This is a genomic window from Nostoc sp. JL23 (assembly GCF_017115065.1).
GTDB classification, from domain to species: Bacteria; Cyanobacteriota; Cyanobacteriia; order Cyanobacteriales; family Nostocaceae; genus Nostoc; species Nostoc punctiforme_A.
The window spans coordinates 1-57671 of sequence record NZ_JABXKN010000061.1 but is presented as its reverse complement, the minus strand read 5'-3'; the positions used below and the strand labels follow the sequence as shown (position 1 = coordinate 57671).

Sequence of the window (57671 nt, the reverse complement as noted above, 5' to 3'; positions counted from 1 at the left end):
CTTCGCTGGCACGCCGCTTCGGTTTTAGGAGATTTGGGTGCAGAAGCAGCACCAGCAGTTTCTGCCTTAAGTGCCGCATTGCAGGATGAAGATGGACAAGTCCGCTTGTACGCCACCTTAGCTTTAGGAAATATTGGTACAGCAGCCAAAGCAGCAGTTCCATCGTTGATGGCGGCATTACAAGACAAGGAGCAATTCGTTCGCATTTATGTTCCTTCTGCGCTCAGAAAAATTGGTGTAGAAGCGAAAGTAGCTGTCCCAGTATTAACTGCTGCCTTAAAAGATAAGAACCCCACTGTACGTTACAATTCTGCCTACGCTCTGGGTGCAATGGGTACAGAAGCAGTATCTTCTGTCCCGAATTTAATTGCCCTGTTGAATGATAGCCAGTTTTACGTGCGTTTAGGTGCTATCAAAGGTTTAGGAGGAATAGCGGCAGGCTTTCAGGACAAGGCAAATGCTTTACCTACCTCCAAGTTGCAGAAAGTCATCTCAGACTTTGAAGAGGTATTGGCAACTATACAAAAATACAAAGATAAATTCACAGAGACGGACATTAAGCTAATACGTCGCCCTCTCAATGCCCTGAAAGCAGAAAAAGAAACTCGACTCTTTGATAGAGTTTTGGAATCGGTATTTAAGCATAAATTACTCTTGGGAATTGCCGCTTACGTTATCTTATTGCCTTCCATTTGGTTAATTCTCTTGCGGGTAGCCCCTTTATGGTTATTAAAAATTAACAACGCCCTCAAACCCTACACAGATTTTTCTCTCCCATTTATCAGCGTTAATGTACCTCTGCGATATGTGCTATTTGTTGGCTGGTTTCATTACCATCCCAGAGTATTAGATGCGTGGGTAGCTAAATATATCAAAGCAGCCCGCGAACAATTTCCCAAAAAGGATACAGTTAGCAGTCGCGCTTGTTACATTCCCATTCCCGTTGTTCTGGATGGTACAACAGTTCCCCAACTGATGAATGAGAATTTGCGCTCAACTTTTGAGAAACAACGTAGCTGCCTAGTAATTGGCGGGGAAGGGGGTGTAGGTAAAACCAGTTTAGCGTGTCGAATCGCTGGGTGGGCAATGGCTGAGTCTGAAGACCAACAACTCTGCAAACATTTGATGTTACCTGTGCTTTTAGAAGAAGAATTTCGGGTAACTGAAGGTAAATCGCCACTTTTAGAAGCCATCAGAGGACAGTTGCAAGCTTTAATTGATGAACCAGAGCCGATTTGCCAAGAATTACTGTTACGTTTGTTAAGAAAGAAACGCATTCTAGTAATTGTAGACCGTTTCTCAGAAATGAATGCCACTACACGAGAAGCAATTGAGCCGGAGTCGCCAGAGTTTCCGGTGAATGCGTTGGTGATTACTTCCCGAATTGAGGAAAAGCTGGGGCGGGTTAATAAGACGATAATTAAACCTCTGCGGATTGAGGCGAATAAACTATCGTCCTTTATGGAAGCTTATCTCATGCAGCGAGGTAAACGCGATCGCTTTACTGACCAGGAATTTTTTGACGCTTGTAACCGTCTTTCTTTGATGGTTGGTCAAAATAATATTACTGTCTTGCTGGCTAAACTTTATGCTGAACAGTTAATCGCCAGTAAAGACGTTACATCTAATATTTCTGCGTTGCCAGAGAATATTCCTAATTTGATGCTGGGTTATATCAATGAACTCAATCGTGATGTTACAGACAATCAATTTGATGACCGCACTGTGCATCAAATTGCCAAAACCATCGCCTGGGAATGCTTGCAGCAAAGTTATCAACCAGGAACCGCCAAGCGTGCAGATGCACTTGCTGCATTAGCAGCTTTGGGTATTGATGACCCGGAAGCACACCTCAATTATCTGGAAAAGCGCCTACACCTAATTCAAACTATCGGTTCTGCCAAAGACAGAATCCGTTTCTGTCTTGACCCTTTAGCTGAGTATCTTGCAGGTTGGTATTTAATAGAATTGTATGGCAATAACGATGGCAAATGGCGATCGCATTTTTTCAAAAAGGCAGACGATTTAGTTAAAACAGGCGCACCAGATGCCATCAAAGGCTTGTTGTTGGCAGTGCGAGATTGCTACTTATCTGAGGTTCAAGGTAGCAAAGAAACGGATTTTGTACCCCAGAAATCGGGTAAACTGGCTGGATTTACACCTTCAGTCAATACACCAGCTACTACTGTGCAAACACCAATACCATAAACGACATTTTTCAATTTATTAAAATTTCTCCGCATTCCCTTCTATTGCAGACTTTCGATGATTATAATCACTCAATCGGCACTCACTGCTGTTTGCTAAGAGCGCCGATGAGCGTGCTATTTGATAGACTTATAACTCAATCAAAATTATTGATTATTCTGATTTTGAGAATGAAAAGGACAACCACCTGCCGTTAATTTCTCAAGAAAGACATTATTATCAAAATAATGCTCTAAAGACTCAATCTTCAAATCATCAGTCACACGAGCAATACTAACTCCGACGATTTCGATTGTTTCACCTGTGGGTGCATAGTCCTTATAGGAACCATTAAATGTTCCCCAATGTCGCCACTTAAAGGTAACATTAGGCGGACCCGAAAGGACTTCTGTTAATTCCCAAAGAAAGCCATTAGGAAAGGCTGTATGAAAAACTTGAAATGAAGATTCAAAGGTTTCTGTTTCAGAGTCATATTGCTCAGTTTTACCCAAAAACAGGTTATAAGTACCTTCGGTTGCAACATCCTGAGCAGTGAATTGTTGTCCGCCATTGGTACTCATCTTAAACTTATCGCTAACAATCGAAAGCCACTGTTGAGGATTAGATTTATTAGAAGCTTCCATCTCAAAATTTCGGACTAAATTTTGAGCGATCGCTTCTAAAGAACCTTCTGGATGCTGAAATTTACTCTCTTGATGAAGAAATTCATTGGTATATGAATAATCTGGACGTTTTCCTTCTCGCCACTGTACTTCTTCATCATGAGCAATGACTATATCTCTATCTTGTACCCAGAGTGGCAATTCTGTTGTTTTCTCGCTACTCATACAAGCTAACTGGTTATAAACATCGTTTTTCAGAATAAAGTTTTATGCTTATCAAGTAAATCGAAAAATCCAAAAAATTAAACAATATTCATAATTAAATCAATATTGCACAAATGCGAACACAAGCAACCACAGAACCTTCTTCAGCTAGAAACTTAACTACAAGGCAAAAAATTGCTGTACTTAAATCAAATCTAATTGCATTACATTCCCTTCAGAAAAACCGAGGCTGGAGTAAACTGGTTTACCTGATGGCGAGGCATTAAGAACTACTCGCGTGCAACCGATCGCTTTTAAATATTCAATTGCTCTATTAGTTAAGGATTTGGCAATGCCTTGTCTGCGGTAAGACTCTTCAACATAAACGCCCCAAATATATCCAAATTTGCGGTATTCATCTTTGAAAATATTCGGGTATAAACCTGCGAACAGTTGACAACTTACAGAACCCACAACTGTATTATCAATCTCTGCAATAAAAGCCTTATAAAATAAATCTCGACGCGCTTCTTCTATAAATTGGAGGGTAATATTCTGCGACTCCAGAATAATATTACTCTCATCAACACCAATATCTAGCCACATTTGGTAAAAGTGTTTTGCAATCAGTGAGTCTTCTTTGATTGTGCCTTCTCTAATAATGATATGTTTTTCTGTCAGCATAATTTCTAACAAATTTTTAGAACTCACAAATAACTCCTCCCCAAAGTTGGAGAGGAGTTTGTTAGCATCAGCTAAAAACTAGCAGTTTCACAGATTCCGATCTCAGACTTTCTGTACAGTGACTTCCTCTGGCTTTTCTTGAGTTTGCAAAGATGCATACAACCTATTCAACGCATTTACATAAGCTTGTGCGGATGCCACGATGATATCTGTGTTCGCTGCATGACCAGAAAACACTTTAGATTCATAACGTAAACGAATCGTCACTTCGCCAAGGGCATCAATACCGCCTGTTACTGACTGCACAGAAAACTCAATCAATTGGTTGGGCACATTCACCACACGGTTGATGGCTTTGTAAACTGCATCCACGGGCCCAGTACCGATCGCAGCATCAGTTAATTCTTCACCTTCTGGGGTACGCAGGGTAACTGTAGCAGTAGGACGGGCGTTGCTACCACAGGAAACTTGCACCAACTCTACCCGGAACAAATCGGGTGCTTGTTGGATTTCATCGTTAACGATCGCTTCCAAATCCCAATCAGAAATATCTTTCTTTTTATCTGCTACTTCTTTGAATCTAACGAAGGCTTTATTTAACTCAGTATCTGACAGTTCAAAGCCCAATTCTTTTAATCGGGTGCGGAAAGCATTTCTACCTGAATGTTTGCCCAAAACTATTTGATTGTCTGTTAAGCCAATCAATTGGGCATCCATAATTTCGTAAGTGAGCTTGTTCTTTAAAACACCATCTTGGTGAATTCCAGATTCATGAGCAAAAGCATTCGCTCCCACGATCGCTTTATTTGGTTGTACCAACATTCCCGTCAAATTAGAAACTAAGCGTGAGGTTTTATAAATTTGTCGGGTGTCGATATTTGTCAGGGATTCTTGAGAATTTTCTGGTCTGCCGAGATAAGGGTTAAAATATTGCCGCCGCACGTGCAACGCCATTACCAATTCTTCTAGTGAGGCATTTCCGGCGCGTTCGCCAATGCCATTGATTGTACATTCTAGTTGCCGTGCGCCATTTTTCACAGCTTCTAAAAAGTTAGCAACTGCCAAGCCTAAATCATTATGACCGTGAACGGAAATAATCGCTTGGTCAATGTTGGGGACATTTTCGATAATGCCCTTAATCATTGCTCCAAATTCGCTAGGGGTTGTGTAACCTACAGTATCGGGAATGTTAACTGTTGTTGCACCAGCTGCGATCGTTCGCTCTAATACTTGGTACAAAAATTCTGGATCGGAACGAGCCGCATCCATCGGCGAAAATTCGACATCTGTCATGAAGGACTTGGCATAAGCTACCATTTCTTCGGCGATCGCTAGCACTTCTGCCCGTGACTTTCGCAATTGATACTCTAAATGAATATCAGAAGTCGAAATAAATGTGTGAATTCTGGCATTAACTGCTGGTTTTAATGCTTCAGCAGCCGCTTCAATATCTGCTTTAATGGCTCTTGCTAAACTACAAACTACCGGGCCATTTTCTGTCCCGACAATTTGAGCAATTTTCTTGACTGCTTCAAAATCTCCAGGACTGGCAAAGGCAAAGCCTGCTTCAATTACATCTACACCTAGACGCGCTAATTGCTTGGCAATAACTAGCTTTTCGTCTATATTCAAAGTCGCTCCCGGACACTGCTCTCCATCTCGCAATGTTGTATCAAAAATAATGATTCGATCTGTTTTGTTTGTCATTTGCCGTTTGGTGTTTAGTGTTTACTTGTGGCTTAATATATCTTCAACCCTAGTTTTTCTTTTACTCTTATTTTTGTAAATAATTGTTAAAGCTACTAACCTTCAGTTTTCTCTATTTGATCTCTGATATCATTTAAATCTATATATCTATCAGTAGCATTGCGTAGTTCTCTAGCAATCATTCCTTCTGTCGAGACTACCGTAATATGTGTATTTTTTGAGCGTAATAGTTCGATTGCTCTTTCAAAATCTCCATCGCCACTGAATAATACTACTCGGTCGTACTGATCTACTGTATTAAACATATCTACAACAATTTCAATATCTAAATTCGCTTTTTGCGAGTAACGACCTGACGTATCATCATAATATTCTTTCAGAATTTTAGTTCGTACTGTATATCCTAGACTAATTAGAGCATCTCTAAAACCTCGCTGATCTTGTGGATCTTTTAAGCCAGTGTACCAGAAGGCATTAATTAATGTTGTTTCTGATTGCTCATGTTTGAAGTATTCTAAGACTCGCCGCGGGTCAAAAAACCAGCCATTTTTTTGTTGAGCATAGAACATATTGTTTCCATCTACAAAAATAGACAGACGATTCATTGGAGAACCCATACAAATTTACACCTAATAATATATATGAATTTAGATGGAACAATAGATTATAGCAATTTTCAAATGCCTTGTTTGCTAATATCTATAAAGTAGTTCTTTATCTATAGCTTTTATCCTACCTCTTTCAAGACATAAAAACGCCTGCAATATTGAAGTTGAGATCCTGGGTGTTAACCTGATTCACCTCCAGCACTACAAGAGCCACTCGACGATCAAAATCTACCCATAAAATTGACCCAGTAACAGCATTCATCGCTGCATAACACTAAAGTTTACTCCTAAAGAGGTATAACATAGGCTTAAGGTAAGATATAAATTAATGCCTATCTTTCGGTAAAGCTGTCAGTATCAGAACACGTTTTCTGGAGATTACCAACATTGCATCAGGGACAGAAGACAGCCTTGGGACTGCTTCTGGTACAGCACCCAGTTAGTAACGTAGTTGTTGGTTAGGTGAGGGTAAAATCTTGCCACAACCAAATTCACAGGGAGAGTATATCCGGCTCCGATCTATGAGACAATCACTACTTGTAACTCATTCAACAGAAAAAGCATAAATTAAGTAGTGCTTGAGTAAGAATTTATTGGGGGCTGGCTCTGCCAATAAAAGTTTGTTGATGAATAGAAGATACTTTACAAATGTATAAGATTATCATTTAAGTCTTATTTCAATGTGCTTACACTAAAACGCGGTCTGAATAAATAAAAGTCTTGGACTAAAATCAATCAGTAACACGATATGGCAGAAGAACCTACATCTACCTTAACTAAAAACTATGTCTCTACTGCCAATAGACTGTCAAGTAAACCAACAAAAGTGACTTCAACAGCATCTGCTCGCCACTCCCGATGGATGGTTCGCTTAGGTCATCTACTGGCAGGTACTTGGGCAATTGGGGGCGCACTATTGAGCGCTTCTGGTGGGGAATTGGTTCAATTGATGGAAAATCAGGTGCTTTCTGGCTTTTTTCAACTGCGTGGGCCGATTGTGCCTCCAGAAGACATTGTGATTTTAGCAATAGACGATCAATCAATATCAGTTCCCGAACAGTACTATAAAACAGATCCGAAACAGTATGCCTACTTAGAAACGCTGAAATCTTATCCTTTTAAACGGGCTGCATACTCTCAGGTAATCACAAAATTAATCGAAGCAGGTGCCCGCGCTGTAGCACTAGATGTAGTTTTTGATACAGTGAGCAGCTATGGAGTTACAGACGATCGCCAATTTCAGGCAGTATTGCAAAAATATGGTAATAAAGTTGCCTTAGCAGCCGTCTACGAAAATTCCCAGACGCACCAAGGGTCTTTTACGCAACTGACAGACCCACAACAAATGTTTCGTACAGGGTCAGTATCCATTGGCTCAGTTAATTTTCCTTTAGAAGTAGATGGAAAAGTTCATCGATTAGCGAGTGAGTTTCCCAAGTTATTAGGTGAAGATAATTTATTTACCAAAAAGCGACTCTCTTTTGATGAAGCAGCCCTGAAGGCAGCACAAGTAAATTATCCTCGACCAAAGGGCGATCGCATTTATTTTTGGGGGTCTGCGGGTACATTTGAGCAAAAACCTTTTTGGCACGTACTCGACCCGGAAAACTGGAACACCTATTTGCAGCAGGGAAAGGTGTTCAAAAACAAGATCGTGCTGATTGGTGCAACAGATAAGTTACATAATGATTATTATCCAGTAGCTGGTAGTAATAGCACTGAACCGATGTCGGGGGTGGAAATTCACGCCAATGCGATCGCAACTTTGATGTCAGGGAAAGCGATCGCCCCAGGAATTAAGAGTCCACCATTGCAGGGTTTGTTTGTGTTAATGCTAGTGGGCAGTTCAGCCTTGATGATTAGCAGACGCAAGCGTAGCATCCATAGATTTTTCTATAGCCTCGGCCTTTCTGGCGCTTGGGGAGTAATTAGCTATGGGTTATTTATCTATGGTCAGTTAATTTTTCCCACTAGTGTACCAACGATCGCGATCGCCATGACCGGAATTTGCTATTTGGCAACCTCAGTCATCAGAGAAAGCATCAGAAAACGCCAATTAGTAGACATTTTTCAGAAGTATAAAACTTCACCCGTTGTCCAAGAGATTATCAGCCAACAAGATGACTTCCAACACCTAATCCAGCAACGAGATTTAGCCTTATCAGGAAAAGTTTTGGCTAGACGCTACAAAATTGTCAAAGTTCTCGGTTCCGGTGGATTTAGTGAAACCTACATTGCCGAAGATACTCAACGTCCTGGTAATCCGCGATGTGTTGTCAAACAATTAAAACCAGCCAACACCAAACCGGAAGGATTGCAACTTGCCAGACGTTTATTTAACTCAGAAGCACAAACACTAGAAAAATTGGGAAGGCACGCTCAAATTCCTCAACTTTTGGCCTATTTTGAAGAAGATGAAGAATTTTATTTAGTGCAAGAACAGATAATTGGTCATCCTTTAAATCAAGAACTTTTAGCAGGTAGAGCAATTGAAGAAATTGCAGCGCTCAAAATTATCAGGGACTTATTGCAAACATTAACATTTGTCCATGACAACCACGTGATTCATCGGGATATTAAACCCAGTAATATCATCCGACGACACTCAGACGGAAAACTAGTGTTAATTGACTTTGGAGCCGTCAAGGAAGTTGGCATCAAACAGCTTGATAGTCAAGAGTCAACCCCTTTCACCATTGGTATTGGTACTCAGGGTTACGCACCAAGCGAACAATGTTTTGGGCGTCCACAGTACAGTAGTGATATCTATGCAGTTGGCATGGTTGGGATTAAAGCCTTGACTGGTGTAGCACCCCGTGAGCTAGATAGAGATGCTGATGGAGAAATCAAATGGAGCGCTCGCACTCAGGTGAGCCAATCCCTAGCTAATATTCTCAGTAAAATGGTGCTGGATGACTTCAAAGAGCGATATCAGTCTGCATCAGAAGCTCTTAAGGATCTTGAAGCTCTTAAAGCTATTAAAGCTCTTGACGATTTGGTAAATTCCCAACACAGAGACTATATCCCAGAAGATGACTTATTAATGAATACTTTAGATGAATTAGGCGGTCCCACAAAATCTTACTCAGAATCATCCTCAGAAAATCCTTGAAAAGGAATGTAGAGACAATATTTAGATATAAAAGGAATAGCGATCGCGCAATTATTACTAAGCTATATTACATTGTGTTGACAAACAACGTATATTGTAAGTTTAGTTTTGTAAGATTTGGAAATGCGATCGCTGGCGGTAAAATGTAGCCCATTGTAGAGACGGCGATTTATCGCGTCTCTCTAACCGGAAATGCGTTGTTTGCAGATAATTATGGGCAATCAAGTAAAGTTTGCATCTCCTGTGCATCCCTTGTCATTCCCAAACGCTCAAAACTATTAATAGCCTGAGTTGATAATTGGCAGGCTTTCTGGACACTTCCCCACCTTCTCTCCCAGCGTGCTAGAGAACGTTGATAACGAGCCAGACGCCGTTTATTATTGCTACTTTCGGCGACAGTTAAGCCTTGAATTAATAGCTTTTGAGCTTCATCGCGATCGCCTTGTTCAATGGCAATATCAGCAAGCCAATTTTGAGCAGAATTGATCACTCGATGCCAATTAATTTTTTCTGCACTTTTCATCACATCTTGAAATAGCTTCTTTGTTGAAAAATATTCACCTTCTGAATAAAAGATTTCAGCCCGATGATAAAGCACGGGAATAAAATAGCGGATGTGCTGTCGCTCGTCTAGATTCGCATCAATCACCAATTTTTCTTCTACTATTAGCCAGTGGTGTGCATCTGTATAATTATTCTGCCTGATTCGCAGTCTAGCCATACTTTCGGCTAAGTCAGCTTGAACGCATGAATCTGCACGGTCGCGTAAAACCCATGCTCGCTGCAATATTTCGTCTGCTTGTGTGAGACTTTGGGGCGAACACTCCCGAATTAGCAGCCAGGTTTTGCGGATCATGAATTTTACTAAAGATGACCATTCACCACGTCGTTCTGATTGTTCTATCAGCCATTGCAACCAATCGAGGCGATCGTCCCAATAAGCATAGAGATTGGCGTAGTGGTTCAAGAGCAGCCACAAATCCCTAACTTCTGCATAATGGTCTTGGTTTTTACACCAATAAAGTACTGCCCGTAGATTTCCTTCCTCTTCCTTTAACCTGTTGTAATGTATCCATTTTTCCCAATCTTCTCCGCCGTAACTGTAAGCAAAATCTAGATACCATCTCACCCAACGCATCCGTGCTTCTCTCTCAAAATCTGGGTAAGCGGCTAATTGTGCTAAGGCATACTCACGAGTCAGAGAGAGCATTTCGTATCGTTTAGTCTCTGAGTTCAGATTCACTAATGAGAATCGCTGCAAACGTACCAGGCCATTAGTGACAGAATCAGGAGCAGATGTCAGTCCAGCAACTTCAGTCACAGCAGCTTCGATAGGAGAGTCAGGAAAAATCGCCAATGACATGAGTAACTTGTGGGGTGGCTGTCCTTTGATATCTTGCACTGATTTCTCAAAGCAAAAACGAGCCACATCGCCTGTAGCGGAGGCTAACTGCTCCAATACGAAGTTCAAAGAGTAGCCACTGGAGACTTGACCGAGTGCATAGACAATAGCGAGGGGGATTCCTCCAGTGCGATCGTAGAGCAAGCTAGAGTCCTCATCTTGGATAGTTATACCTTTCTCTTCAGCTTGTTGCTGAATTAACTGCAAACCATCATTCAGGGGCAAGTTTCGCAGACTGATTGGCAGCAGGGCAATTCGTTCGCGGGTAGTAATTACTACTTTGACGCAAATGGGCAAATTGTATAGGAATTCTATAACCTCATCCCTATCCCTGTTCTCTATAGTCTCCATATTGTCCACAATCAGAAGCGTGCGCTGTTTAGAAAGACATTGGCGTACACGGTCAAATTGGTCATTGGGAGGAGATTGAATAATAGTAGAGTCGTTTAAGGCATTGGCAATCACTCGAAAAATCTCGCGCAGGTTATGCTGTCCTTGCTGCCGTTGCAAAATCATATCGGGAATCAGTTCTTGTTGTTTAGCTGAAGTGAAAATAATTGCATCAAATTTAGGTGCATCAGAACTGTTTTTGTTACTAGCTTCTAAGCACAGGTAAGCAGCTGCTAATACCAGCGCCGTTTTCCCTACGCCACCAATGCCATGAACTGTAATCATGTGAGCGCCATGCTCTGGCGAAAGGCGTTCCAGTAGCTTTTTCATATCTGCCTCGCGCCCAATAAATTCTGTGTAGGTTGGTGATGGCAGATTGTGGGGGACAGCAACACCTTTGCGATATCCATGTCTTTCTAGAATACAAATAAGGTTGCTTGACCTCACGCTGTTGTCTGATTCTCCTGTCAAAGTTTCAATATCTCGATAGATATTGCTCAATACCACTCTCACACCAGCATGATCTCTGTACAAGTCCTGACTTATCTTTGTCAAGCTATACCCACACAGCAACCCAAGTAACAGGTCTTTCTTAGCATTTTGTCTGTATCGCTTTTGAATTTTAGACTCCAAGTCAGTCAGTAAACGATCTATATCCCAGTCGTGTGAAACCTTTTGATACCAGTTTTTCGGCAGATTCCCACCATCTGACTGATGTGACATAAATATCACCTATTTGTCTTTAATTAAATGTTTTATAAGGAACATTTTAACGGCAAAATTTTGACATATTCTATCAACAACTATTAAATCCACAAGTATTAACATTTTAGTAACTTTTGAGTTGCTGTTAATAGTGAATGTTAGTAGATATCTAAATCGATTTTAGTCTTTAATAGCTAGGAGTTGCTCCAGATAAATCGACTTCTAAAAAATTATGACAAATAAAGCGTTTAGCTTTTTAACCTTCTTGTTTCGGCTAAAACAATCCCGGCGTTATTTCCCAGAAGAAAGACAAGTCTGTGTATTCAATAAGCGTCCCATATTATACCGAGACTTTTCGCCAAACTCTGCACAAGAATCAATTAATGAACTGCAAGAACGACTGCAAACTCAGGGTTTTCTCTCAACTATTAGTGGTAAATTTGACTTAGAAACAGAAGAGGCTGTAATAAAATTTCAGAAAGCCAATAATCTTCAGGTGGATGGAGTAGTCGGGCCACTAAGTTGGGCTTGCCTTTTCTACCCAAGGCTTTACCGCAATCAGAAAAGTATGTCGCCAAAATTACAGGATGCTATTAAGGAACTGCAAACTATCCTTAATGAAGAAGGATTTTTCAAAAAAGAACCTGATGGATATTTTAGTAGGGAAACTGAAAGAGGTGTTAAACGTTTTCAAAGAACTTATGGACTGAAAGATGATGGCGTAGTTGGGGCTGCGACTTGGGCTGTATTAATGGGAATGCGACAAAAAATAGATAACAAAAGCTTTCTCCAGTTAGTTTATTTTCTATCGCCCCAATCCTGGTTTTTTTGTGAGCAGCTTTTAATGATCTCTTTCATTCTACTGGGTATTTATTGTAGCCCCATACCAGTAGCAGATGAACTGAAATGGAATATAGCCTTAGCAACTGCCTATGGACTCACCTGTATAGTGCCTTTTCTCCTGGAGTGTTTACCGCTGAAGCCCTCAAAGCACTCAAGTTTACCGCTTTTAGAATATGCTCCTTATGTGTTAACTGGTATCTTTTGGAAACCAATTATCGGTTTTTTGGGGACATTGTTTAATTAACATTGAGTGGGTGAATAGATGATGAGCGATCAAATTTTTGTGTTGTGCTTTTAAAAAATTGCGATGTCTACGACGGGCTACGCCTACGCACATCGAAGACACCCTACTCTTACCCATCGCTGAAATAGAAAAACGACCACTCAAAATTAAATCGCCTTCTTCTTTGCGCCCCTGCGTAAGGAGAAAATCAAACAAAGGCGGGTGCGGGGGTTGAACCCGCTAATCCCCACAATGGTGGAGACGTAACCGATAACCCTAAATTCTTCGGCCCCAAAAGGCAAGTTGTGAACAAGGATAACCCGCCATGAAGTATGAAGGATAAAGTGTTTGATCCTTTACCCTTCAGCAATATCTACAATTCACCCGTAGCTAGCATCTGGATGATCCGAGGCGTACCTGGGTCGAACCCTGCCAAATCCCAAGACAGCGAATCTTCAGGATCTACCAAAGTAATTTGGTAAGGTGTCAAGGTGACATACACCGCCTTGACATTAGGATTTACCTTTTTGCGGTACTCCTTCAGCGCTTGACTTGGATGCTTATACCCAGCCCAGCTTTCCGAGTCAGTCCAAAAGCAGACTACATCTGCTTTAAACTTATTTTTAATCATCCAGTCATAAGCTACAGATGCATCCGTTCCACCGAAGTTTTGATTGCTAGCTTTGCGAACCGCAGAACTAAAACTATCTTTGGCAGTGATACTTAATTCCCGGAATTCCGTAGCAAAACCACGAATCATGTAGTTTTTCTCTGCTTTTGCTGTCACCAGTGCCATTGTGGTGGCAATTTCACAACAAGTTAGTCCCATATCTGCAACCATGCTACCCATAGAACCAGAAACGTCCACGGCGTGCATGAATACTTTACCTGTGGGTTGCACAACATCAAAAGACAGTTCAACCGCCTTTTCTAAAATGTCCACAATCCGAGGAACTGGATTCCAAGTTTTCTTACTGCGTCCTAATGTCCCACCAGATTGATATGTTTTGAGTGCTTTCAAAACATCAATCGGATGGATGCGACCTTTACGCAGATGTTCTTTGTTGTTGAGAACTGCTTCCACTCGCAGCAAGTTGGCACTTTCATCGGCTCGCAACACACCCAGTTCAGTTAAAGAACCGAGGTTACGCAACATTGCACCTATTGGCATTTCCTGAAATAGCAACTGCCAAGCAAACTTATCCATTTTGCCCACAGGTGCAGCCATTTCGTGGGTTAAGCGTCCTTGAGAAATAGCTTCATGGGTTTGGGTAGGATTCCGCTTCAGCCACTCATACCACCAAATCTGCGCCAATGCTTCTGAGGGGATATCTGCTGGCAATTCTTCCCAGCCTCTAACTACCCACTCAAATAGTTGACGGTGATTTTCTGTAGGCGGTTTGACATGGAACAACCGCAACGCATCTCGATTCGAGAAACCTTGACGCTGTTGATATTTCAACAGTTGATAAGCTAAACCCTTGACATCTTCCCTTGAGAGCCAAGTTTTACCAGCTTCCCGCACTACTTTGCCAAATCCCCGCAGAGATTTAGTGTAGTTTAGCCATTCGTAGAAGTGGCTACCAGTGCGGACAATTTGCGGGAAGATTTCACCAAATGTCTGTTTTGCTTCTGGTGTTTCACCCATTGATAGCAGCACCAAAGCTAAGATAGGCGCACTGTTATTGATGGCGCGTCCATCGCTAGCATACAAAATTTCTTCCGCTACACGACCGGGATTTTCGGCAACAGCTTGTCTGACAACTGTCACAAAATCCTCAGTTAATTCCTGTTTACCAGCGTAGTAAGTGCTTTTTGCTGTGCCAACCAATAAACAACGGCGCAGCATTTTCCAAATACCAGCATCAAACATCCAACCGCCGGAGCGTCCCTGAACCATTTCTGCTTCTCGCCCGGGGATAGGTTGATTTTGGGGTGTAGTTGTTTTCTTTTTAGTGAAAAAATTGTAATTCATCGCTTCATCTCCCGGCCCTTGCGGACAAAAATGAAAGGTGGCAGAGGGGGATTTGAACCCGCGACATCCGGCTTAAGAGGCGATAACCCTAATTCGTCGGCCTTTTCAGGCAAGGTGTGAACAAGGATGTTTTTCGGCGCTCTACCAACTGAGCTATCTGCCACATGAAAATTTAAAACGCAAAATTTACTCTGGTGGAACAGGATTTGTAGCTTGCTTCCCGTAGGGTACCTGCAACCTATGAATTCACGATAACCCTCGATTCGTCAGCCTTTGCAGGCAAGTTTGTGAACTAAGGACTATGGGAATTAACCCGTTCATTGCTCTACCAGATTGAGCTACCCACCAGATGACAATTCAAAATTAAGTTTTGGGTGGCGGAGCGGGATTTGAACCCGCGACCTCTCGAACCCTAATCGATAACCCTAATTCGTCGGCCTTTGCAGGCAAGGGGTGAACAAGGATGTTTAGCGCTCTACCAAACTGAGCTACCCGCCACATGAAAATTCAAAATTTAAAATTCAAAATTCAGTACTACATTTGGTGTAGTGGAGCGGGAATTGAACCCGCGACCTCCCGCTTGGCAGGCGATAACCCTCAATTCGTCGGCCTTTTCAGGCAAGGTGTGAATAAGGATATTTAGGCGCTCTATCCACTGAGCTACCCACCACATATAAATTCAAAACTCAGCACTACATTTGCTGTAGCGAAGTAGGATTTTTACCTACACCTCCAGAAGTTTGATCAAGGGTGTTTTAGTTATATGTGATAACCCTCGATACGTCAGCCCTTCCGGGCAAGGTGGGCGCTCTGCCATTTGAGCTATTCGCTACTGGTGAAAGCTAACTCCCTCATGAAAGTTGACTTGTATTATTAATGTAGTATATGTATTATCTATTGTCAAGGGTCTGGTAAGCCAATTTAGAATTATTGCTTTGTAAAGAAAAGTCTGAGAAGTATAAGTAAGCCATTGCTCAGAATTTTGGGAGCAGATTATCTAAGATGTATTGCGATCGCCATACATCACAACCCTCTTATTTTCTCTGTTAAAAACTTTTGCGCGTAGTTTACCGCCGTAGGCATCGCAAACCAATGTTAGATGAGCAAAAAGGTAATAAGTCTATAACACTTGCTGAATAAAGCTTTTGCCGAAACTTTTGCCGCAACTTTGCCAAACGATACAAAAAAGTGTCTCAATTTTTGCCAATATAATATTATTTCCCAAAATTCACTTGGCAAAAATCGGCATGAGTGAGAAACCCATAGAAGGTAACGGTAAGGCTTTTCTCGTTCTACTTTTGCCCATCTCGTTTTTGATTATTTTCCTAGTTGCCACTTGGAGAATTTTACTGGCGGTAATTGTGCTGGTAATTGGCTTCAAGGTTTGGCAGGAATATCAATGGCAACAGTGGACTGTACGAGTTAACCCAATTTTTCATCAGTTAGTTCGCGAAAATCAGGGCAGACTTACGCCAATGGACTTGGCAATCAGGGGCAATTTTCCTGGAATAACGGCAAAACGCTACTTGGATAGTAAAGCCTCGGAATTTGGTGCGAGTATAGTCAACTCTGAAGAGGCAGGGCAGTCTTATTACTTTATAACTGCCAGCATTCTTGGCAATATTCTTGACAGTAGTGAGCCTGTCAAAGAACTTCCGGCTCAACCAGTTACTAAAACTGCGCGATCGCTCTTAGCACCGCCACCAACCCCACAGGAGGAAGAACTAGAAACCGAATCACTCCCACAGCAAACACATGAAGAAGCTAAACGATCGCTGGAAAAACAGTTAATTTTTGGCTCTCTGATTCAATCTGAACTTGCCAAAAGGCTAAATGTCTATTCCAGCACGGTTTATAAACGGCGAAACGATCCAGAATTTCCTGAGTGGAGCCGCAGCAAAGACCCTGATGGTATTGCCTGGTCATACTCGGAAAAAACTAAAGAGTTTTTCCCGGTGGAGGAAGAAGGATGACAATATTAACAAGAAAGAATTCAGAAGTCAGGAGCCAGAATGGGTTAAATCTTAGCTATCCGCTAACAGAATTGAATTATGTTTGACTGGCGGATAGCAAGCCCGCGAACGTCTGAATAAATGCCTTTAAGTCCCCACCAAAATGATAATGTAATGGTCTACTACAATTAGTGGCAAGTCTGAATCTTCCACTAATTGATTCTGAATTCTGAATTCTGAATTCTGTATTCTTCTTCAATTACTTTTGATTTTTGAAATCTAAACCCACAGCTTCGTTGATGGAATTTAATCCGTTTTGTTCTAGCTTGGAAAGTAAACCAGCTAGAATGCGGCGTACCATCAGCGGCCCTTCGTAAATCCAGCCTGTATAAACTTGGATCAAGCTAGCACCAGCAGCAATTTTTTCCCAAGCATCTTTAGCAGAAAAGATGCCACCAACGCCAATAATCGGCATTTGTCCTTGGGTTTGCTGCCAAATAAAACGAATTACCTCAGTGGAACGATCGCGTAATGGTTCACCACTAATTCCGCCGGCTTCTTCCTGGGGTGATTTGCCTGTTTGGTCAATTACCTGGGTTTTGAGTCCATCCCGGCTGATGGTGGTGTTAGTAGCGATAATTCCCGCCAGTTGGTAGGTTTTAGCTAAAGAAATGATGTCAGCGATCGCTTCCCATGATAAATCTGGCGCTATCTTGACAAAAATTGGTTTTTGTGTAGTATTTTCTTGTTGTAATAAATTCAAGATAGCACTAAGCATAGAAGCATCTTGGAGCGATCGCAACCCTGGTGTATTGGGAGAAGAGACATTAACAACAAAATAGTCTCCCAAATCCTTGAGTAAACGAAAACTATCGAGATAATCCTGTGCGGCTGCTTCTAGGGGAGTTATCTTAGATTTACCCAAATTTATCCCTATGGGTATTGCTTGGTTTAACTCATACTTTCCTTGTTCCAAACGTGCCGCCATTACTGCTGCACCACTGTTATTAAAACCCATCCGATTGAGAGCAGCTTTATCCAACGGTAGGCGAAACAAACGAGGACGGGGATTTCCGGGTTGTGCGTGAAAAGTTACAGTTCCTAGTTCTGCAAAGCCAAAACCCAGGTTAGACCAAATGCCAGCAGCAACTCCATCCTTGTCGAACCCAGCCGCTAACCCTACGGGATTTGGAAAGTTTAGCCCAAACAAATTTTGTTCTAGGTGTGAATCATACAGACATAAAGACTGCTTTAAGCGTTGGTTTGCCCAACTTGAAGGGGTTTGCGATAGCCAATTAAAACTGCGAATCGTCTGCTGGTGTAACCACTCTGAATCGGTTTTTACCACATTGAACAAAAGTGGACGAATCGCAAGTTGATAAATATCCATTTCAATCCTTAACACTACGGAATTCGGTAGACTGCCGCGTTTCCTCTTGAGCTTGCCGGAGTTCGTCTTTAGCTTGTCGGAGTTCCTCTTTAGTTTGCCGTGCTTCCTCTTTAGCTTGTCGGAGTTCTTCTTTAGATAGCCGCACTTGTTCAGCAATCTGCCGCATTTCTTCAGCAGAATTTCTCATTTCTTCAGCAATCTGCCGCATTTCTTCGGCAGAATTTCTTATTTCTTCAGCAATCTGCCGCTGCTCCTCTTGTGAAAGCCGGAAATCTTCACCAGACTCTCGCTGCTTCTCTTCTGAGAGCCTGGTATCTTCGGCAGATTCTCGTTTTTCCTCTGAGACTTGTCTTTGCTCCTCTTGGGCATCAGACGAAGTTTCGACCATTTCTCTAGCACTCCATAAATCTAATTTCAAGAACCCCTTCCCTAGAACTTTCAGCAAACACTCGTGACAATATTACTTAGGGTGCTTTTCTGGGCATCTTATATATTACAAGTTATGTTAGCCAATAAATCAGATGGGGCAGCCACAAAAATCTATAGCCGCCGAACAGCAGATCCTCTCTTTGGGGCGCGTCCTCCAAAGTCTCAGAGAAGAAGATGATGTTGACGTTCTGATTGAAACTACTATTTCTTATCTCAAAGAAGAGTTTGACTACAAACTGATTTGGATTGCTCTTTACGATCGCCTGAATCACATATTATTTGGCAAAGGAGGCATCACACCCGATCGTGACACGAGCTTTTTACGCCAAAGGGTTGTTCTCAGCCCTGGGGATTTATTAGAGCAAGTAGTGATTGAACAGCATCCTTTGGGTATAGCTGATTTGCAAACTGAAATCCGTGCCACCGAATGGCGAAAAATGGCCGAAAAATTTCACATCCAAGGAACGATTATTTTACCAATTCGCTATAAAGACCGTTGCTTGGGCTTGCTGTTATTGGGTTCAGAACGCTGGGGCTATCTACTGACAGGAGAAACAAAAGCACGTTTGATGATGGTTTTAGGTGAACTGGGGGCAGTGCTTTATCAAAATGAGATGCATAAGCAGCAGAAGCAAACCAGGCGAACCGAAGAGCCATTATTAGAATTGCTAGAAAATTTACGCACCCTCAGTAACCTGAATCAAAGACTGGAAGCAGCGGTGCAAGCAACTCATAAATTTGTCTCCCCCAACCGGACAAATGTTTACTGGTTTGAGCGGGAAGGGCGCTACTTTTGGTGTCGGATGAGCAATCAACTGGTGAAAATGGATCGCAATTCTAGTAGTCAGCAAGCAGCGGGAATGACTGTACAGGAGTTGAGCGATTTTTATTATGCTTTGGCAGTTAACCAAATAGTCTCGATTGGTGATGCACGCAGTTCTTTAAATAGTCATTTTACGGCAAAATTACTGCAACGGTTGAAGGTGCGATCGCTCTTGGCAGCACCGATTATTTGGCAAAAGAACTTAGTCGGTTTTCTGGCGGTAGAAAGCAATGAACCTCGCATTTGGACAGACACAGACAAAAATTTCGTTCAGGGTGTTGCTGGTTTAATTTCCCTAGTTGCATCTACCGAAAGCATGGAAAGCACTATTAAACAGATTCAAGAGGATGCCCAACTGACTAGCCAAGTTGCCCAAGGTATCTATAGCGAACATGACTTTCAGACAACTTTACATAGTTGTGCTAAAAGAGTTTTAACTCGATTAGGTGCCACCCGCTTTTTGCTGTTGCAGTATGACCCTGAGCAGAAGAATTATCAATTTACTTACCAAAGTCAGCCCCAAAATCGCCGACCGTTGACATTTACCCTTCATGCTCTCAAAGAATTAGATGGGCAGCTTTTGCAAAGTTCAACTCAAGCGGTGGAAATTGAGAACTTAGATGAAGATTTACGCTTTTTTAACTGGCGTCCCTCGTTGTTAGAGAATAATGTGCGATCGCTACTTGTTTGTAAATGTACTCACGAACATATACCAGCAGCACTTTTAGTTATTACTCATGAAAGTCATCGTTCTTGGACAACCCTAGAAAAAGAATTGCTGTGGGCCGTTAGTCAACAGATTGGTGTAATTGTTCGTCAGTGGCAATTACATAACCGCACCACCCAGCAGCAAAAAACTTCCCAGGCATTTGAGCAATGCTTACGCATCCTGACACAATCTCAGAACAGTATTGAAGTCGAAAACAAGCATTTAGAACGTACAGCACTAGAACAAATAACATCAATTTTGGCCTGTCCCCTAGCACTAATGCTATCCTGGGCACCTGGTGACAGTTGGGCAGAAATTATCCCTGGAGTGATTGACAATAGCCAATTTGGGATTTTTTCTGATGTATCTATTTCTATCCAGGCTGAAGCCTTAATTCAATGGGCACTCGCTACAGAAAATTATCTGACTTTGAAGGTAGATAATTTACCTCCAGAAACTCGGAAATGGTTGAATATTCCAGACAAAAGTCAAATTTTGGTAATGGCATTACGTACAACTGCTGATTATGAAACCACTGGTGTAGTGTTGCTTGTAGACTATCAAGAGCGTCGCTGGTCAGAACAAAACCTCAGTGCAACAGCAACTCTAATTTCTCAATTAGCCTGGTGGCGTCGTGAAAAGCAAATTACCCGACTTCTAGAATCCACAACCGAAGAATTACGACAACTTAATTGGTACAAACATCGTCGTCTAGAGGAAATTCAAAGAATAACGGCGCACTCCCTTAAACAAATACATGATTTGGGCATTCCTGCGAATGAACTAACTCAGATGCGCTACCAGCTATTGCTGCGGCAGTTAGACCATACAGCCACCTCCATGAGTGGAATGCTAAAACTTGAGAACTGGCAACTACATATCAGTTGGGAAACGATGCCCATAGCGAGTTTACTGAAGCGATCGCTCGAACGGATCGAAAATTTACTCAAACAACAAAAGCTGTGGATTGGGGTACATGGTTTGGGACAACCGATTGACGAGCAAGAATCGCCCAAAAATTCTTCATTAGTCAGAGGCGTTCCTAGCTCTAGCGCTCAATCTGCAATGGCGATCGCTGGTGATATTGTCAAAATTGAATTAGTTATCCATGAATTATTGGTTACTGCCTGTAACCGTTCTCAAACTGGTAGCAGAATTGATATTTGGTGTCGCCGTTTAGATGCGTCAAAACCCTCAGATATAAAATATTCTTCTACAAGTACAGGGGCTGAACATCAGACATCGCTAGAATTATCGATCACATATAACGGTGCGATCGAACCACAGCTACTTACGGAACTACATGATAAGACACCTAAAGATGTGCTTGCTCCTTCCAAGCTCGACCAACCACCAGCTTTACATCTAGTGATCTGCCAAAACCTCATGCAAGAACTAGGAGGAGAATTGAATTTCTATCAGTTACCAGATAATCGGGTAGTCAGTCGCTTGTTGCTGCCGTTAGCTATTCATGATTCTTAGTGCAGCTTTGCCTGAAATCACGGCAAATTAAGGGCTGAAATTTAAACGCGGATGCGCTTCTCTACGAGACGCTACGCGAACGCATTCCCACAGGGAAGGTTAGCACAACTGTGGCTAATTATTTTTTGGTAGCTTACTTATACGGCAATAAGCTTGAGCTAAGGGTAATTGGTGTAGATGCGTGTACACCGTAGCTTTTTAAGGGGGACTAAGGGCGATCTTTAGACTATGCACCTTAAGCAAACCGCATTGATATCAATCCTGACTTCGACAATTGGTATAGGCGATCGCTGCTTGATTTTACAGTGAGTTGCTTGCTCATCAAAGCATTCTCTGGCACCAACATCACTTATGTGAACTCCTCCCTACTTAATTTGTGAACTTCTCCCTACGGAATCCTTACGTAAATTCCAATTAAAAAACGCTCTTTTTTACTCAAGCTTTACAAGAAACTAGTGGATGCACGACTAGTATGAGTATGTAACCAATTAACTGCACCCCAGATTTAATAACTAAATTACTTATACGGTTATTACTTATGTAAAGTTGTAAAACTGGTAAATAAAAATTAGTCCTTAAATAGAAGATTTCTTCTACATAAGACAAACATGGCTTGAAAAGTTCCCAAGCTGACCATCCTGCTTGCCTATGATTTGTTCTTACTCATTAGTAAGGCAGTAGACAAGCATGACAAATTTGCAATCTTAACATCGTAAAATAAAAACAGAAAATTGTATGAAAAAGTACACTAAAGTTGTAAAGCGTTTTTTGGCATTGGCTACTCCAGCGATCGCTACTTCGATATTGGCAACCTTACCGAGCCAAGCTGCTACCATTGCATATTCTGAGTCAAAATTTAACATCAACAACTTTAGTAGCAGCCCTTTAGATGTTAGGACTTTGACTGATAATGTAGCCACAGCAATTAGCACAGGTGGTCAAGTAACTGCTGATGCTAACGCTGAAGCTAAGTTTAATATCGATGCAAACAACTCTGCCTCTAATTTGTCCTTCAGCCAAGCTCAAGGTCAGGGTGATGGCTATACAGGGTCGGCGGAAAGCTTTGCTGCGATTATCGGTTACGATTTTATAGTAGACAAAGAGTTTTCTTTTGATTTCAGTGGCTTATTTAACCTTAAAACATCCATTGATGATGCATTGACTGAACGTGCAAATGCTAGTGGAGAGTTCTTATATGAGTTATACGACAGCGATACTGGTAATCTTTTGGACTCTTTCAAGATTTCTGGAAATTTATCAACTATAGGTAACAATGATGCTTTTGTATTTGAACCGAGTAGTAACATAACTCTTGATTCAAGTCAGACTTCTATTGATAAATCTTTTGGCGGAACACAGGAATATGCTTTGACTAGCTTTAAGGGTAAATATTCCCGTACTTTCGATAAGTCAACTCGTTTAACCTTAATAGAATCTAAAAGTAATCAAGTGAGCGTCTATACTATCCCAGAACCCTCAACAATTCTAGGTTCGCTGTTTAGTTGCGCTATGTTTGGTGCTGTCTCGATACGCAAACGTAAAAGAGCTTCTTCGGTTGCGTTATTGGTTAATAAGGATTTAAAGTCTGTTTAGTATGTTTGCACTAAGAGAAGTTCCGGTCTGGGAAATGCCATTTATAGAAACCCCAAGTCATTAGGTATGCAGATAATTTTGTGATTTTGCACCCTGACAGACAAGCATTAAAAAATGCAAATAAATAACGATAAAAATGAAGTTGTCATCTCGAAGGGATTAAAATGCGAACTCAATCCGCATGGATTACCCTGTAGAGGCCAGTAATCCCCCGATTATTTGGTTTCGACTGAATGAATCGCACTTTATTGGTGGGTTTTCGTCCCTAACCATTACACGGCCACACTTACAAACGTGTGTTCTAGTGGATAGTGTAGGTCATTGATGCTTTCTTAATTTAATGGCCCAATGTTTTTTTGTTGTTAAAAGTTATAGATTTTCGATCTTCCACAAGTTTCTGCCCTGATTTTTTGTAATCAACAGGGCGACAATCTTTTTGGAAATGTGGATATCGTTTTAAACCCGAAGTACCCTTTTCACAATTGTCATAAAACCAAGAGATAGAAGACCATGCTTGTTCTCAACTGGTAAGTCTTTCCATTGAGTTAAGTTCATTAGCAAAAGGAAAGTTAGCTGCAAATACAGCACAATTAATTTCATAATTTATGCAAATCTTTTTTAGCTGTATTTTTAAAATTCATCCATAGCCAAATACAGCCTATTTTGAATGAATTTTTACAGTCAGAATTGCATTATCTACTGCTGTTATCTGGGCTAACTTTTTATAAGCTTTGAACTCAAAAACAAGCATGGCCAGTGAGCGACGCTCAAGTGTCGCTTTTACCTACTGCCTTATACTACTATATGTGGTATAAGATAGAGGTATTAAAAACATTCCTAACAAGCTTTTATAGGCTATGTTCATAAAAGCTTCCTACAATTTGGTTATGCCAGCTTTAGGAAACTTTTGCCGATGTAACGACAGATGCAATAGCCTTATTACCATCAGTAATAGCGCCAGCAATACCGCCAGCAATAGCACCTGAAATCTCAGCTGAAATACCGGATTTGTCTATTTTATAACTGCTCTTGATAGCATAAGAATAATTAGCTACGTAAGCAGATGCAAATCCCCCTAGTACTTGACTAAGATCGGAAACTTCATCTTCACAAAAACTGAGATCGGAAATTCTTAATCGTTCCATAAAAAAGCTCTCTTTGAAAAACGAATGTATTGCTGAAAGTTTTTGAGAACTTTCAGCAATTTTTCTATCTAAAATGCACAGTAGTACACTGTAGTACTAAGGCATATTTAGCCGGCCTGAGCACTAACTGCACCGTAACTAACAGATTTGCTGTATTTCTTGGTGACAGCAACGGCGCTAAGGACAACATCGGTGGCAGTGATGGTTGGACCAAAAGCGTATGCTTTTCCCGCAGCACTTGCAAAAGCTAATCCACCTTGAACATTCTCATTTTCAAGAACGGTTTCTACATGAGAAAGATCGTTGATAATCATGATTTTCTTTCCTAAGAGTTAGTAAGGTAAACTTGTTTGTTGTCGTGCCACTACAACTTGTTTTTTAGCAGCATACAAAGAATAGCACTATTAGAATTCCATGAATAGTAGTTTTACGTAAATTTTCTTTCAACAAAGAAAAAGCATTCTATTATCAAGTTAATGACACTTTCTAATATTTAGAGATTGCTTGAAAAGCATCTTGCTGTCTATTATCAAGTTAGTACCATTTTCTAATATTTAGAGATTGCTTGAAAAGTGTTTCATTATGGCTTTAGGCACTTTTACATTCCCTAACTTTCAGGGCTATTTAATTCGATCTATTAGGAATATTACCAACAGCATAGGCAATAAATAAATTTGGTGAAGTTAGTAATCGAAAAACTACTATCTTAAAGAGTCAATTTCAGTGCGTTAGCGTTGGCGTAGCCTCTCGTAGAGAAGCCTTGCCGCAGGCATCACCATTTTCTTGTGCAATCAGATTTTTTATTCATCTGATTTTTTTTGATTGAAACGCTTGTAAATCAGCACCTTTTAGGAAATGAAACACCCCTAACCCGTCAGGGGTGTTTCATAGCCTTCATTGGTATCAGTGAACTTAAGCTAAAACTCCTTTGAAATCTCGTTTCCAGCCTCTGTCTGGAAATGCTGTCTCCCATTACGCATTCCCAGCCTCCGACAGAGAGCTAGATAATCTCCTAAAAGCTTTTTCTAGACTGGCTTTAACTTTAATTTGAAACCAATGCAAGTCCTTGCGCCCCTATAAATCTAGAAATAATTTGGGATAATTTATTTTTTGCAAGTCCCTAAAAGAGAAGGATAGTAAGATTCAAAGCCTCTCTCTTCTTAGAAAAAATATTGCAAGTAAGTCTAAGGATAGATTGACAATATATTTATTCGTCGAATTTATCCTGCCTTCTTAGCAAACTGGTTATAATTATCTTCCATCTCCCTCAGAAATAAAATTCTCATATACACAGTATTTATATGGGACGTGTTCGTTCTAAATCTGACCTACCTACAAAAATCTGTCCGGTATGTCAACGTCCTTTCACATGGCGTAAAAAGTGGCAAGATTGTTGGGACGATGTGAAATATTGCTCAGAACGTTGTCGTCGTCGCCGTTCTGAAGCTCCAAATGAAACCAACCGCAATACAGACGCAAATAGCGCAAGAGATTAATGGAGTTACAGGTGCAACCTAAATTAATTATTCATGGAGGGGCTGGTAGTTCTCTCCACGGTAAAGGCGGATTAGAGGCGGTGCGCCGATCGCTCCATACAGTAATAGAAGAAGTTTATTCTCTGCTATTGTCAGGAGCAACTGCCTCTGAGGCAGTGGTGCAGGGTTGCCTAATGCTCGAAGACAACCCCCGTTTTAATGCTGGTACTGGTTCAGTATTACAATCTGATGGACAAATCCGTATGAGTGCTTCCTTGATGGATGGTGCATCAGGGCGGTTTAGTGGTGTGATTAATATCTCGCGGGTGAAAAATCCGATTGATTTAGCGCAATTTTTACAAAGCTCGCCAGACCGAGTGCTATCAGATTTCGGTTCGGCTGAGTTGGCGCGGGAAATGCAAATTCCCAGCTATAACGCTTTAACTGATTTGCGGTTACAAGAGTGGATACAAGAGCGCCAGGATAATTTTAAAAGCACAATGGCTGGCGTGGTAGCAGAACCCGAACTGTTAGAAACCAGCAATGCCGGACGCGGAACTATCGGTGTAGTAGCTTTAGATGCATCTGGTAAGCTAGCTGCTGGCACTTCTACTGGTGGTAAGGGATTTGAGCGGATTGGCAGGGTAAGTGATTCGGCGATGCCAGCAGGTAATTATGCTACTAGTAATGCTGGTGTTAGCTGTACTGGCATTGGCGAAGATATTATCGATGAGTGTTTAGCCGCACGGATTGTAGTGCGTGTCACTGATGGGATGTCATTGAAGGAGGCGATGCAGCGATCCTTTGGAGAAGCTCACGAGAACAAACGCGATTTAGGAGCGATTGCCTTAGATGCTAGTGGAGCGATCGCTTGGGGAAAAACTAGCGAAATCTTACTCGCCGCCTACCACGATGGCGAAAAAGTTGGTGACACCTTGGAATGGACTGGCAACGAACTGATCGGCTATTGTTGAATCAGTTTCAGGGCTTCGGCTAAAGTTTCTTGCTGGTCAACCATTGCGGCCAATTCTTGGGCTTCATAACGCCCCTCAAAAGCTTCTAGCGCCGCTCTTTTGAGTGCTACTTGATATCCTTGTTCCAGAATATCGATTAATTCTGCTTGATTCAAGTAAAAGCCACCGGATTTGCGGCGCTTGTTTATTTTGTTGATTTCCCGCACTGTATTTTCTATCGAAACATCCCAAGAGCGAGTAGAACGTTTTTCGGCCTTTTGTTTAATTAAATGGATGAGCAGAATCACACCATAACTATCAATTTTATTGATTTTGTCACTGAGGCTCATTTCTTCTAACTCATCCACCAACAGTAGCGCCTCATGGATTTTGCCTTGTTCTAGAAATTGCCTAAGTTCTAGCAGTTCTTCCATGCATGTTATATGTTGAGATTTTGGCTATAAACCACAGATTAACCGCAATTAACACCAATGAATTATTTATGTTGATCTGTGGTTTCATTTTCAACATTTTTCCTTCGCCAAGCTGGTTTCACCACCTGACGACTACGGGCAATTACCAGAGAGTCATCAGGCACATCTTCTGTCACAGTAGAACCAGCTGCAATATAGACATCATCTCCCAAGATGAGCGGAGCCACTAAAACGCTATTGGCGCCAGTTTTTGTCCGATCGCCTATTTTGGTGCGATGTTTTTTCACGCCGTCATAGTTGGCAGTAATTGTACCAGCACCAATATTCACCTGATTGCCGACAACTGTATCGCCTATATATGACAAATGTGCTACATTGGTGCGATCGCCTAATTGCGTATTTTTTAACTCCACAAAATTCCCCACACGGCAACCAGCACCCACCTGTACCTGACCACGCAAATGAGTATAAGGGCCAATTCTGCTTCCGGCCTGCACGGTGCTATTTATGACTACTGAATATTGCACTGTGACATTTTCACTTAATTGACTATTTTCAATTAAACTTCCCGGTCCAATGTGACTTCCTGTTTGGATCGCCGTATTTCCCCGCAGGTGAGTTTGGGGTTCAATAATTACATCCGGCTGCAATTCCACTGTTTCATCAATGGTGATGCTTGTGGGGTCGATGAGGGTGACACCCGCCAGCATCCATTTTTCCTTGACTCGTTTTTGCAAAATTTCGGATGCTGTTGCCAGTTGCAAGCGATCGTTGATGCCGAGAATTTCTTGATAATCTTCCACATCCACTGCCATTACTTGTCCCACCTGAGTCACGGCATCGGTAAGATAGTATTCTTTTTGGGCATTGTTTGCCTGGAGGTGGGGAAGCACCTTTGCCAAATCTGGCCAGCGAAAGCAGTAAACTCCAGCGTTAATCCGCTGATTTTGTCTTTGAACAGCCGTACAATCCTTGTGTTCGACCATTTGCTGCACAATATTTTCATCGTTACAAAAAACGCGCCCGTAGCCTGTGGGGTCAGGTAGGTGCGAGGTGAGAATAGTGGCAGAGTTTTGATTTCGGACGTGAGTTTGTAACATCTGCTTAAGAGTTTCGCTGCGTATTAACGGTAAATCGCCGTTAAGTACCAGCAAATCTCCAGTGTAATTTTCCAAGTGAGGAAGTAATTGCTGGATAGCATGACCTGTCCCCAATTGCACAGTTTGTTCGACAAACTCCAAACAGGGAATTGAATGCATGGCGGCTTGCACCTCCTCGGATTGATATCCCACAATCACGATTCGCCGTGAGGGCGAAAGTGGTTCTACACTTTCGAGAACTCTCTCTACTAGCGATCGCCCACCTAAAGAATGTAAAACCTTGGGTAAGCGTGATTTCATCCGTGTGCCGCGTCCCGCCGCTAGAATTGCTACAACTACCATAATTAGCTATCAGCTATCAGTGAAATTGTGATTAATGCTGTTGGTACTTTAAAATCTCGGCTCAAATCATACCAGCTAATTATAGAAGACTGAAAATATTAAAGGAGTTGGAATTCAGGAGTCGGTATAACTTCACTCCTCAAAAGCAGAGATGATCGTAAATACCAATTAGCGTTCATGACGCAGCGACAAATCAATACTCCCTATTCCCCACTCCTCTCTTGTTCCTGACAAGAGCGAATAAACTCTGCAAACTGCTGCATTAATTTGGGGTTACGCCAACCGGAATCAGTTTCTTCTTGCATTACTAAAAGTGCTTCTGTTGAAGTAAAAGCTTTTTTATAAGGTCGTTCACTGGTTAGGGCATCATAAATATCAATTAACTGAAACACTTGCGCCAGGTAGGGAATATCATCCTCCTTGAGTTGATCGGGGTAGCCTGAGCCATTCCAGCGTTCGTGGTGATGACGAATAATCGGAATTACACCCCGCATACTCCGTAGTGGCTGGCAGATTTTTTCTCCAATCAAAACGTGCTGCTGCATAATTTGCCAATCTTCGGGAGTGAGTTTGCCTTTTTTTAGCAGCACAGCATCGGGAATACCCACCTTACCGATATCGTGGAGATAACCACCCCACATCAAATCTCGAATTTGATAGCGTGAGAGGTTGAGGTATTCACCAAAAACTTGTCCCAGTTTTACTAGACGTTCGCAATGGTTGCCTGTATTAGGATCGCGGCTTTCAATGGACATGGCAATGGAAAACAGTACTTGTTCGGCATGGTCTAAATCTTCATTAAGACGCTTTTGCCGCACCAAGGACTTTACACGCGCCGCCAGTTCTACCCGATCGAAGGGTTTAGTGAGAAAATCATCTGCCCCAACTTCAATTCCCCGAATGCGCGATCGCCTGTCATTTAACGCTGTAATAAAAATTACTGGGATTAGCCTAGTTTGCTCATCCTGTTTAAGTAATTGGCACACTTCAAATCCATCCATTCCTGGCATCATTACATCCAGCAAAATCAAATCTGGTTGTTTTTGAGTTACCAATCCCACAACAATAGAACCACAGTCCGCCTCAATCACTTCGTATCCTTCCATCCCCAAGAGGGCAACAGCAGTCATCCGACTGGCGGCATGATCGTCAACTACTAAAACCTTCGGCGGATCGAAATCAAACCCATTCACTTTAAAACCTTTGGCTTGTAGTGTTCTAGAGACCAATAAATCATCACCACAATTAACATCAGATTTTATCCAAGAAGACATTGCTTGCCTATCTTCAAGCATAAGGTCTTCTTGAGATAAGCCTAAAGAATAACTCTCCGCATTTTGCGATTCCACGGCATGATTTGAACCGATACTCTTCACTGTGCTAATGGGGTTTGACCCATTAACAATTTTTTCTGTAAAGCCTGTATGGTTGGATTTCCATTGAATCACAAAGGCACTCCAAGTTTTTGCACAAGTTAACAGTGTCAGATTTTAAAAACAAATTTAATATTCGACTGTATCTGAGTCCGAGTTCCGATATGGATTATGCATGATGTCAAGCTGCCGATCGGAATCTTTCGCAGCATGTATCTTTTATGTTACAAACAAGGTGTATCTTGTTGTCAAATTTTTTGCTTCTAATTCCAGTATGATAATTTCTCACAAATGTTAAATCGGGTTTTTTACGGAGATTTTTTAGCCTTGTGGCATCAGAAAGCGTTAAAATTGACTGCTTTATATCGAGATACCGGATTTTGAGTTTCAAGTCTTTATCAAGTCTTTATAATAATCATTAGATATAAATGTTTTTATTTTTATTCAGTTGTAACAATACCCAAGTACTGTTACATAGTATGTGATATTAAATACTAACACATAAATAAGCTATTTGGCTTGTAAAAACTCGTAGAATTAGCCTTTCAGTCCATAGGCGTAGCATATTGTATGATATTGTAATCAAACTACAAACTAGTGCCCATAAAATCCCTGCCTTGTGTCCCCAATAGCCACCTTTTTCGCCAATGAGAGGTAGGTTCTAGGCAAGAGGTTTGTTGCTCTTGTTGTCGCCGCCTAACTATGACTTCGGTTGGATCGCTCAATTGAGGATCGTGATAGGGAATAGCAGCACGAGTTAGCAAGTGTTCTTTTTCAACTTCTGAGAGGGTAGTGAGTGGGGAGTCGTCTTTAGACTCAGCATTTTTAGAATGTGTTGCCACAGTACCAGGCGATCGCCTTCCTACGGGTGGGGTAGAACCTATCACCAAGCCAGCAGCCAAAAGTGCTGTACGTACAGCAGGAGCACAAGAATAGGTGGCTAATAAACCATCTGGATGTAAACACAATGACAGCTGTTTAATAAATTCAACAGTCCATAATTGAGGACACTGTGGTGGTGAAAAGGGATCGAGGAAAATTGCATCTGCCCAGAAACTCGACTGACGTACTAGCGCAATCGTAGTTCTAGCATCGCCAATTAGTAGCTTCGCTTTCAGGCAAGGTGTTTGTACTTGATGCTCAAAAGCTAGCTTTTTCAAAATTTCAATATAGTTACAGTTCCAATTGTCGAACAACTGATGAGCGATCGCCGCTCGTGGAACTGCTGGATTCAGTTCTAAACCGATTACTTCAACACAACAACTAGGATTCACTGCCCAAATTATTTGCAAAGCAGCAGCTGTGTTATATCCTAGACCATAACAAACATCCAATAGTCGTAAGATCGGTTTTTGCGCTGCTGTAGCCAGTTGAGTAGGTTCCACAAACTTGCAAAAACTTTCCTGCTGCGCTCCAGAATGGCTGTGAAAGGATTCACCAAACTCTTGAGAGACAAAGGTGAAAGAACCATCTGCTGTTAACTTAGGTGTAAAATTCTCTAAGTCTGACATCTTACAAAAAAATTAAATAATGACTAATGCCCAATTCCCAATTTGTTGTTTCGCCAGCTTGGCTTTTTAAACATCTAGAAGATCCACAAGTCGTTATTGTGGATTGTCGCTTTTCTTTAGCCGATCCACAATTAGGACAACAACAGTATCAAACAAGTCATATAGAGGGGTCGTATTACTTGGATTTGAATCAGGATCTTTCCAGTCCAGTGGGTAAGCATGGCGGAAGACATCCTTTACCTAACCCTAATGATATAGCTAACAAATTGGCAGCGATTGGGGTAAATTACCAAAAAAGTTTAGTTGTAGCTTATGATGATTCGCGCTTTGCTTTTGCAGCTCGTCTATGGTGGCTGTTGCGCTATCTAGGACATGAGCAAGTAGCAGTACTAGATGGCGGCTTGACTGGATGGCAAAAAGCTGGATATTCTGTTACAGATGTTATTCCTCCCCCTCGAATGGGTACGTTTGTCGCTCAAGTACAAACAGAAAAGGTGGTAGATATTACAGCGGTAAAAAGCCGCAAAGATAGCCACAAGGTAGTATTGGTAGATTCAAGAGAGAGCGATCGCTACCGAGGTGAACGAGAGCCAATTGATAAAATTGCTGGGCATATTCCCGGTGCAGTCAACTATCCCTGGCAAGAAGTTACAGACTCTTCCGGCTACCTACTTCCTCAAGAAGAACAACGGCGTCGGTGGGAAAAGCTAGAAACATCTGAAGAAATATTCGTATATTGCGGTTCTGGCGTTACTGCTTGTGTGAATTTACTTTCTTTAGAATTAGCTGGTATTAGCAAGGGGAAACTTTATGTTGGTAGCTGGAGTGATTGGATTTCCTATTTATAGTCATTAGTCATTAGTCACTTGTACTGAGCGTAGTCGAAGTATTGGTCATTGGTCATTAGTTTTTAATAAAGGATAAATTACAAAGGACAAATGACTAATGACAAATTTCAAAACTTACCTAATTGCAAACCATAATTAATACTGAAGAACCAGCCATCAAAATCAATGTTTTCGGCGGTTGAACTACCTAAACTTACTCCAGCTTGGACATTCATAAAAATGGTATCGGATATTCGGTAATTTAAGTGTCCGAATAGCCGGTAAAATTCGTCTTCTCGATCGCGCTGTGTAAAGTCTGATAAACTCATTTGGTAGTCAATACCAACCTGGAGAGGCTTTTGTAGGTAGTAGTTCAGAGACACCCAAAAGGAATTGATTATCCGATTACGACTTTGGGGATCGGCAAAATTTACACTCAATTCGTAGAAGCTATCTAGGGTTAATCTTGAAGTTAGGGGATCTCGCCGTCCCAAAGACAGTTGTAGGGAATTTTCATTTAAAAAGCGATCGCCTGCTTTGAAGCTATCGAAGCGATCGCTGTTGTTGGCATAAAATAAATGTTGATTGCTCCAACTGATTTCTCCAAACATTCGTTGGGATAGCTGTTGGTAAATACTGAGATTGAATCTCAACTGGTTGTAATGATATTCTGACTGATTTATATAACGAATCAGATTGCCATCAATTGAGCCATTTACAAAAGTCTTAGATCCCAAAGGGAAATATGTAGAGGCTAGTGTCAGTCCAGAAATAATTAAACCATCTTCTATGGGACTATCATTTGAGGAAAAAATGTTATTTGTCTGGAAGTAGCCGACACGTCCTTGTAGATAGCCGATAGGTTTAAACTGAGGTACAGGTTGTTCTGTCGGTGGTGGTAGCTGTTGTTCTAGGGGTCGTAACCGTACCCGCAACCCCAATTCGCGATCGCTATTAGATTCAAATGGTAGTTTTGGCGATCGTAGCAGTTCTATCAACCTCTCTCGCCTTTGAGAATACTCTCTCTCAGGTAAATTTAATAGTTGCTCCTTTGAGTCTGAAGGAGATATGGGCAAATTATTTGGCGGAGATTCTAGCTGTGGCGGGTCATTTTGCTTTTGAGTATCTATAGGTTCTTCGGTTTGATCTGGGATTTGAGTCGTTTCTGGTGTTTGCTGTGCCAGATTTAACGGCATCGGAAAGTCTAAAGTATGTGACTCACTCGACAGCTTGCACAAAGAGTTAATTGCTTTTTGCTCCAACTTATGACATAACTGCTCATGAGTTACCTGTATACTTGCTAAATGATTAGGATGCAAAACATCTGTAATTGCAGATTCTGCCGCATCTACTCTAATGCAACACCAGCTTCCACCACTGGACGTTAACAAAATACAAAAAAACAAATTTTTCCAGTTCTTGAGTCGCATCTGGTTAGATCGCATTGATTGCGTTTGGCAAATGTAGACCAACAAGTTGTATCGGAAGTTCCGACTACAAAGATACAGTTGATTGCATCTATTTTAGCTTTGTAGGTATATACTGAAACTACAAACTAAAATTACTGCTTTTCGGATTTTTCCCAGATTTTTTTTGTAAAACTGAGATGCTCCGATAAAATTCCTGCTTAAATTTTAGTGAAATACAGCCAGTGGATAGTTTCACAACAAATCTTAGCAAGTTATTGTCCCCCATAATTAATGACTCTCTGCCTGAAGTGATTATAAAGGATTATATGTAAGGTACTTCTCGTTTATTTTTTTATATCAAATACTAACTTCCCAATTTCCCACAGACTTGATTACATACAATTTCAGTTTCATAAGAAAAACTTAAATCAATTAAATACATATATTTCATTGATTATCTATTTGATGCATTAAATCTAAATTAAAATTTAAACTAATTTACCTAAAAAACTCTTACAACAATTAGCATTAGCTTAAACTTTAAATTTTATGATATTAGTTAAAGGTCACAATTTCTCAAACTATGTTTTATAAATCGTTTCCATTATTGGTGATTGGTTTATGGGGACTTATAGTACTGCCTTTGCAAAATCGGGTAAGTGCTATAACTCCTCTAACGCGAGCAGAGATTCAGAACCTCCGCAACATCGTACAACTAATACCCAAAGATAAATTGAAGAAACGTGCTGCACGCAAATTAGATGCAATGACTCCTGGGGACGGGCTGTCAACTGGCCGAGCTTCTCTAGCAGATTTGCGTTTTAATGATGGCTCTTTGGCACGAGTTGGAGAACAGGCGTTATTTCAATTTTTGCCGAAAACTCGTGACTTTAAACTGACAAACGGGACTGTGTTGTTGCTCATCCCACCAGGAAAGGGGCAAACACGTATACAAACACCAAATGCAGCAGCAGCAATTCGTGGTTCAGCATTATTTGTACGCTACGACCAACAAACAGACACCACGATTGTGGGTGCGCTAACAAATAGCGGCATTGAAGTTTCTAACAAGAAAGCTTCTCAAACTCAGGTTTTGGAAGCAGGACAAATGGTGATTATAGTTAAAGGCGAATTTCAGAGGTTATATGATTTTGATCTAAGAAATTTTTATGAAACGAGCCAGATGGTTCGGGAACTTGATTTGAATAGGCAGGTTCAAGCTGAAACTTCTGCGGCTTTGGAAGCACAGCCACCGATAAAAGGCGAGGGAGTAATTGAAAACCCCTCTTTTGTGCAGCTAACTCCTACACCCGACACCTCAACTGAGACAACATCCGACACCTCAACTAAGACAACACCCGACACCTCAACTAAGACAACACCCGACACCTCAACTAAGACAACACCCGACACCCCAATTGAGCCAACACCCGACACCCCAGTTGAGCCAACACCCGACACCCCAATTGAGACAACACCCGACACCCCAGTTGAGCCAACACCCGTAACTCCAGTAACTCCAACACCCGTAACTCCAGTAACTCCAACACCTGTAACCTCAACAGATCCAACACCCGTAACCCCAATAGATCCAACACCCGTAACCCCAATAGATCCAACACCTGTAACTCCAGTAACTCCAACACCCGTAACCTCAACAGATCCAACACCCGTAACTCCAGTAACTCCAACACCCGTAACTCCAGTAACTCCAACACCTGTAACCTCAACAGATCCAACACCCGTAACCCCAATAGATCCAACACCCGTAACCCCAATAGATCCAACACCTGTAACTCCAGTAACTCCAACACCCGTAATCCCAATAGATCCAACACCCGTAACTCCAACACCCGTAACTCCAACACCTGTAACTCCAACACCTGTAACTCCAACACCTGTAACTCCAACACCTGTAACACCCGTAACTCCAACACCTGTAACACCCGTAACTCCAACACCTGTAACCCCAACTGACTCTCCAAGTACATAAAAATTGCTAATGGGGTAAAAAATGCTATGCAAACGCCGAAGGCAGTATGTTTTGTCATAATTTTGCGTAATTCCTGTGGAACTTAGCTGCTTCAATGCAGTAGCACAGACTTATGCTCGATTAGGGGCAGAACTATACAACTGTTAACTACTGCCTTTACTGCCACCAAAGCAAAAAGTGATATTCCCTACGACCAGATAGCATCTGCTAACGCTAGATTAAATCAAGGACAGGACTTACACAGCATTCACCGGATATCCTTATATAGTTCAATCACGTTCTGTGTGTAAGTTCCCAGGAACTCACTTGTTGCTAAAGAGAACATAAACTTATGGCTTTTGATTACGACCTGTTTGTAATTGGTGCGGGTTCTGGAGGTTTGGCGGCTTCCAAACGAGCGGCTAGCTACGGCGCAAAAGTGGCGATCGCTGAATATGATTTAGTTGGTGGCACTTGTGTGATTCGCGGTTGCGTTCCCAAAAAACTCATGGTCTATGGCTCTCACTTTCCCGAACTGTTCAGTGACGCTTCAGGCTATGGCTGGAAAGTAGGTAATGTTGAGTTTGATTGGGAATATTTCATTACATCTATAGATAAGGAAGTTCGGCGGCTGTCGCAGCTACACATCAACTTCTTAGAAAAAGCTGGAGTGGCACTAATTTCTGGTCGCGCCACATTGGTAGATCCCCACACTGTAGAAGTTGATGGACGCAAAATTACAGCAGACAAAATTTTAATTGCTGTTGGTGGGCGTCCTGTCAAGCCAGATTTACCAGGGATGGAACATGGCATTACCTCTAACGAAATCTTTCATCTAAAAGAACAACCAAAACACATCGTCATTATTGGCGCTGGTTATATCGGCACGGAATTTGCTTGTATTATGCGCGGTTTGGGTTCTGAGGTGACACAAATTACTAGAGGTGAAAAGATTTTAAATGGTTTTGATGAAGATGTCCGCATAGAAATTGAAGAGGGTATGACGAACCACGGAATTCGCTTGATTAAGAATAATGTGGTGAAAGCAATTGAACGTATCCCAGAAGGGTTGAAACTGACTTTATCAGGGGATGACCAAGAACCACTGATTGCCGATGTGTTTTTAGTAGCGACCGGTCGAACTCCCAATGTAGATGGATTAGGTTTAGAAAACGCTGGGATTGATGTTGTAGCTAGTTCTATCGAAGGGCCTGGATACCCAACCACAAATGCGATCGCAGTCAATGAATATAGTCAAACTAGTCAACCGAATATATTTGCTGTTGGCGATGTCACCGACCGAATCAATTTAACTCCCGTGGCCATTGGCGAAGGTCGCGCCTTTGCCGATACTGAATTTGGGAATAATCGCCGCGAATTCAGTCACGAAACTGTGCCCACAGCCATATTTTCTAACCCAGAAGCCGCAACAGTCGGCTGGACAGAAGCCGAAGCACGGGAAAAAATCGGTGATGCCGTCAAAATTTTTCGCACTCGCTTCCGCCCCATGTACCACAGTTTGACTGGTAAGCAAGAGAAGACAATGATGAAGTTGGTGGTTGATGGCAACACCGACAAAGTTCTAGGCGCTCACATGGTAGGTGAAAGTGCCGCTGAGATTATCCAAGGTGTAGCGATCGCAGTCAAGATGGGCGCAACCAAAAAAGACTTTGATGCTACTGTGGGTGTCCATCCCTCAGCCGCAGAGGAATTTGTCACAATGCGCTAATAAAACTTAGGAGTGAGGAGTTCTGAGTTATGAATTATAAGTGAGCCACAACAATTGATAAATCTTTATTTATCAACACTCAATAATTTTTAACTCCTAACTATTGACAACTTTGGACTACATATATCTTCACGGATTTGCTTCTAGCCCTAAATCTGCCAAAGCGCAGGATATAGGCGATCACTTTACCCAAATTCAAACAAATCTGAAAATTCCCGATCTCAATGCTGGCGATTTTTCCCAATTGACAATCACTCGTCAGCTCACTCAAGTGGCCGCAGAATTCAGCAATGATTCTACACCAGTAACACTCATTGGCTCAAGTTTGGGTGGTTTGACTGCTGCCCATTTGGGACAACAAAGTTTGGAAGTGCAACGCTTAGTTTTGCTAGCACCAGCTTTCGGGTTTTTATCCCATTGGTTGCCTAAGCTAGGGGATGAAGAAGTACAGCGTTGGCAACAGGAAAAATATATCATGGTCTACCACTATGGGGAGCAGCGCCCACTTCCCTTAAGTTACGATTTCGTTACAGATGCTGCCCAATACCAAGAAAAGCTTTTGCAACGCCCTATCTCCACGCTGATTTTGCATGGGAAAAAGGATGAAGTCATTCCCATAAAAGCTAGTCAGGACTTTGCGCAATCGCGTCCTTGGGTGGAGTTAGTCGAACTCGACAGCGATCACGCCTTGAGTAATGTTATGGAAGAAATTTGGCAGTCAATTCGCCTCTTTTGCCAATTACCTTGAAGTTGTAAAATATTAGACTCACACATAACTAATGTCCTTAGTCATTTGTCCTTTGTTAGTTACTAATGACCAATGACTAATGACCAATGACTAATGACTAAAACTATGCTTCCCTTCATTCGGTCAGATTTAGCCCAATTCACTGCTTATAAACCTCACCCCAGTAGCGATACAGCCGATTCTGTCGCCACACAGTTCGATCGGCTAGATACAAATGAAAGCCCTTACGATTTACCACCTGAGTTAAAAGAGAAGCTGGCGTGGACGTATCAGCAAGTAATTGAAACAAATCGTTATCCCGATGGTGGACATGAAACACTTAAGGATGCGATCGCTGAGTACGTTAATCAGTCAGCCGCCCTCTCATCATCCTTGTTTACTGCTGCCAATATTTCTGTTGGTAATGGTTCAGATGAACTAATCCGCTCTTTATTAATCGCCACCTGTCTAGGAGGAGAAGGATCAATTCTCGTTGCCAATCCCACTTTCTCAATGTACGGCATTTTGGCACAAACTTTGGGCATTCCTGTAGTGGCGGTGGGAAGAAATGAAACAAATTTTGAAATTGACATAAGCGCCGCACAGTCTGCGATCGAACAAACTCAAAATCCCCCGATTCGCGTGGTTTTCGTAGTGCATCCCAATTCGCCGACTGCCAACAGCTTAACTGCGGCAGAGTTGGCATGGCTAAGAAGTTTGCCACAGGATATTTTAGTAGTAATTGATGAAGCTTACTTTGAATTCAGCCAAACTACCCTAGTAGGTGAATTAGCACAGCATCCTAATTGGGTGATATTACGCACTTTTTCTAAAGCTTTCCGATTAGCATCTCTCCGTATTGGTTATTGCGTCGCTCATTCCGAAGCGATCGCCATTTTAGAAAAAGTTCGCTTACCCTATAATCTCCCCAGTTTTTCCATAGCAGCAGCATTAGTTGGTTTACAAAATCGTACACTTTTGCTGGAATCAATTCCCCAGACCCTGAGTGAACGAGCCAAACTCATCGAAATTTTATCCCAGCAACCAGAACTACAAGTCACCCCAAGTGCTGCCAACTTTATTTACCTGCGTCTTAAACCAAATAGCTTTAATTCACAAGATGCTGCTTTAAAAACTTTCCACCAGAAACTTAGAACACTCGGCACTCTTGTACGGCACATTAGCGGAGGATTGCGAATTACTGTCGGAACGATAGAGGAGAATGGTCGCACCGTTAATCGAGTAAAAGCTGCTTTGGCAAATTTGTCATCTTAGCAATTTACTCAGTAATTAAACCTGCTATTCACCTCACTGCCCAAACGGCGTACTACTCCAACTGTTTGTGGCAGCACACCCACTAAAAGAGCAAAGGCAACATCCGGCAAAAGAGACACTATTTCTGGTGGAAAGTATTGTTCAAATTGATCGAGAATTTTCTGGACTCGCTGCCCAGGCAGTGGGTTTTCTGTAATTTGTTTGATCAATCGAATCCACTGTCGCCTAATCAAGTAAGCCTTCTGGCGTTCTTCATTAGATTCAGGAGTTAATAAAGACAGATTACCTATGGGCAGTGCCCTTTGGCAATCACAATCATAATCCCCACCGACAGCAGCCCCAGGCCCAGCAAACTCTGCATGGTAGCGTTTAAAGAGTATTAATCCATTTCGCCTACGACTATTGACGATGAAAACTTCTCCACTGTGCAAACGTGTAAGGATATCCGAGCCTTGCGATTGCTCAGTTCCGTCTGACATGACAACAGAGTCAAGGAAAGTAGTTTCAGGGTAATAAGTTGATACCATAGAGGTCTGATAGCGTCGATGCTGTTCGCTATCCATGTTTTTTAAACTTTTAATGAATGTTGTTGTAGTATGCACTTCAAAACGGAACTAGCTGTTATATCAAATCAAGTTTTTGAATTCTTTTATTATCAAGACCTTTCTAGTCAATCTCACTAAAAATAGCAATATATAGGCGTTGTTTCAGTAATTAAGTGATTATATTTTATGAGATATAACTACATTTGTCTGTAAACTATACTAGTGTTTTCTTAAAGTTTTTATAAAGATGAATATATGAATTACAAAGTTATTATGAGGAAGTAATGATTTCTTTCAACGCGATTTAGCGTATGTTCCCATTATAGTCCATTTTCATCTATATCGATTGCTTTAAAAAATTTGTTAAGCATAAATCCCAAAAGCTAAATTTAACATTTTTTAATATTAAAAATATTTGCCAAAAAGATAATTTGTTTATAGCGACGAGGGCATTTTTCGTAAAAAGTTAAAATAAAATATTCTTTTGATAAAAAATTATCAAAAGCTTTTTACTCGCTTCGTAAATTAACAAACATGTTTGAGTTTTGATTTATTAAGACTCCTATTTGATTGCGTGAAAAAACTTAGTATAACTCAAAGAGCCTTCTTTATCGTTAGCTCTTGCCTGCTAAATCAAGTAAGTCCTGGAAATCAAAGCGGATTTATATGGATATTTAGCTAATATTGGCTAAATTTCTAATTAAACCCCGTTCATTTGAAAACCTAGAGTTCTTAATAAGAGTATATTATCTAGTCCTGGCTTGAGTTTTGAGCTTTCTCTGAGTCAAAATAATTGTGGTTATAAAGGTAGACGTGGTTTAGCTTATTTTGTGTTTGATTACCGCTATGAGTTACAGATTTTATCGAATTAATTGGAATGGAATACAAAACTTGACAATTGCCAAAACAAAACTCAGAGAATGGAATCAGCACTCAGGTGCTTATGCAATAACATCTGGCTTGAGCGTCTTAGAAGAAGTGTATTCCAATTAGATTCGACTTTATGCACTCGATATCCCAGCTTGAAATAAAGCTGTCGTGCTTGATGGTTATTTTCTAAAACATGGAGATATAAGTCTTGAAATCCCCACTCGCGAGAGACTTTTTCACAGCTAGTAAGTAATCCTGAAGCCACACCATGTCTACGGTATTTTGGGTGAACCGCTAAATTAGATAAGTAAGGAAAACCTACACCAATTTGGCTCCATGAATCACTACTGTAGCGTACACCCATTTCCACACTTCCTACTAAGTTATTAGCCTCACCAGTAGTAGCTTCAAGGGCAACTAAGCACACATGACGGGGCGCAGGTGATGCCATCCGATGCCTTAAGTCTTCGTAAATACCCAGACGTAGCAACGGAAAAGCCCATCCCCATATACCCTTGTGGGAGTGAAAGCTTTCAGTAATAATTTGGGCAACACCAATCAAATCAGCAGGTGTAGCTGTACGAATTTGGAATTGGCAGGATGCTGGATCGATTGGCTGTTGGTGGTATGGGTGAAAAAACCGATATTTCAAGGCTAGTTTAGTATTGATTTTATTCAACAAAAATTTTCTCAAATATCCTAAAACAAGATTTAAACTAAATCAGAACTTAAGAGTTGCCCAGGAGATTTAACTGAACCAATATTGCTAATTCGCTTTTGCTTGTCGATTAAACAAATTTTTACACTTTAGTTTTGAGTTTTATAACCTGCATTTTTGAAAGAGTATTAGGAGTTACAACTTCATAAATCTATAACCTTAAATTCAGTATATTCATTGCATACCTTGTTTTAGGTGGACAGAATATCAAACTGATTGCCACAAAAACATCTGTAAAGTGATAGAGCTTTGAGCGAGTGGGCAGAGGAATAGCATAACTTGTCTGTAAGCAGCATCTCCAAAATTGTTAAGTAAGTACACTATTGGCAAACTCTGGTTTCAAACCACCCTTGGTTACAGTACTGAACTTGTTTTTTGCAGTTACCGCTACACTTATACTACTTTGCTACCAAGTTATCCAAATAGGCTGTACAGGTACTGGGATAAGAATCTGTAAGGTTTCCTAAACCCTAATTTCTAACTCCTCAACCACTATCACTTGTCTTAATGATAGTTCTGATTGCTAAATTAGAAAGAGGTATTTGTCTAATAGTATACTTTGGCTTTAAATCTTATTGTTCTAATTTCACTGACTCTACCATGACTACCATAAATAAAATTTACCTGCAAGTGTTATTACAACAGCTGTGGAGGGAAAACTTAATATGCAGCTTTATCTGGATTTTTCAGATGGCTATGAGCGCTGTATGTATTATCAGACATTGCTCACAGGAGGTGAAAAAAGATTTGGCAAGCAAGCGTCGACTCTGTAACACTAAAACTGGCAATGAAAGTAATTACACTGCACCAACGCAAATGGTAATCGGCACAAGCAATTGAGACGAATTACTGTGAGTAAACGCTCCTACACTCAGCAGTCATGTAGCCAAATAGCCCTATTGGTCAAAATGCTCTGCTCTTACCTGACTCAGAAAAATTCTTACCTGATCAGATTATTCTTTATCCGACTGCCGTTGCAGCAGGAAAGCGGTGCATGAAATCCCAAGCAAACAGTAAGCCTAAAATTTTGGTTGTCGATGATGAACCAGACAACCTTGACTTGCTTTACCGCACTTTCTATCGTGATTATAAGGTGCTAAGGGCAACCTCTGGCCCTGCGGCCCTCGATCTGCTGGCTCAAGAGGGAGAGATCGCGGTGATCATCTCCGATCAGCGGATGCCGATGATGAGCGGTACAGAATTTTTGAGCCTAACAGCAACTCAATATCCAGATATTATCCGGATTATTTTAACTGGCTACACCGATGTCGAAGACTTGGTGGAAGCAATCAATGCTGGCAAGGTATTTAAATATGTAACCAAACCGTGGGAAGCGGAGGAACTAAAAGCAGTGGTACGTCAAGCTTTGGATACCCACAATGTCCTCAAAGCTAGAACCCGCGAACTTACCCGCACACTCCGTCAAGAATCGCTGCTGAATACCGTTACCAATACGATTCGCAGTGCTTTAGACTACAGACAAATTTTGCAAGCAATTGTAGATACAGTGGGTCACATGTTGGAAGTGGATGTTTGTCTGCTACGTTCCTTTCAAGATGAGCAGTTGGCGGATAAAGGGTTTATTTATCAAAAGCCTGTTTCTGAAGAAGCAGAGGTGCAGGAGAGCAAAGAGGAAGTAGCAGTAAGTCTTTCCACTCTGCCCGCTATATCCTCTGCAACTTCTCTGCCTCTTTTGGCTCAGACGGTGTGGGAAACCCGCGAAGTTCAGGTGATTCACGATGTGATTGATGATGAGCGCATTCACGGTAACACTCCCGAACTGCGTGAGCGTGGGCAAGCTTTTGCTGCTGCTAACATTTGTTCTAGTTTGGTTGTGCCATTGATCTGCCAACAAGAATTGATGGCAGTGTTAGCACTGCACCAGTGTTCTGTTCCTCGGTTCTGGGGGGATGATGAGGTGCAGCTAGTTTTGATGGTAGCGGATCAGGCAGCCTTGGCTTTGTCTCAAGCTTATGCTTACGAACAAGTACGTGCCCTTGCCAAGCGAGAGAGCTTGATTAATACGATTACTAGCGCGATTCGCTCTAGCCTAGATCCTCAAGATATCTTTGCGGCGATCACTCAGCAATTGGGACAAGCTTTACAAGTCGATGGCTGTGTCTTGTCTTTGTGGACTGAGGAAGATGAGTTTGTTGAGTGTGTGGCCTTGTATGACAGTTTTCAACATCTAGAAAATTTAAGTAGGCACAGCCCGTCGCAGGCATCGCCAACCCCAGACAATAGCTCAAGTAGCAATAATCATCTACCAAGCCAGAGATTACCCTATTCTCAAGCATCTATACAGGAGAATCCCATCCTCCAACAAATGCTACAGACACATGAACCTGTGGTAATTGGTAATGTGAGCCATGCTCCTTCGGATGTGCGGGGTTTTGATTTGCCTTTAAAAATGCCAGCGCGGTCGCTAATGTTTGTGCCATTATTGGCTGATGGCAAATGTATTGGTAGTATTACTTTGCATGAAGGTAAAAAAGTACGTCAGTGGTTGCCATCTGATATCGATTTGGCGAAAGCAGTAGCAGCGCAAGCCGCGATCGCCGTGCAGCAGTCACACTTATATCAAAAAACCCGCCAACAAGCTGAACGCCTACTGGAATTAGACAAACAAAAAACCGAATTTTTCCAAAATATTTCCCATGAGTTTCGCACACCGATTACCTTGATTCAAGGGCCTTTAGAGTCGGCGGTGGCGGCTGGTGAGGGATTATCTTACTCTCAAAGTGCGATCGCCCTGCGTAACTCCCGCCGCCTGCTGCGACTGGTAAATCAACTTCTGGATTTACAACGCCTAGATGCGGGGAGAATGCAGCCAAATTTCCATCCCTGCGATTTAGTCGAATTTGTCAGCCAAATAGTGGAATCTTTTCGTCCCTACTGCGAGAAAAAGAAACTGCATCTCGTTACCCAGCTAGATGAATGTTCTACGGTGTACTTGGACATGGAAAAATTTGACAAGGTGGTTTATAACCTTCTGTCAAATGCCATGAAGTTTACTCCTGAAGGTGGGACGATCAGTGTCAGACTAAAATCTGAGCGCGATCGTTGCATATTGCAAGTACAAGATACTGGAATTGGTATTGTTAAAGAACAAATTCCTCACCTATTTGAGCGCTTTCGCCAAGCTGAAGGTTCAGCAAACCGTTCCTATGAAGGCAGTGGTTTGGGTTTAGCTTTAGTTAAAGAATTAGTAGAATTACATGGTGGTCAAGTCACTGTGGAATCAGTTTATGGTAAAGGCACTACCTTTAGTTTATGGCTGGTGACTGGGAATGCTCATTTACCTGCACAGCAAGTACTAGAAACGCCTACCGAACTGAATACGAGCCGTGCTAGCGTAGAATTGGCTGATTTAGAATTAGTAGAGTCAACAACAGACAATATTGAAGATATTACAATAAATCTCTCCTCCAGTGTTGATACTAAAGACTCAGCACTTAAGACTCAGCACTCAATTTTAGTTGTAGATGACAATCCCGATTTGCGAACCTATGTATCTGAGATTTTCCGCCGCAATGGCTATCATGTACAGACGGCTCGTAACGGTCATGAAGGGCACAGTAAAGCTAAAGAAATTATACCCAGTTTGATTGTGACTGACTTAATGATGCCCTTAGTGAGCGGACTTGAGATGATTCAGATGATCCGCCATGAGGAGACGTTGAAAGGAACACCAATCATTCTCCTGACAGCGAAAGTAGATGAGGAAACCCGCATTGAAGGTACAGAACATGGCGCGGACGCTTATTTAGCAAAACCATTCAACGATCGGGAACTTTTGGCAGAAGTTCGCAATCTTTTAGCATTAAAAGAAAATGAACGGCGAATCGTGGAGCTAAATACTTATTTAACAGAATCGGTGCTAAAGCGCTTTTTACCGGCTGTATTGGTGCAAAAAGCCGCAACCGGAGATTTAACGTTAGATTTGCGCCCAGAACCACGCTTAATTACAGTTTTGTTTAGTGATATCGTAGGTTTTACACAGCTATCAAATACTCTCAGATCCCGACGAGTCGCAGAATTGCTAAATGAATATTTAGAAGCTATGACCAAGGTTGTATTTGGCAATGGCGGCACTGTAGATAAATTTATGGGAGATGCTATTTTAGCTTTATATGGAGCGCCAGAAGAACTAACCCCCAATGAACAAGTGCGTCGTGCCATCAATACAGCAAGAGCCATGCACCGCTCACTGGCTGACTTGAATCAGCGCTGGCGAGACCAAGGTGTATTCGATGGTGACAGACTTACTAGCGTACAGTTCCGATGTGGTATCCACCAAGGGACTGCTGTTGTGGGGATGTTTGGTAGCGCTGAACGTGCGGATTATACTGCTATTGGCCCAAGTGTGAATATTGCTGCCAGGTTGCAAGCTGCTGCACTTCCCGGTACAATCCTGGTTTCTGCTGCCGTAGCAGATTATTTACAGGAAGGAGAAATTACTAAAGGTAGTCCGCTAGAACTTAAAGGAGTAGATGAAACAGTTTTGACTTTCGCTGTTTCACCAGAGGTAATGGTTAATCGCTAAAATTTAGACTGGTATTTTAAAGCATTACCAATGAGTAACAGTGCCTAATCATATCCAGTTTATATAATATGACACCATCGGTTGCAGATAAAACTCCAATTCCAGCCAAGGTCTGGAGACGACACACCGATCCACCAGGTTTGTGGATTTTTGTCGTTGTCAGTTCAGTCTCTCTGCACTTGCTGGTGTTCTGGTTGATGCGCTCATCTAATGCATTTAGTCTGTGGTTTCCCCAGCAAAATCAATCTGCTGTTCCCATCGAATTGATAGAAATTGCTCCTAAAACAAAATCAATAATCAAATCAAAATCAACAGCCAAAATAGTTTCGTCAAAACCACTATCCTCAACTCAAAAGTCTGTACCAGCACGTTCATCACAAACAGCACCAACTACGCCTATAAATCAGGATTTTGGCGCAATAAATACCCCTAAGAATCTCCAGAAAAAGAGCCGAATTTACGCCTCTCAACCTAATAGCGAACCTTCTAGACAGCAGATAGTCCCCACGCCAGCACCTACACCTAAAACCACACCAAAACCTACACCTAAAGTCACACCCGCACCGATACCGATACCTAAAGCCACACCGACACCTACACTTCCAGTCGGTAATTTACCTTGGAACCGTCGTCAAGAAATTAAACTGGGAAAGGGAACGCAACTACCAACAGGTATCCCATCAAATCGACCAGTTTCAGAACCTGAAAATAGGGAAACTCCACCAACTTCAACTAGGGAAACTCCAGCAACTTCGACTAGAGAAACTCCACCAACTTCAACTAGGGAAACTCCAGCAACTTCGACTAGAGAAACTCCACCAACTTCAACTAGGGAAACTCCAGCAACTTCGACTAGAGAAACTCCACCAACTTCAACTAGGGAAACTCCAGCAACTTCGACTAGAGAAACTCCACCAATTCCTACAGGGGGAGTATCGGTAGCAATAGTAGCTCCCTTATCTAGAGATGAAGTGATTAGCTTGATACAATCAAAAGGATTCCGACAAGATGCTTTACCCGACGTTATCGCTTTATACAAAGGAAGCAACACAAAACAATTAGACCCAAGTTTTCTTGTCCACAATTCGGGACTTGAGCCAGCACAACTCTTGGCTAGCTTAATAATTGATAACAATGGTAATTTTAAACAAGCCGTAGTTCTAGAAATAGAACCAGTAGCACTGCAAAGTGAAAAAAGCATATACGAGCAAGCCCTCAATGAAGTTTTCAAAACAGAAAACTTTCTTGCTGCCCACAATAACAATGGCACAAAACCAGAATTAAGCAATCTGTATGTCAGGATTACAATCCAATCCGCCAATTCCAAGTAAATACTTGAATTTTGGCAGAAGCTGTGTTATATTGATAGAGTTGGAAATTTGCGGGCGTAGTTTAGTGGTAAAACTATAGCCTTCCAAGCTATTAATGCGGGTTCGATTCCCGCCGCCCGCTTAGAAAAAACTCTCAAATATGTGAGAGCAAGAAGTCAGTCTGAATCTTGGTAAAATAACTAATTAAACAGCAATTCTAGATTTTGCAGTGTGCAGAATTAGCCTGACACTGAGAGTAGGCAAATTCAAGACGGGATGAGGAATCAGGAAGACTTTCTTCAATGACATCCGCATCCTGGCTATTTAGCTATTTGTTGTTTGATAGTTGGCAGTACCCTGGAAATATCCCAATAAGTTTTGATTTTTTGAATTTAGAATTGCTGCTAATTGAGATTTTCTAGGCGAATGCGTGGATCGGCTGCTTTGAGCATCAAATCGGCGATTAAATTGCCAACAATCAGCAGTACTGCGCCCATTATCAAGCTTGCCATTAATAAATATAAATCTTGAGCTTGTAAAGCCTGTAAAGCCAATCTCCCTAAACCAGGCCAGTTAAAGAAAAATTCGGCTATGAAAGCACCATTTAATAAACCAGCTAATTCAAAACCCAATAACGTAATTAAGGGATTTATGGCGTTGCGGAGTGCATGAACGTAGATAACACGGTTTTCTGGCAAACCTTTGGCACGAGCTGTTTGGATGTAGTCTTGACGCAGAACATCCAATAATTCGCCGCGAGTGATGCGTTGCAAACCAGCAAAACTAGTAATTGAGAGTGCGATCGTTGGTAAAATCATGTGCCAGCCGATATCTAAGATTCTGCCAAACCACGACAGTTCTGAGTGGTTAATGCTAGTCATACTACCCACTGGGAAAAATGGTGAGGTGATTTGGGCTAAAACCAGCAGCGCTAAGGCAGTGATGAAACTGGGAAAGCCTTGTCCTGCGTAACTAATCACCTGTAAAATCCGGTCTGCTGGCTTATTTTGTTTAACAGCAGCAAAGATCCCTAGAGGTATGGCGATCGCCCATGTGACAATTAAAGATGCGATCGCTAATAGCAAAGTCGCTGGTACTCGTTCCCACAACAGCGATGCCACTGAACGTTGATAAATAAAACTCGTGCCAAAATCCCCTTTGGTCAAGATTCGCCATAGCCACAGCCCAAATTGCTCTGGCCAAGACTTATCCAGACCAAACTGCCGTTTGATTTCCTCAATTCTTTCTGGAGATATTTTCGGATTTTGCCGCAGCGTATCTACATAATCACCGGGAGCGAGTTGAATGATGAAAAATGACAACGCTGACGCCAACAACAAAGTTAGCAGTGCCTGCAATAGCCGCTTTGCCACATAAACAAAAGTTTCGCTCGTGACTAGCCCGATTAGCCAATCCCGACCTGTCTCCAAGGAAATTTTCGTAGATGTCATTTATATTTTGTCCTTTGTCATTTATATTTTGTCCTTTGTCATTTATATTTTGTCCTTTGTCATTTATATTTTGTCCTTTGTCATTTATATTTTGTCCTTCGTCATTTGTCTTTCGTCATTTGCCAGTTGTTTTGCTATTGACCAATGATTAATGACTAATGACCAATGACTAATGACTAATATTCAATTAAAGAGATAATCGGCACATCCGGCAAATATCTACGCCCTTGTAAATCCCGTAGCTCGATAATAAACCCAAATCCTACTAGTTCGCAGCCAATTTTCTGCACTAACTTTGCTGTAGCACTCGCAGTTCCACCTGTGGCAATCAAATCGTCCACAATCAAAACTCGGCTACCTTGGTGTAAAGCGTCTTGATGCACTTCTAGGCAGTCTGTACCATACTCTAATTCATATTCAATTGAGTGAACGGCTGCTGGTAACTTCCCTTTTTTACGGATGGGAATAAAACCAGCTCCTAATTTATAAGCCAGAGGTGCACCAAAAATAAATCCCCTCGACTCCATACCAATGACATAATCAGCTGTTATTTCAGCTTCATTGCATTTTTGTGTTAAAAAGTCAATAGTATAGCGCAGTCCCTCTGGATCGCGCAGTAACGTAGTAATATCCCGAAATAAAATTCCGGGTTTCGGGAAATCTGGAATGTCACGAACGAGAGACTTTAAATCCATAAAATGGGGAATAAAGGAGTAGGGAATGGGGAATGGGGCATGGGGAATGAGGTAGAAAAATTAATAAGCAATGCCCAATACTTCTCTACGAGAGGCTGCGCCAACGACTTCGCTCAGTACAAGTGCCCAATGCTCAATACCCAATTTCAGATACCTGAAAAATCGTACACTATAATGTCATACGCTGGGGGTCAAGTGGGAGTCAAGGCTGAAACTTCGCTCTTCATTGACGATAATTAGAATCTAAACCAAGCTATAAAAAGTATTTCACTAATAAATGAGGTGAATTTAGTTATGTTTTAAAATTTTGATTTCAATATAGGGAAAACTTTGAGTAGAAAGAGTTAAGTAATGTATATATCAGGTAGTCATGCTACTGCGACAAGTCTAAGGCTCAAGTCTTGGCTACCGATCTTAAATTTGTTTTATCTAGTCTGTTGGAACCGCACAAGGTATTTATAGAATGAATGTTTCAGCAAGTTTAACGCCGTTCAACAGTTCAACCCAAGACTCACTGCCGATGATTCTGGACACTTTACCAGATCCTGCGATCGCTTCCAAAACGTGTCCTCGGAGAACCAGGCTGCAAATTGACCTGATTTTACTGGCAATTGAAGCTTTAGAACTTGGTGGTTCGGAAGCAATCCTGGCTTTTGCTCAAGAGTTGGATCTGAAAGGAATTGTTAAAGACAGGGTGAATTTATGGCGGATGCGTAGCTCTAACCCGCTACGAAGAGCGCACATGCGCCGTCCCTTAACTATTATGGAAGCAAAAGCTTTGGTGGTCATTGCTTGCTACATAGCACGGCGTTTAACTGTTGTCATCCGCCAGCTATTAATGATATGTCAACAAATGGAAGAAAAACAGATTCCATTAGAACAGAATTTGCGGCTATCTAATTACCTAGAGCGGTTTAGAGCGCATTTTAAAAGCCGGATGAATGCTCGACGTTCTGGTGTACTAGCATTAACTTCTGATGAAAAATTAGATGCGCTAGCAATAAATTTGTTAGGACAATTACTATTTTGTACTGGTACTGCTGGAATGCAGCGGTTCTGGATTAGTCTTTTTGACGGTGAAGTGGAATGAATATTCAACGTAAGTACAGTCTACCTAATTGTACTCTTCTTTTAGAAGGGTTAAGTGATGTCACTAGGGCTGCACAGTTCCAGGAAATGCGCCCAGAATTATCAATATTGGTAAATGCAGAATGCTATTTATCTGGTTACAATCAACCCCTCACCGGAGGGCGAGAATTTTTTGAAAGTTTGGTGAGGGCTGTTAGTGGTTACGCCCAAGAATTTCTGAGTACTGTACCCAATCCGCAAGCACACAACCAGGAATCGGAGCTAGTAGAGTTTCAAAAAATTGACGGGAACCACCACAGGTTAATCATACATTCAGAGAATGCTCCAGAGGGGTTCGAGTCTCACTCTAATAATTCTAAACGTCCGCCTATTGAAATAGATTTGAATACGGTACAGTTGTTTGATTTAGTAGAAGCAGTAGATCAGTTTTTTGCTGATACCCAGACTTTACCAGAATTATCCCTAGAACTACAACCAGTTACTAGACGCTATGGTGGTGCTAGTCAGGCTGTAATTAGGCAAGCTGTTCCTGCGGCTGTAGGAGTATCGAGTTTAGCAGTAGCAGCGATCGCATTTAACCTGATTCCACCTCCCCAAATTCGTCCACCGCAGCCTAAGCCAGATGAGCAAACTAGCTCTACAACAAAGAGCCTTAATCCTCCAGCATCAGCAGCTGCAACACCCATCGAGGCTGCAACACCTACAGCAACACCCATAGCTAATGAAAAGCCAGTAGTCAAAGATTTAGAAGCACTTTTAAATACAGTTCCAGAAATTACCGATCCATCCCAGCTACGTGCATTGAATCGTCAAGTGTATAACCAAGTTCATCCAGCTTGGACTAAACGTTCAGGATTGCAACAGGATTTGATCTATCGTTTGGGTGTAGCTGCGGATGGAGCGATCGTTGGTTATAAAGCGGTGAATAAAGAGGCCAATCAAGGAGTCGAGCAAACTCCTCTGCCTAACCTACTTTATAATCCTGCTAACCGCGCTCCCATTTCTAATGAACCAATCGCCCAATTCCGAATAGTGTTTACTACAAATGGTGTGCTGCAAGTTAGCCCTTGGCGAGGATATGCTAAGACACCAGAGGTCGTCGGTGCAAAAATTACTGACTCTAATATCACTAAAGGTTTAAATAAAAAACTTTATAATACAGTTCGCCAAACCTGGAGTGGCACCCCCACCTTTACGCGAGATTTGAAATATCGGGTAGCAGTCAACAAAGATGGTGTAATTGCTGACTATGAACCACTTAATCAAGTCGCCTTTGATTATTTCCGGGAAACACCTCTTCCTAAGATGTTTAACGCCATCTATGGTTCTAATGTAGCTGCTCCCAATGACAAAGAACCTCTAGCCCACTTTCAAGTGATATTCAAGCCTAACGGCAAGCTGGAAGTCACTCCTTGGAAGGGATATCAGTAATTGGGTATGGGGCATGGGGTATAGGGCATGGGGCATGGGGCAAGAGCATTAAGTTGCTATTCCCTATTCCCTATGGCTTTTAGATAAGCATTGAGCTTGGGTAACAGTTCATCAAGAATTGGTTTAAATCTGCTTACGTGTTCATTTGTCAATAACTGTCTGGCGTAGGCTAACCTCAACCAACTGATAGTTTCATACAAAGATCCTCTCGCAATCTTGACAAAACGCCGATTGTCTTGGTCGTTGTACCTACCTCTACCTTCTGCGATATTCGCACAAATACTATCAGCAGACCGAACAATTTGCTTGCCCAATGTATCTTTAGTGAAATTGTCCCATCCTTTAGCAATACGCCAAATTTCATTAGCAAGCTTTTCAGAAAGTTGATAAACTTCTAATTCCTCAAAATCAGGTCTTCTCACAAAAGTCCATTGATCATTTATTGATCAATAGTTCCCAATTCTCAATGCCCAATTCCCAATCCCCAATTACCGTGTAATTCTCCGCATATAATTTCCCCACAACTGAGCTGCTTGAGCGCTGCTACCAGATGTCGGGGAATTATTGTCGTTTCCCAGCCAAACGCCAGTTACAAGTCGCTGACTGGGGATAAAACCAATAAACCACAAGTCAACGTTTTTATCAGTTGTGCCAGTTTTACCAGCTTCCCCTAGCCCAATGGCAGCACTACGACCAGTACCTCTTGCGATTACACCACGCATCAAACTAGTCATTTCATCGGCGACATTAGTTGTCAACACTCGTTTGTTGGCACCTGGATCTTGGTCGAAGGAGTAGATTACACGACAGGTTTTGATATCATTGCGATCGCTGCAATCACCACTGTCTAAAATTCGGTTAATGGCATGGGGAGGATTTGACACACCGCGATTGCCAATAGCGCCAAAAGCACCAGTCATTTCTAAAACATTGACTACACTTTGACCCAGTACCAAGCCAGGAACCGGATCGAGGTTTGATTTTATCCCCAAACGTTGCGCCATTGCCACAACTTTATCCAGCCCAACTTCTTTAGCAACTCGCAAGGCGATAGGATTTTCTGAAAGCGCCAGCCCAGTGGCAATATCGAAGCTAGTATCAGCACCTGCACGACAGGGTTTATAAGTAAAGCCTTGCCAAGTTAAAGGGGCGCAAGAATAACTTTTAGATGGTGAAATTCCCTGTTGAATAGCAGCAGTGTAAGCAAAGATTTTGAAGGTGGAACCTGGCTGTCTTTTGGCTTGAACAGCACGATTGAACTGACTTTTTTTGTAATCAGTCCCGCCTACCATTGCGAGGATACTGCCTGTACTAGAGTCAAGAGTGACTACTGCTCCTTGAGAAAACTTAAAAGTTCTACCAGAGTTGTTGACCGAATTACTTAATGCTGCTTCTGCTTGTCTCTGTATCGCTGGATCGAGCTTGGTTTCAATGATATAATTGCCTTCTCTTGCTGCTCCCTCTCCCAAGATTGATTCGAGTTCAGAGAAGACGTAACTGTAAAAATAAGGTGCGATCGTTTTAGCTTGCTGTTCGCAGACTTTAGGACTAATTTGGACAGTGGAGCGTCTAGCTCGGTTCGCATCCTCTGCTTTAATTTTGCCCATCTCCAGCAACCGCTTAATAACACGATTTCGGTATTCAGCCGCTTCTAGCTTATTTGGCCCATCCCCACAAAAATCGAAAGCGTTGGGAGCAGGTAAAATTCCTACCAATGTTGCTGCTTCTGCCAAAGTTAATTCTTTAGCCGACTTCTCAAAGTAATATCGGGCTGCATCCTCAAAGCCAGAGGTATCACCTCCCAAAAAAACCCGATTTAAGTACATCAGCAAAATATCATCTTTGCTGTAAAAGGTTTCCAGCTTGAGGGCGACAACCGCCTCTCGCAATTTGCGACCAAGGGTATCCTGTCTACCTACATACTCGCGGAACAAACTGCGGGCAACTTGCTGGGTGACAGTGCTGGCTCCTTGTTGCACATCTCCGCTGCGGCTATTAATCAACACAGCTCGTAAAATCCCTAGAGGATCAACCCCAAAGTGCCAGTAATAACGACTATCCTCTGAAGCCACTACTGCAGCAGGCAAATAAGGGCCAAATTCCTCTAATCGCTTCATATCTACATGAGAGGTAGTCCGAGGCTCTCTCAGAGGAGTGGCTCCATCACGGGCGTAAACAACTACTGGGGCGCGTGTCGCTGTCGGTAGAGGTTTGACTGAAAATTTCAGCCATTCGACGCCAATCACTAAAGTTAATAGGGCACTGACACCACCAACTCCATAAGCTGTCCAACTTGCAGCTTTGACATACCATGCTGGTGGATCGACGTATTGCAATCGTACAGAAGCAGCGAGTTCTGGGGGGCCGAGAGTCAGAATATCGCCATGACGCAGTTCTAGAGAACTAACACGACGTTTGCCACGATAAATGCCATTGGTGGAGTTTTCGTCTTTGATCGTGAAAACTGGTGTGCGCTGAGTAGAATTCCGCGATAATGAGAGGTGAATTTGGCTGACAACAGGGTTACGGATGACGATATCGCTGGATTTGGAACTACGACCGAGAATATAGCGATCGCCCAACAGTGGATATACCTCTGCTTTATCCGCCCCCGCATCCTGCACCCAAAGTTCTGGTACTTTGGCATTAGGCTTGAGCGCCAATTTTGAAAAATCGACCCTAGCTTGAATCGTATGTACTGCTTGAGTCAGTTGACCTAGTAACGTTTGTGGCTTGTGAGGGGGTTGGGGAGAACTCATCGGCTATTCACATCACAGTTTTTAATGAAGAATCGGGCGAATTACAATCAATTTTAGATGTTAATCTTTCATCATTTTACTCATAAGCCAAAGCATAAATTAGTTATACGGGACTTTATTGATTTAATTTATACTTAATCTTAATATTATGGCTAGAACTTATTTGTGATTTTAGTCACTTCTCTATATAAGAAAAATTTCTTCTATATTCTCAAAGGCTTATCAATAGCTAGCATTATTTGTTCAATAACTACAAGTATAATTTTAAATTTTGTCTTTTTAAACACTAGCTAGTAACAAACAACTGATTTAATTGTTACCAATTTTACATATCCACATATTCTGAAACAAACCTAAATATCTTCATTTAGGAGGATTTTCTAAATCTTAGTTATCTGCTTTAATAGGGCGAGTGTTCTGTTGAGGTTAATTTCAGAATGATGGGAAAATCTCTGACCCTGATTGGTACAGCTTTATCTTTGGCACTTACCACTAATATTGCTGTAGCCCAATCCAGTAAATCCCCCATAGCCCAATCTAGTAGCGACTCCACTAGTGCACCAGCGGAAATTAAAATGTCGCCAGAAGGGATGAAAATTCTGTGCGAGCATTTTCCGCTCAACTCGCGCTGTTCCGGCGGCACAGCAGCCACCCCTAGCGCTCCTGGTAGCACTACAGTACCAGCAGAAACAACACCAGCAGAAACAACAACGCCTGATAGCACAACTGCCCCAGGAACCACTCCTCCTGAATCTGGCACTCCCGAAACCACTCCAGCACCAGGAAGCATAACCCCACCGGCACCTGGCGCACCTAGCAACTTAACTCCAGCACCAGGAAGCGTTACTCCAACCACTCCTGAAGGCGCACCTAGCAACTTAACTCCAGCACCAGGAAGCTCAACCACTCCTGAAGGCGCACCTAGTAACCTAACTCCAGCACCAGGAAGCGTTACTCCAACCACTCCTGAAAGCGCACCTACTACTCCTGGCAGCACTACCGAACCAGGTAGCTCAACTACACCTGACCAACCTGGCACTCCTGGCACTCCTGGCAGCAGTATCGAACCAGGTAGCTCTCCCAGTACTCCCGGCTCTAGTTCACCAAAAACTCCTACCACAGGTAACTAAATTTAAAGCTGGGCGTAATCTAAATACTAGTTTGCCATCAGCGATCGTCGGTGCATCTTTCTTGAACTCTTGCATCAGTTATGTAAACTGGTGTTAGGTGACAAATAAAAATTGATAAAACCTTATACGTCAAGTCTTCGCATATAAGACTAAGTAAAGGTTTCACTAAGTCAATAGCCTGGGATTAATCATCCCAGGCTTAATAGTTTAATGGGATCTGCCAGTTGAAGTCGGTGTTTTTTGCAAGGAAGCAATTAACAGGCAAACAATACCGATACTAATAAATGAATCTGCCACATTAAATACAGCAAAGTTAATCAGGCGAAAATCAAGAAAATCAACGACGTAGCCTAAAACAAAACGATCGATACCGTTGCCCATAGCTCCACCTAAAATCAACCCATAGCCTAACTGATCCCACAAATTTAATGTTGGGCCAATTAACGCCAACGCTATCAATACTAGACTCACTCCTAAAGATAGCCAGCGCAACCACTCTACTTTCCCACTCAATAGACTAAAAGCCGCACCAGTGTTAGTGACATAGGTGAAGTGAAATATCCCAGGTAAGAGTGGTAGTGTCTGCCCCAGGCTAAAGCTTTGTACTACCCAGTACTTTGTTATTTGGTCTAAGAAAAAAGCGATGAAGGCAGCGATCCAGAAAAGACGATTTTTTAAATGCATGGCGAATTAGTCATTGGTCGTTGGTCGTTGGTCATTAGTCATTGGTCATTGGTCATGAGCTTTTGACAAATGACAAAGGACGAAAGGCAATGAACTAATAAAACATTAAGTGACGCAATATATATGCTATTACAGTAACTGCACAGACCACGGTTAGTTGACCTGGTAGTGCAAACCAAGAATATCTAAGGATTGCTTGCATCAAGGGTAGATTTTCTGTGCCTTTCCACTGAAAAAAATAGCTGATAATCAAATAAGTAATACCGCAGATGTGGAGAGTTAACAAGCCACAGAGACAACTAAAGGCAAGAGTTTCTAGTCGAGGTCTCGCTTTAAAAGCCACTAAGCCACAAATCCAAGCTCCAGGAATAAAACCTAGTAGATAGCCAAACTGAGACAGCTTGACATAACCAATACCGCCGCCATCGGCAAATACTGGTAATAAGGTTAACCCCATGACTAAATAAGCAATTTGCGAGAGCGCACCCGCATTTTTGCCTCCTAAACAACCCACCAACAATACTGCGCCAATTTGAAAAGTGACACCTAAAGAAAAAGTCTGAATTCCGTGCTGACTCCAAGTCCAAGGAAAGGTGATGCCATAAACTTCTAAGAAGGTACCACCCATTGTCAGGAGTAAGCCAATCATAGACCATAGTAATTGATTGGAAGCAGCAAACATTTATCAGGCAACCAAGGAAAAGCAAAAGGGAAAACCAACAGCAACTAGTATATTCATTAATATTGAAATGAAATTTGTGCTTACATCTTAAGAACTAGCATATTTTCTTTTGCCTTTTTGGTATGTAATTTTTCAGTTCTACGAATTGTAGCTGAGGTGTCTATTATCTGATTTTCTTGGCTGAGGCGTGCTGTGAATTCTGGTATGTAACCTAAAATATTGGTAAATTAAGATTATTTATATTAGTATTTATACTAGTTTTGCAGAGCAGTACCTAAATTTGGCTACAAAGTGTTTAATGCTTAATCTTAATTAATATTTATATATTTATATATTTTTTTATGACTTGACCAACAAAATTACACTACCAATAAATTTTTGTAAATAAAATACTAGGACTTACGCATTGACAAAAAATATCACCTATGGAATCTATAGATGCTAGATA

The 57671-nt window shown here is 41.8% G+C and carries 41 protein-coding genes and 4 tRNA genes (1 of these 45 running past the window's edge); 19 read left to right on the top strand and 26 right to left on the bottom strand.

What is annotated here, in order from left to right:
• Positions 1 to 2208 carry the 3' portion of a HEAT repeat domain-containing protein gene (locus HWQ42_RS12870; RefSeq protein ID WP_292812502.1) on the top strand. Its footprint begins 249 nt before the window's first position, so 2208 of the gene's 2457 nt are visible here — the last part of the coding sequence; its start codon lies off the left edge, out of view; the stop codon is at positions 2206 to 2208.
• A gap of 146 nt (positions 2209 to 2354) precedes the next feature.
• Here the strand turns inward: HWQ42_RS12870 and HWQ42_RS12865 are convergent, their stop codons facing one another.
• The 4 genes from HWQ42_RS12865 to HWQ42_RS12850 all read right to left on the bottom strand — a co-directional run bounded on the left by HWQ42_RS12865 (position 2355) and on the right by HWQ42_RS12850 (position 6022).
• Entirely contained in the window at positions 2355 to 3035 is a 681-nt protein-coding gene (locus HWQ42_RS12865) for a SnoaL-like polyketide cyclase (RefSeq protein WP_292812499.1), read from the bottom strand.
• Between the two features lie 183 nt (positions 3036 to 3218).
• Positions 3219 to 3698, bottom strand: coding sequence for a GNAT family N-acetyltransferase (locus HWQ42_RS12860; RefSeq protein WP_292812535.1), 480 nt, complete (start codon positions 3696 to 3698; stop codon positions 3219 to 3221).
• 102 nt (positions 3699 to 3800) lie between these two features.
• Complete coding sequence (locus HWQ42_RS12855; RefSeq protein ID WP_292812497.1) at positions 3801 to 5405, bottom strand: 2-isopropylmalate synthase; 1605 nt, start codon at positions 5403 to 5405, stop codon at positions 3801 to 3803.
• 95 nt (positions 5406 to 5500) lie between these two features.
• Positions 5501 to 6022: an NYN domain-containing protein gene (locus HWQ42_RS12850; RefSeq protein ID WP_041565194.1), complete on the bottom strand. Its 522-nt coding sequence runs from the start codon at positions 6020 to 6022 to the stop codon at positions 5501 to 5503.
• Positions 6023 to 6761: 739 nt separating this feature from the next.
• Between HWQ42_RS12850 and HWQ42_RS12845 the strand changes: the two genes are divergently transcribed.
• Positions 6762 to 9125 (top strand): CHASE2 domain-containing serine/threonine-protein kinase, encoded by a 2364-nt coding sequence (locus HWQ42_RS12845; protein ID WP_292812495.1) that lies wholly within the window; start codon positions 6762 to 6764, stop codon positions 9123 to 9125.
• 211 nt (positions 9126 to 9336) lie between these two features.
• On the opposite strand, the gene HWQ42_RS12840 is transcribed toward HWQ42_RS12845, so the two are convergent.
• Positions 9337 to 11640, bottom strand: coding sequence for a tetratricopeptide repeat protein (locus HWQ42_RS12840; RefSeq protein ID WP_292812493.1), 2304 nt, complete (start codon positions 11638 to 11640; stop codon positions 9337 to 9339).
• A 214-nt stretch (positions 11641 to 11854) separates the two neighbouring features.
• Between HWQ42_RS12840 and HWQ42_RS12835 the strand changes: the two genes are divergently transcribed.
• Positions 11855 to 12709, top strand: a complete 855-nt coding sequence (locus HWQ42_RS12835; protein WP_292812490.1) for a peptidoglycan-binding protein — start codon at positions 11855 to 11857, stop codon at positions 12707 to 12709.
• Positions 12710 to 13061: 352 nt separating this feature from the next.
• Here HWQ42_RS12835 and HWQ42_RS12830 read toward each other — a convergent pair whose 3' ends face one another.
• From HWQ42_RS12830 to HWQ42_RS12815, 4 genes are all read right to left on the bottom strand, one after another.
• Entirely contained in the window at positions 13062 to 14663 is a 1602-nt protein-coding gene (locus HWQ42_RS12830) for a TROVE domain-containing protein (protein WP_292812488.1), read from the bottom strand.
• A gap of 37 nt (positions 14664 to 14700) precedes the next feature.
• Positions 14701 to 14826: transfer RNA gene (locus HWQ42_RS12825), tRNA-OTHER, on the bottom strand.
• Positions 14827 to 15034: 208 nt separating this feature from the next.
• A tRNA-OTHER gene (locus HWQ42_RS12820) sits at positions 15035 to 15161 on the bottom strand.
• A 43-nt stretch (positions 15162 to 15204) separates the two neighbouring features.
• A tRNA-OTHER gene (locus HWQ42_RS12815) sits at positions 15205 to 15334 on the bottom strand.
• Between the two features lie 576 nt (positions 15335 to 15910).
• Here HWQ42_RS12815 and HWQ42_RS12810 point away from each other — a divergent pair.
• Entirely contained in the window at positions 15911 to 16636 is a 726-nt protein-coding gene (locus HWQ42_RS12810; protein WP_292812486.1) for a hypothetical protein, read from the top strand.
• Positions 16637 to 16874: 238 nt separating this feature from the next.
• On the opposite strand, the gene HWQ42_RS12805 is transcribed toward HWQ42_RS12810, so the two are convergent.
• Entirely contained in the window at positions 16875 to 18005 is a 1131-nt protein-coding gene (locus tag HWQ42_RS12805; protein ID WP_292812483.1) for a quinone-dependent dihydroorotate dehydrogenase, read from the bottom strand.
• A 1-nt stretch (position 18006) separates the two neighbouring features.
• A complete protein-coding gene (locus tag HWQ42_RS12800) occupies positions 18007 to 18423 on the bottom strand; it encodes a hypothetical protein (protein WP_292812481.1) in 417 nt (138 codons plus the stop codon).
• Between the two features lie 103 nt (positions 18424 to 18526).
• On the opposite strand from HWQ42_RS12800, the gene HWQ42_RS12795 reads away from it, so the two are divergent.
• Entirely contained in the window at positions 18527 to 21448 is a 2922-nt protein-coding gene (locus tag HWQ42_RS12795) for a GAF domain-containing protein (RefSeq protein ID WP_292812479.1), read from the top strand.
• A 735-nt stretch (positions 21449 to 22183) separates the two neighbouring features.
• Positions 22184 to 23041 carry a PEP-CTERM sorting domain-containing protein gene (locus tag HWQ42_RS12790; RefSeq protein ID WP_292812476.1) on the top strand — a complete coding sequence of 286 codons (858 nt, stop codon included), beginning with the start codon at positions 22184 to 22186 and terminating at the stop codon, positions 23039 to 23041.
• Between the two features lie 896 nt (positions 23042 to 23937).
• Here HWQ42_RS12790 and HWQ42_RS12785 read toward each other — a convergent pair.
• Together HWQ42_RS12785 and HWQ42_RS12780 are read right to left on the bottom strand one after the other, a co-directional pair.
• Positions 23938 to 24186: a hypothetical protein gene (locus tag HWQ42_RS12785; RefSeq protein ID WP_292812474.1), complete on the bottom strand. Its 249-nt coding sequence runs from the start codon at positions 24184 to 24186 to the stop codon at positions 23938 to 23940.
• A gap of 107 nt (positions 24187 to 24293) precedes the next feature.
• Positions 24294 to 24500, bottom strand: a complete 207-nt coding sequence (locus HWQ42_RS12780; RefSeq protein WP_292812472.1) for a hypothetical protein — start codon at positions 24498 to 24500, stop codon at positions 24294 to 24296.
• Positions 24501 to 25487: 987 nt separating this feature from the next.
• Here HWQ42_RS12780 and HWQ42_RS12775 point away from each other — a divergent pair.
• Positions 25488 to 25682: a DUF2256 domain-containing protein gene (locus tag HWQ42_RS12775; protein ID WP_292738449.1), complete on the top strand. Its 195-nt coding sequence runs from the start codon at positions 25488 to 25490 to the stop codon at positions 25680 to 25682.
• On the top strand, positions 25682 to 26635 hold the full coding sequence (locus HWQ42_RS12770) for an isoaspartyl peptidase/L-asparaginase (protein ID WP_292738450.1): 954 nt from the start codon (positions 25682 to 25684) through the stop codon (positions 26633 to 26635). The genes HWQ42_RS12775 and HWQ42_RS12770 overlap by 1 nt, the downstream gene beginning before the upstream one ends.
• On the opposite strand, the gene HWQ42_RS12765 is transcribed toward HWQ42_RS12770, so the two are convergent.
• From HWQ42_RS12765 to HWQ42_RS12750, 4 genes are all read right to left on the bottom strand, one after another.
• Positions 26626 to 27048 carry a DUF29 family protein gene (locus tag HWQ42_RS12765; RefSeq protein ID WP_292738451.1) on the bottom strand — a complete coding sequence of 141 codons (423 nt, stop codon included), beginning with the start codon at positions 27046 to 27048 and terminating at the stop codon, positions 26626 to 26628. The genes HWQ42_RS12770 and HWQ42_RS12765 overlap by 10 nt on opposite strands.
• Positions 27049 to 27110: 62 nt before the next feature.
• A complete protein-coding gene (gene glmU, locus HWQ42_RS12760; RefSeq protein WP_292812470.1) occupies positions 27111 to 28490 on the bottom strand; it encodes a bifunctional UDP-N-acetylglucosamine diphosphorylase/glucosamine-1-phosphate N-acetyltransferase GlmU in 1380 nt (459 codons plus the stop codon).
• Positions 28491 to 28693: 203 nt separating this feature from the next.
• Positions 28694 to 29938 carry a two-component system response regulator gene (locus HWQ42_RS12755; RefSeq protein ID WP_292812468.1) on the bottom strand — a complete coding sequence of 415 codons (1245 nt, stop codon included), beginning with the start codon at positions 29936 to 29938 and terminating at the stop codon, positions 28694 to 28696.
• A 512-nt stretch (positions 29939 to 30450) separates the two neighbouring features.
• On the bottom strand, positions 30451 to 31374 hold the full coding sequence (locus HWQ42_RS12750) for an MnmC family methyltransferase (RefSeq protein ID WP_292812465.1): 924 nt from the start codon (positions 31372 to 31374) through the stop codon (positions 30451 to 30453).
• A gap of 26 nt (positions 31375 to 31400) precedes the next feature.
• Here HWQ42_RS12750 and HWQ42_RS12745 point away from each other — a divergent pair, with 26 nt between their 5' ends.
• A complete protein-coding gene (locus HWQ42_RS12745; protein WP_292812463.1) occupies positions 31401 to 32222 on the top strand; it encodes a sulfurtransferase in 822 nt (273 codons plus the stop codon).
• Positions 32223 to 32329: 107 nt separating this feature from the next.
• Here HWQ42_RS12745 and HWQ42_RS12740 read toward each other — a convergent pair whose 3' ends face one another.
• Positions 32330 to 33631: a hypothetical protein gene (locus tag HWQ42_RS12740; RefSeq protein WP_292812532.1), complete on the bottom strand. Its 1302-nt coding sequence runs from the start codon at positions 33629 to 33631 to the stop codon at positions 32330 to 32332.
• Between the two features lie 562 nt (positions 33632 to 34193).
• Here HWQ42_RS12740 and HWQ42_RS12735 point away from each other — a divergent pair.
• The 4 genes from HWQ42_RS12735 to HWQ42_RS12720 all read left to right on the top strand — a co-directional run bounded on the left by HWQ42_RS12735 (position 34194) and on the right by HWQ42_RS12720 (position 39313).
• Entirely contained in the window at positions 34194 to 35603 is a 1410-nt protein-coding gene (locus HWQ42_RS12735; protein ID WP_292812461.1) for a FecR family protein, read from the top strand.
• A gap of 331 nt (positions 35604 to 35934) precedes the next feature.
• The gene (gor, locus tag HWQ42_RS12730) at positions 35935 to 37311 is read left to right on the top strand and encodes a glutathione-disulfide reductase (protein ID WP_292812458.1); all 1377 of its coding nucleotides are present in this window, start codon (positions 35935 to 35937) and stop codon (positions 37309 to 37311) included.
• Between the two features lie 112 nt (positions 37312 to 37423).
• Positions 37424 to 38059, top strand: a complete 636-nt coding sequence (locus HWQ42_RS12725) for a YqiA/YcfP family alpha/beta fold hydrolase (RefSeq protein WP_292812456.1) — start codon at positions 37424 to 37426, stop codon at positions 38057 to 38059.
• A gap of 105 nt (positions 38060 to 38164) precedes the next feature.
• Positions 38165 to 39313 (top strand): histidinol-phosphate transaminase, encoded by a 1149-nt coding sequence (locus HWQ42_RS12720; RefSeq protein WP_292812530.1) that lies wholly within the window; start codon positions 38165 to 38167, stop codon positions 39311 to 39313.
• 8 nt (positions 39314 to 39321) lie between these two features.
• On the opposite strand, the gene HWQ42_RS12715 is transcribed toward HWQ42_RS12720, so the two are convergent.
• Together HWQ42_RS12715 and HWQ42_RS12710 are read right to left on the bottom strand one after the other, a co-directional pair.
• A complete protein-coding gene (locus HWQ42_RS12715) occupies positions 39322 to 39876 on the bottom strand; it encodes a hypothetical protein (RefSeq protein WP_292738458.1) in 555 nt (184 codons plus the stop codon).
• 895 nt (positions 39877 to 40771) lie between these two features.
• Positions 40772 to 41407, bottom strand: coding sequence for a GNAT family N-acetyltransferase (locus tag HWQ42_RS12710; protein WP_292812454.1), 636 nt, complete (start codon positions 41405 to 41407; stop codon positions 40772 to 40774).
• Positions 41408 to 42440: 1033 nt separating this feature from the next.
• Between HWQ42_RS12710 and HWQ42_RS12705 the strand changes: the two genes are divergently transcribed.
• The 3 genes from HWQ42_RS12705 to HWQ42_RS12695 all read left to right on the top strand — a co-directional run bounded on the left by HWQ42_RS12705 (position 42441) and on the right by HWQ42_RS12695 (position 47444).
• A complete protein-coding gene (locus HWQ42_RS12705; RefSeq protein WP_292812451.1) occupies positions 42441 to 45992 on the top strand; it encodes a response regulator in 3552 nt (1183 codons plus the stop codon).
• Between the two features lie 68 nt (positions 45993 to 46060).
• A complete protein-coding gene (locus HWQ42_RS12700) occupies positions 46061 to 47323 on the top strand; it encodes a hypothetical protein (RefSeq protein ID WP_292812449.1) in 1263 nt (420 codons plus the stop codon).
• A gap of 50 nt (positions 47324 to 47373) precedes the next feature.
• Positions 47374 to 47444 (top strand) — tRNA-Gly (locus HWQ42_RS12695).
• A gap of 262 nt (positions 47445 to 47706) precedes the next feature.
• Here HWQ42_RS12695 and HWQ42_RS12690 read toward each other — a convergent pair.
• Together HWQ42_RS12690 and HWQ42_RS12685 are read right to left on the bottom strand one after the other, a co-directional pair.
• Positions 47707 to 48753, bottom strand: coding sequence for an ABC transporter permease (locus tag HWQ42_RS12690; protein ID WP_292738462.1), 1047 nt, complete (start codon positions 48751 to 48753; stop codon positions 47707 to 47709).
• A gap of 176 nt (positions 48754 to 48929) precedes the next feature.
• Complete coding sequence (locus HWQ42_RS12685; protein ID WP_292738463.1) at positions 48930 to 49448, bottom strand: adenine phosphoribosyltransferase; 519 nt, start codon at positions 49446 to 49448, stop codon at positions 48930 to 48932.
• A 463-nt stretch (positions 49449 to 49911) separates the two neighbouring features.
• On the opposite strand from HWQ42_RS12685, the gene HWQ42_RS12680 reads away from it, so the two are divergent.
• The gene (locus HWQ42_RS12680) at positions 49912 to 50538 is read left to right on the top strand and encodes a DUF3038 domain-containing protein (protein ID WP_292738464.1); all 627 of its coding nucleotides are present in this window, start codon (positions 49912 to 49914) and stop codon (positions 50536 to 50538) included.
• On the top strand, positions 50535 to 51968 hold the full coding sequence (locus HWQ42_RS12675) for a DUF4335 domain-containing protein (RefSeq protein WP_292812447.1): 1434 nt from the start codon (positions 50535 to 50537) through the stop codon (positions 51966 to 51968). Before HWQ42_RS12680 ends, HWQ42_RS12675 begins: the two co-directional genes overlap by 4 nt.
• A gap of 56 nt (positions 51969 to 52024) precedes the next feature.
• Here the strand turns inward: HWQ42_RS12675 and HWQ42_RS12670 are convergent, their stop codons facing one another.
• Both HWQ42_RS12670 and HWQ42_RS12665 read right to left on the bottom strand, forming a co-directional pair.
• Positions 52025 to 52390, bottom strand: a complete 366-nt coding sequence (locus HWQ42_RS12670; RefSeq protein WP_292812444.1) for a four helix bundle protein — start codon at positions 52388 to 52390, stop codon at positions 52025 to 52027.
• A 66-nt stretch (positions 52391 to 52456) separates the two neighbouring features.
• Positions 52457 to 54727 (bottom strand): transglycosylase domain-containing protein, encoded by a 2271-nt coding sequence (locus tag HWQ42_RS12665; protein ID WP_292812442.1) that lies wholly within the window; start codon positions 54725 to 54727, stop codon positions 52457 to 52459.
• A gap of 437 nt (positions 54728 to 55164) precedes the next feature.
• On the opposite strand from HWQ42_RS12665, the gene HWQ42_RS12660 reads away from it, so the two are divergent.
• Entirely contained in the window at positions 55165 to 55857 is a 693-nt protein-coding gene (locus tag HWQ42_RS12660; protein WP_292812440.1) for a hypothetical protein, read from the top strand.
• Between the two features lie 207 nt (positions 55858 to 56064).
• On the opposite strand, the gene lspA is transcribed toward HWQ42_RS12660, so the two are convergent.
• Positions 56065 to 56541: a signal peptidase II gene (gene lspA, locus HWQ42_RS12655; RefSeq protein WP_289795760.1), complete on the bottom strand. Its 477-nt coding sequence runs from the start codon at positions 56539 to 56541 to the stop codon at positions 56065 to 56067.
• A 94-nt stretch (positions 56542 to 56635) separates the two neighbouring features.
• Positions 56636 to 57223: a biotin transporter BioY gene (locus tag HWQ42_RS12650; protein WP_292738469.1), complete on the bottom strand. Its 588-nt coding sequence runs from the start codon at positions 57221 to 57223 to the stop codon at positions 56636 to 56638.
• Between the last annotated feature and the right edge of the window lie 448 nt (positions 57224 to 57671).

What these genes read in the sequence shown, in the direction of transcription:
- HWQ42_RS12865 (WP_292812499.1), bottom strand. Translation starts at nt 3,035, where the DNA reads ATGAGTAGCGAGAAAACAACAGAATTGCCACTCTGGGTACAAGATAGA.
- HWQ42_RS12860 (WP_292812535.1), bottom strand. Translation starts at nt 3,698, where the DNA reads ATGCTGACAGAAAAACATATCATTATTAGAGAAGGCACAATCAAAGAA.
- HWQ42_RS12855 (WP_292812497.1), bottom strand. Translation starts at nt 5,405, where the DNA reads ATGACAAACAAAACAGATCGAATCATTATTTTTGATACAACATTGCGA.
- HWQ42_RS12850 (WP_041565194.1), bottom strand. Translation starts at nt 6,022, where the DNA reads ATGGGTTCTCCAATGAATCGTCTGTCTATTTTTGTAGATGGAAACAAT.
- HWQ42_RS12845 (WP_292812495.1), top strand. Translation starts at nt 6,762, where the DNA reads ATGGCAGAAGAACCTACATCTACCTTAACTAAAAACTATGTCTCTACT.
- HWQ42_RS12840 (WP_292812493.1), bottom strand. Translation starts at nt 11,640, where the DNA reads ATGTCACATCAGTCAGATGGTGGGAATCTGCCGAAAAACTGGTATCAA.
- HWQ42_RS12835 (WP_292812490.1), top strand. Translation starts at nt 11,855, where the DNA reads ATGACAAATAAAGCGTTTAGCTTTTTAACCTTCTTGTTTCGGCTAAAA.
- HWQ42_RS12830 (WP_292812488.1), bottom strand. Translation starts at nt 14,663, where the DNA reads ATGAATTACAATTTTTTCACTAAAAAGAAAACAACTACACCCCAAAAT.
- HWQ42_RS12810 (WP_292812486.1), top strand. Translation starts at nt 15,911, where the DNA reads ATGAGTGAGAAACCCATAGAAGGTAACGGTAAGGCTTTTCTCGTTCTA.
- HWQ42_RS12805 (WP_292812483.1), bottom strand. Translation starts at nt 18,005, where the DNA reads ATGGATATTTATCAACTTGCGATTCGTCCACTTTTGTTCAATGTGGTA.
- HWQ42_RS12795 (WP_292812479.1), top strand. Translation starts at nt 18,527, where the DNA reads ATGGGGCAGCCACAAAAATCTATAGCCGCCGAACAGCAGATCCTCTCT.
- HWQ42_RS12790 (WP_292812476.1), top strand. Translation starts at nt 22,184, where the DNA reads ATGAAAAAGTACACTAAAGTTGTAAAGCGTTTTTTGGCATTGGCTACT.
- HWQ42_RS12785 (WP_292812474.1), bottom strand. Translation starts at nt 24,186, where the DNA reads ATGGAACGATTAAGAATTTCCGATCTCAGTTTTTGTGAAGATGAAGTT.
- HWQ42_RS12780 (WP_292812472.1), bottom strand. Translation starts at nt 24,500, where the DNA reads ATGATTATCAACGATCTTTCTCATGTAGAAACCGTTCTTGAAAATGAG.
- HWQ42_RS12775 (WP_292738449.1), top strand. Translation starts at nt 25,488, where the DNA reads ATGGGACGTGTTCGTTCTAAATCTGACCTACCTACAAAAATCTGTCCG.
- HWQ42_RS12770 (WP_292738450.1), top strand. Translation starts at nt 25,682, where the DNA reads ATGGAGTTACAGGTGCAACCTAAATTAATTATTCATGGAGGGGCTGGT.
- HWQ42_RS12765 (WP_292738451.1), bottom strand. Translation starts at nt 27,048, where the DNA reads ATGGAAGAACTGCTAGAACTTAGGCAATTTCTAGAACAAGGCAAAATC.
- glmU (WP_292812470.1), bottom strand. Translation starts at nt 28,490, where the DNA reads ATGGTAGTTGTAGCAATTCTAGCGGCGGGACGCGGCACACGGATGAAA.
- HWQ42_RS12750 (WP_292812465.1), bottom strand. Translation starts at nt 31,374, where the DNA reads ATGTCAGACTTAGAGAATTTTACACCTAAGTTAACAGCAGATGGTTCT.
- HWQ42_RS12745 (WP_292812463.1), top strand. Translation starts at nt 31,401, where the DNA reads ATGCCCAATTCCCAATTTGTTGTTTCGCCAGCTTGGCTTTTTAAACAT.
- HWQ42_RS12740 (WP_292812532.1), bottom strand. Translation starts at nt 33,631, where the DNA reads ATGCGACTCAAGAACTGGAAAAATTTGTTTTTTTGTATTTTGTTAACG.
- HWQ42_RS12735 (WP_292812461.1), top strand. Translation starts at nt 34,194, where the DNA reads ATGTTTTATAAATCGTTTCCATTATTGGTGATTGGTTTATGGGGACTT.
- gor (WP_292812458.1), top strand. Translation starts at nt 35,935, where the DNA reads ATGGCTTTTGATTACGACCTGTTTGTAATTGGTGCGGGTTCTGGAGGT.
- HWQ42_RS12720 (WP_292812530.1), top strand. Translation starts at nt 38,165, where the DNA reads ATGCTTCCCTTCATTCGGTCAGATTTAGCCCAATTCACTGCTTATAAA.
- HWQ42_RS12715 (WP_292738458.1), bottom strand. Translation starts at nt 39,876, where the DNA reads ATGGATAGCGAACAGCATCGACGCTATCAGACCTCTATGGTATCAACT.
- HWQ42_RS12705 (WP_292812451.1), top strand. Translation starts at nt 42,441, where the DNA reads ATGAAATCCCAAGCAAACAGTAAGCCTAAAATTTTGGTTGTCGATGAT.
- HWQ42_RS12700 (WP_292812449.1), top strand. Translation starts at nt 46,061, where the DNA reads ATGACACCATCGGTTGCAGATAAAACTCCAATTCCAGCCAAGGTCTGG.
- HWQ42_RS12690 (WP_292738462.1), bottom strand. Translation starts at nt 48,753, where the DNA reads ATGACATCTACGAAAATTTCCTTGGAGACAGGTCGGGATTGGCTAATC.
- HWQ42_RS12685 (WP_292738463.1), bottom strand. Translation starts at nt 49,448, where the DNA reads ATGGATTTAAAGTCTCTCGTTCGTGACATTCCAGATTTCCCGAAACCC.
- HWQ42_RS12680 (WP_292738464.1), top strand. Translation starts at nt 49,912, where the DNA reads ATGAATGTTTCAGCAAGTTTAACGCCGTTCAACAGTTCAACCCAAGAC.
- HWQ42_RS12675 (WP_292812447.1), top strand. Translation starts at nt 50,535, where the DNA reads ATGAATATTCAACGTAAGTACAGTCTACCTAATTGTACTCTTCTTTTA.
- HWQ42_RS12665 (WP_292812442.1), bottom strand. Translation starts at nt 54,727, where the DNA reads ATGAGTTCTCCCCAACCCCCTCACAAGCCACAAACGTTACTAGGTCAA.
- HWQ42_RS12660 (WP_292812440.1), top strand. Translation starts at nt 55,165, where the DNA reads ATGATGGGAAAATCTCTGACCCTGATTGGTACAGCTTTATCTTTGGCA.
- lspA (WP_289795760.1), bottom strand. Translation starts at nt 56,541, where the DNA reads ATGCATTTAAAAAATCGTCTTTTCTGGATCGCTGCCTTCATCGCTTTT.
- HWQ42_RS12650 (WP_292738469.1), bottom strand. Translation starts at nt 57,223, where the DNA reads ATGTTTGCTGCTTCCAATCAATTACTATGGTCTATGATTGGCTTACTC.